The sequence below is a fragment of the Pseudomonas sp. R5-89-07 genome (genome assembly GCF_003851685.1).
Lineage (GTDB): Bacteria > Pseudomonadota > Gammaproteobacteria > Pseudomonadales > Pseudomonadaceae > Aquipseudomonas.
This window is the reverse complement of the sequence record NZ_CP027727.1, coordinates 918,308-975,978: the sequence shown is the minus strand read 5'-3', so window position 1 is coordinate 975,978 and position 57,671 is coordinate 918,308. Positions and strand designations below refer to the sequence as shown.

Here is a 57,671-nt window from a genome sequence, read left to right as displayed (position 1 = left end):
CCGGCCTGGCAGGTGAAGGTCGACGAGGTCAACCGTCAGGTGTGCTACGTCCTGCGCCCTGGCTACCAGCTCCCGGACTCTCCACGTCCTACATCAACTCAGATTGCTCAGCTCAACACATCGACAGCTGCACAGCCTGTCGAAGCAAAGAGCAATAACAACGATGCGGGCAGCCAAGTAGTAGTCGCCGCCGTTCCGCAAACAGCGCCTTTCACAACAACTGCATCTTCCGCCACACCTGCGGCGAATGCTGCACCAACCAAAACCGTGGCCCCTCCTACGGTGAATACCAAGGACGGCTCTACCAAACAAACGTCTACCTTGCCGACTCCGAGTCCGGCCTCGACTACGTCCAGCAATGCCAATGCGAAGGTCGCTTCAAGTCCGAAACTGATCACCGCGGCGTCTGCAGCTTCTGCAGCGCCAAAGCCGGTTGCGACGGACATAGCAGCGCCGAAGCCGCTGGCCCAGATATGGACGGCTTCAACTGGCTCAACCCTTCGTCAAACCGTCGAAGGCTGGGCTGAAAAAGCGGGCTGGAAACTGATGTGGCAGGTCGATGATTTGGATTACTCAATTGACGCTCCACTTCGATTTGAGGGCAGTTTCCAAGAAGCCATTGGGTCGATTTTCCCACTGTACGACTCGGCTCCACGGTCCTTTCTGGTCGATGTGGTCGACAGTAACTCATCACAGCGGCTGATTTTTATTACAGAGAGGAACAAATGATGACTGCTCGTCTCTGGATCAAAGGCACAGCCTTGTCATTTATGGTCGCGCTGGTGAGTTCCTGTTCGCTGCAGCGTGTAAATGAATCGGCCAGCCGAGCTGAAAATGACGCTGCGACAGCCTCCCAATACAGCCGATTTCTGAGAAATCAGCAGCAAGAGTCCGCGCGCGCGACGGTGGTGTACAGCGACAAACCATGGGTCTCCAAAAAACCGCTGGTCGCCAAGCGTGGTTTACCGCTGACCATGGATTGCGACATCACCTATCGCCCTTCGTATAACGTTGGGATCGCTGAGATCGCGCAGTACATCACTAGTGAATGTGGTGTTCCGGTCATCGTAGCCCCTGATGCAATCGACCCAAGTGTCCTTTCCAGTTCGACCCAGGGCAACTCAGGACCTGCAGTTCCACCTGGTATGGGCTCTGCCGACAACCTGGCCAACTTCATGCCCGCCGGCGTCATCGGCAATGTTCCGAGCAACGCCCGCACAATGAATTCGGTTGGGCTGACTGCGCCCAACACATTTCCCATTAAGTACAGCGGCAAGCTGTCCGGGTTGCTGAATCAAGCAACTTCCCAGTTGGGCTTAGCGTGGAATTATTCCTCCGATGATCGCAGCGTGCATGTCACTTACTTCGACACCAAGACGTTCGACGTCTGGGCATTTGGAGATGACCAAGTCATTGAAAGCACTGTGAAGTCGGGCTTGCTGACCGCCACAGGCAGCGGGAGCAGCTCCGGTGGTGGTGGTGGCGGATCTTCGTCAACAGGTGCATCGGGTGAATCAGGCAGCAACCAGAGCACCACCGTTACCATCAAAACCTCGCTGATCGGAGACATTGAAAAAAACGTCAAGGCGATGCTGAGCCAACAACCCCAAGGTCGGATGTTTCTCTCACGATCCACTGGCACCCTGACGGTAAGCGATCGACCAGAAGTACTCTCCAACGTTGCTAGATACCTGAATTCGATCAACAGCAGTATCACTCGTCAGGTTTTGTTCAATGTCAAAGTCTTCGAGGTAACTCTCACTGACACAGACCAGACTGGCCTGGACTGGACAGCTGTCTATACGTCCCTGAGCAACAAATGGGGCTTCTCCCTGAAAAATGCCACCACCGGCATAAGTACGGGCGCGGTGTCGGGCTCCCTGAGTATTTTGGACACGTCGAAGTCTCCCTGGGCTGGCTCCAACTTAATTATCAAAGCACTTTCAGAACAGGGCCGAATCTCAAACGTTCGCTCGCCGTCGGTCACCACGCTGAATCTGCAGCCGGCACCAATCCAGATCGGCAATGTGAAGAGCTATGTCGCATCTAGCTCGACAACTACAACGGCTTCCGTTGGATCGTCTACTTCGCTCACCCCCGCAACCATCACCAGTGGCTTCAACATGATGTTGCTGCCTCGAATCATCGACCAGGACAACATGCTCCTGATGATCACCCTGAGCATGAGCAGCAAACCGACGTTTACCACTTTTACGAGCAACGGCTCCAGTGTGCAGACAGCGGACTACGACACTAAGAACCTGTCGCCCAAGGTCAAATTGCGCAGCGGTCAAACCCTCGTACTGACTGGTTTTGAGGAGAACAGCGAAAACGCAACCAAGTCAGGCGTGGGGGACCCCGGGTTCTTCGGTTTGGGCGGCAGCCGTGTCCGCACCACAGGGCACAGCGTGCTCGTAGTGCTGATTACTCCTGTTGTTGATAGCGACACAGGCAGTCCCAGCGCGGTGATTTCACCTGCTGCCAACGAGCCTTGGGGCTCTTGCCCTACCCCACTGCTGCATTGCACAGGTTTCAAGGGGTAAGCCATGGTTGCGGAAACCTCAAAAAATGGACGCTCTGCTCGGGTCCAGGTACTCCAGTATCGAGGAAAATCATTTGTCACCGGTCTGCGCTGGCATCCGCTGGGCAGTGTCACCGGTCACATGAAGGAAGCGCGCCAGTACGGTCGTGAGCACCACCTCGACATTGTCGCCATTAGAAGAACACCAGCCATTATTCAGGCAGGTTTTGTAGCGCGCAGCGAGGAGGTCACAAAAGGGATGTACTCGCTCGCGGCCACCCTGGCTGGACAGCTGGGGGACTCATGGATCGCGGCCTGGAAAACTGAAAGCGAAATTGATCAGTATGCCCTCGTTGCTGTGTATCAAGGTGGCGTGATCTCTGGCTGCGACATGATCGGCACAGGTGCTGAGGTTCGCCGCCGAGTCGCGCAACAACGCAGTCGTGGCATCAATTTCGACAACGAGTACCTGCCCCCAGAGTTCGATATGGGTGGTCAACCACTGGACGTGGAAGAGCTACTTCAGCCGTCGCATCTAAAACGCGAGTACCGGCTACGGCCACTCGTCTTTGGGCTATCCAAACCCGAACTTGTGCAGCTGGCAGTTCTTGGCGTGCTGATCGCTGCCGGCATCATTGGATGGACTCAGTGGCAGAGCCATCAGGATCGGATAGCCAAAGAGGCGGCGTTCCAAGCTGAACAGCAACGCCTGGCAGAGTTGGCCAGGCTGCAAAAAGAATCCGGTATGGAGCAGCCCCCCCAAGCGCTTGAACACCCCTGGGCCAAACGTCCATCTGTGGCAGATTTCTTGGAAGGTTGCAGCAACGTAATCTATCAGTTGCCTCTGTCCATTCAGGGATGGCAGTTCACGAGTGCCGTCTGCGACGGCGCACAGGTCTTGTCCTCTTATAAGCGCTCGGGCAATAGCACGGCCGACAAACTGATACAGGCGACTCAGGGTCACTTTTCTGATCGGCCGGCCTTCTTTGATGAGGGCAACTCGGCCACGTTGAAATTCGACATCTCGCTACCCGCAGCCGGTGATGAGTCTCTAAACGAAGCCATCGTGATATTGGCGAACCTGTCGTCTTGGCTGCATAGCTTCACTCAAACCCCAGTGCTGAAAGAAGTGCCGGTCGTTGTACCCATTCAACCAGCGATACCGGGCCAACCTGCTCCACCGCCGCCGCCACCGCCTCAATGGAAGCAATTCGAACTGAGCTATGCCACTGGCATTACCCCGCTGGACTCATTGTCCGGCGCACCCAGTCAGGGCTTACGGCTGCGTGAAATCACAACCAAATATGAGACCGGCCACCTTGTCTGGTCAGTAATAGGTGACCTTTATGCGAAATAAAGCGCTGTGCGTTTTGTGCTCCATCCTTGCGTTAGGGGCACCATCGAGTTGGGCAGATGAAAACACCCTATCTGGGGTGAACGTCGGCGAGCTTGCCCAGATTCAAAGCCAGACGATCTTGTTGAATGCCAAAGCCGAGAAGGCCAAGGCCGAAAGATCGATCAAGGGTGAAGACCAAAGTGCGACGACGCAGCCGTCAACTGTGTTTTTTTCTCAAGGAAACCTCACACAGCCGGCTGCAGCCTCGGGCCACAGCAGTGACACACAGTTTGATTTGCCTGTCGTGAAGGCGGTATTCGGCTCAGCAAAACGGCTCCGTGCAACCCTGCTCTACAGCAGTGGATTTGAAGTAGATGCTGATGCCTCATCTCGGGAATTACCCGGTGGCTACCGCGTGGCCATCCTCTCCGTCGAAAACGTGACCCTCGAACGTGATGGTAAGCGCTACCCCCTCGGCTTCTCCAGTATGCCCCCGGTCAGCTTGAGCAACGTCAACAGTCCAGCCCCCGGCATTACCCCATCAGCACCTATGCCGCCTGGTCTGATCCCTGGCCAACGTTGATAGAGAAGTTCGATGACGATCCTGACTGAAAAACCAGATGTCATAGAGCCTGACAGTGATGAGTCTGCTGCAGTCCTACTGACGTCGCACCAAACACTGCTGACGGCCCCTGGTGGACCGTTTGAGCTGAAACCCGAGCTGCGTCAACTGTGTGCGCTGACCAGCGACGGGATTTTGTATGTGTCTGCCCAACACCAAACGGATGCCTATGTCATGGCATTCGAGGACCAGCTGGAACACGAAAATCACCACTTTGAGGTCAAGGTCTGCTCAATGAGCACGATCAAGGCACTCTACCGCGCAAATGATGATGCAAACGGTAAAGCGCTGTCGGCGACTGAGACGAAGCGCCAAGCCCAGGTGGTGCAGCTTTTAGGAGAAGCCCACCGGCGCAATGCAAGCGACGTCCACTTTGTCGTAGGTCACGATATCACTCGAATCTTCTTTCGCATCCACGGGCTCTTGTGGGAGGCAGAGCAGCATCAGAGTCAGGTGGGCATGGAGCTCTGCTCATCCCTCTACAACAGCATGTGCGATGTCGCGAAAGATCACTACCAGCCGCAGGTGAGCCAGGACGCCAGGGTGAAACGCGCCTATGTCGACCAGCTCGGTTTGTTCGGTGCCCGAGTCGCCACTCGGCCGCTCGTAGATGGCCCCCTAATGGTTTTGCGTCTGCTGTATGACGACAAAACCAAAATGACGCTTAGTGATCTCGGTTTTCTGACGCAGCAAATTGATGCATTCAGCCGCATCCGCAGCTTGCCTTATGGGGTGAACCTGATCACTGGTCCCACCGGTTCAGGTAAATCGAAGTCGCTGCAGGTAAACCTGAACCTCTTGCATGAAGAGTGCGGTGGAACAAAACACATTCTGACGATGGAAGATCCACCTGAATATCCACTCCTCGCCAATCAGTCACCGCTGGGCGCCGGTGAAACCTGGAATGACGGTATTACCAATTCCATGCGGCTCGACCCTGACATTCTCATGTATGGGGAGATCCGGGACCTTGCATCAGCACAAGCGGCTTTCCGCGGCGGTATGACTGGTCACCTGGTGCTGACGACATTGCACACCAACAACGCTGTAGCAGCTCTTCAGCGACTGATCGACATGGGTGTAGACCGACACCTGGTTACTGATCCTGCATTGATGACAAGCGTGGTCAACCAATCCCTCTTGCCTGTGCTGTGTTCCCACTGCCGCGTACCCGCACGCGAGCATCTCGGGCAGCTAAACAGCGCGCTGGTGCAGCGCTTGCGCGATCTGGAAGCGATTGATGAGACCTACCTCAAAGGATCTGGATGCCCGCACTGCAAGGGCTTGGGCATCACCGGTCGCACAGTGGTTGCGGAAACTCTGCTCACCGACCTTGAGTTCATGCGCGTTTTCAATGGGCAGGGTGCAAGTGCGGCACGTCGCCACTGGGTCAAGGAAATGGGCGGTATTACCAAAACCGCACACACGATCATCAAACTGAAACAAGGCTTAGTAGACCCCCGCCACGCCGAAATGACGGTGGGGCCTTTGGACTTTGACCGGCAGATCCTGGAGCTCACTCATGCTGAGTGACGTCAGAGCGATGCTGAATCGTTGGGCAGAGACCTTCTATGCCAAGCAGTTCGGCAAAAACGAAAGAATCCAGTTCTACGAGAGCCTGATGGGCATCCTTGAGGACGGTGTGTCGCTTGAGGACGCGCTGCATACGGTGGCAAGAGCGTTCAGCGATAACGGCCAGAAGCTACATCCGGTATCCCTTGCATGCAGGGATATCGCGCAATCGGTGAAAGGCGGGAAATCCCTGAGCATTTCCTGCGAAGGCTGGGTTCCCTATGACGAGAACTCTCTGATCGCTTCCGGGGAAGACACCGGCAACCTGGTGCAGGCATTTCGGGACTGCGTGAGGATCATCGAAGTACGTCAGCGAATTAGCAAACTCGTGGCATCAGCCACAGTTTTCCCCTCCGTGGTGTGGAGCGTTATGGCGGCGTTGCTGTATGTGATTGCAGTGTGGATGGTGCCCTCCATGACACGACGCTCCAACCCCGAGGCGTGGACCGGTGTGCCGGCCTTCCTCTACGCCCTATCGAATTTCGTGACCCACTACGGACTTGTAACGCTGATAACTGTGATCGTCTTCATCCTCATATCGATCGTCACTCTACCCGTCTTTTGCGGACTTCAGATTACGGCCGCCAGCCCTTCGTGGAAGCTGCAGTTGAACAAGCTGCTCCAGATCCTGCGAGTCCGTGCTGAGAGGCTCCCGCCTTGGTCAGTCTACAAGGCACTCCACGGTTCGATCTTTCTGCTCAACATGGCTGTGATGCTGCGCTCCGGCATCAACCAACTCGATGCGTTGACCTCCCTTCAACGCAATGCCTCCCCGTGGTTGAAAGAGCGCCTGAGCGCCATTCATTACGGAGTGAGCGCCGGCAAAAACTTCGGTACTGCATTGAAGCTTGCGGGTCATCAATTCCCAGACCCCATGGCGATGCATTTTCTGGAAGTGCTCGCCACCCGCAAAGGCTTCGCCGAGTCGATGGAACGGTTTTCAAACCGGTGGCTGGAGCAAACGCTTCAGCGCGTCGAAGCCATCGCCAAATCTCTTATCGGCATGTCCTCCATGGCCATGGGGGTCATGATGATTCTGGTAGTGATCGGGATCTTCCAGTTGGCCGGCAATGTGACTGCAACGCTTTAAATCAAACCTAAATGAGGTACTGGAAATGCCAACAAACACTCCAAACAACCAACGCGGATTTCTCTCCCTGGACGGGATGTTCTGGTTGATGCTGATCGCGGTGGCACTTGGTTTCATCGTGTTCATGGGCTACAGAACGTTCGGCAGCTCGGACGTCACCATTGAACAGAGCAATCTCGGCACGTTGCTGAGCAATACCAAACGACTGAAAAGCACCACGGGTTACGCCACGGCAGGCACCAACTTGGCGCCTTCTTTGATCAACCTCGAGGCAACTGGCGGCATGAGCATCAACGGTAATGCCCTGTCCAACCGCTGGAACGGCGCAGTGACCGTGATGAGCAACGGCATGACCTTCACCATCACAGAATCCAACCTTCCGAAAAATGCCTGCATCACCCTTGCCTCGAACATGGCCAAGGACAAACAGACAACAACGGCGATCAATGGCGGCACTGCAATTGCCGGCGAAATCACTGCGGTGGCAGCTGCGACCAGCTGCTCCTCGGACGCCAATACCATCGCTTGGACTTCGTACTAAGGAACTCAGTGTGAGCGTGATCTCTGATGCTGAATTCGTCGACCTGTACCTCGGCGATGGATTTGCCGACGCCAAAGGTCTCCCTGGGCAGGCACGAAGGGTTGAAGCGCCCGCCGAATGGCGGTCAGACCTTGAGCGCTTACGGGCGCAGTGCGAGGAAAAGCACAAGGCAACCCAGGATCCAGAGTTCGCCCTAATTGAAGATGGCGTCGTCCTTCGTGTAACCCAGTTGCTGGATTTGAATGGCAAGCCTGTGTTTGTCGTAAGCAAATCCTCAGTCCAGATCCGTCCATTGGACATGCTGGGTCTGCCCGACTATCTGCAGGACGCGTTGATGAGCGACACGGTTCGCGGCCTGATATTCATTTGTGGGGAAATGGGCACAGGGAAAACCTCCAGTGCTGCATCACTGGTGAAAGCTCGCCTTGAGGCCTGGGGAGGCATTTGTGTGGCTGTCGAGGATCCTCCAGAACCGTTTTTGAATGGTCGGCATGGTAGTGGGCGCTGCATTCAAGTTCCGGTCTCTCGCCGGATGGGGGGATACGAGGAAGCGTTGATTCTAGCGCTGCGCACAAGAGCGGATTTCCTGTTCGTGGGAGAAATTCGCGACAGCTCGACAGCAGCACAAGTAATTCAAGCCTCGATCAATGGCCATCTCATCATCAGCACAGGTCATGCGGGCAGCGTTACTCAAGGCATTGAGCGTATATCAGCCCTGGCTCAGCCGTTACTCAATAACGCCCGAGAGCTGCTCTCCAAGGGGTTAGTGGCCGTTCTTCACCAGTCCTTATCAAGCGGCAACGAAGGGAGTCGTCGATTAACCCTGCAGAGCCTGCTTTTCACGGGCGATGACGGACCGGGCATCCGAGAGAAAGTCCATGCAGGAAAGATCACGATGCTCGATCACGACATCGCTCACCAATCATCAAGGAGTCTCTGGAATGACCAGTAGGAACAAGCAGCGGGGCTTCTTGAGCTTGGACATGGCGATCGGATTGGCCGTTTTCTCCGTTGTCGTCACTTTGGCGATCGCATGGCAAATCAAGCAGATGGACTCTCAGGACTATCGAATTGCTGCTGATCAACAGAGAACCATTTCAGAGGCATTGGCCAAATATCTGAAGGATAACTACAGCGTGGTGCTGGCCAACGCAGCAGCAACCGTACCGGTGCAAATAACCGTTCCGATGCTCGTCAACACCAACTACCTTCCTGCAGGTTTTAGCCCCACGAACGCCTTTGGGCAGACCATTCTCGGCCTCGCCCGGAAACCCAACCCTAATCAACTGGAAGTGATTGTGGTTACTAGTGGTGGGCAGACGATTCCTGAAATGGGTATCCGAACCATCGCTGAAAATCTCGGAGGACCTGGTGGCTTCATCTCTTCAGCCAACCCGAACATCGTCCAGGGCGTGCGGGGTGGATGGCAGGTAGCACTAAGTAACTATGCTATAGCTCCTGGCCCAGGACATACAGCTAGCGCACTTTTCCTTATGGATGGTGCGTTGGCTAATGACTATCTATATCGAAACGCAGTGCCAAACCATCCAGAATTCAACACGATGAATACTGATATCACGATGGGTAACCACAATATTAACAACGCAGGAAATATCACAGCCTCAGGCAACATAACAGCTAATGCCGACATTACAGCTCGAAACGTCATCGCCACAGCCAATGTAAATGCCGCTACTGCAACCATTACCGGTGATACCAGCACAGGTGGTTGGTTCAGAACACGTGGTGACACAGGCTGGTACAGCGAAAAATGGGGAGGCGGGATTTATCAAAACAGCCCCAACTGGGTCCAAGTTTATAACGACAAAAACTTTTCAACCGGTGGTGAACTATGGGGTGGAAAGATAACCTCGACTGGCAAGATAACGGCCTATGATCGCATTCAGACAAATGAATATTTGTCCCTGGGAGGCATAGCTACCGAGGGGCAACAGTGTAGTGACCGAACCCTTCTTGCAAAAAGCGCCGCGGGAATAACGTTGTCCTGCGAACAAGGCTTATGGAAAAGACCAGGGGGGTGGGAATTCCAGCTGATCCAGGGCACCTGCCAGGCGCCTGCCAGAGGCAGTGTGACCTGCTCCCTTGGCGACACCACATGGAAATCATGCTCTTTAACTGGCGCTTTTGGCATCGGAGATAGCGAGACAGGCTACATCTTCAGAAATGCCAGTGGGTGGTTTCTCTCCACTTCTCGACTTTCCTGGCCAGGTCTTTTCTATTGGAGCTGCTTCAAATAAAGCAGCCGCTTAAAAAATTAAGAAACGCTATTTTTGTATGTTTATGGGGATTATTGCAGTGCAGACGCTTGAGAATGACGTTGAGTATAGTGCTGGAGAATTACAGACCTGGCTAAGCACCCGAAGCAGGATATGCTCAACTGTGCTATGGCGTCGCGCGCTAGAAGGAAAAGAAGTATTCGAGGTCGGTGATTTCACATACAGATTACACCCAACACCCTCTGGTCGTTATTTAGTAAAGAAGATCACCACTATGGAATTAATCAACCCAAAACCTAAATCAATGAGCATCAAGCGCGCCGCTAAGTGGACTGTGATTGCGCTTGGCCTCGCGGGAATTTGCTTAACATTGATTGCCCTTTCGAAATAGGTTTGTTAGAGGCACGTAGGTGGTAACAACCACCGTTCTGCAGATGGAGCTCATGTCATGACAATGCAATGGCTCGTTTTGATGGTGGTGCTCATTGCCTCCAGTATATTCATGGAGAACCAACATCAGGACCAACGTATATCCGACTACGCGACCCTCGACTCGCTGGGTCGCGGCTTTCTGGTGTACCGATCTGCAGCAACCGAATTTGCTCAGTCCAACCCGGGCTTCAGTGGAATACCGAACGATTCTGCGCTCAACTTACCTGGGTGGTTTGTCAAACCTATGGGCATAGGTTCTTACATCACAGCCGGAACGGCTTATACCTATTTTGATGGGGTTGCACCGTCAGGCTTGGCCTCGGTGCTGGTAGATCTGACAAAGACAACTACAGTTGGTGTAAAGCGTTCAGGGATGCTGATTTCACAGATATCTGGGACGACTGCTATAGCGATTCCTCCCCCCGTGCCCGAGGGTGCGATTGTCGCCATCAATTAGTCTGGAGTAGAGCGACTTTGAAAGGCACTGGGTTGCATAAGCTCCGGCCTATCAACATAATGCTCGCAACAACGTTTCCACCCCGTTGGCTACTGGCGGTCATCAGTAGCGCCCGGTGATACGGCTTGCCTTATCACCAACCCCAAAGCACGCATAGCTCCGGGAAGGGCGTGCGGACCTGGTTCAGAGCTCTCCCTGTGTCTCCCTGTTCAAGCCAGACACGCAGCCGTCTAACTCGTGAATTGCGAGTTCAAAGGCACATAGGGCTCTGTTGAGGTTCGAAGCACCGTAGTCTTAGGGCCACACTGGTGTTGTGGCCCACACTTTTTAAAGCTTACACAATAGGTAGCCTGATCATCTTGCAAAGGATGATCAGGCTACCTATTGGTAGCTGCTTTTCCTTGCCGGTGGCCCGCCGGCGAAACGCAGGGCTCCCTTTGTGCGCGGATGCGTGCCTTATGTTTGCTGGCCTCAGCCACGATAATCGGCCAGGTGTAGGAAGTGAGACGTTCAGATCACAGCCCAGGGATCGATAACGCCTTCATCCCACACAGGTGGTATTTTTTTCTGAAAGACGCTTCTTACTACATCCGAGAGTGACTGTTGACCCAGCTACTCTCGGTAGCTTCTCCTGTCGACATGAACCTGCTTCGCCCTCCCCGAAATTTCCCTCCCCGCTTGACACATCACCCTCTCCCCTTCGATGATATGAACGTGCTTTGCTGACGTCGTCAGCATCATGCCCAGGCAGTCAGGATCTTGAAGACTGCGACACGATTTTCGTGTCAGATCCGCCCAAGGCCGCTGAGCTTCTGGTAGCGCGGTCGGTCGACAATCGTCGATAGAAGCACCTTATGCAACTCACCTCGCGGGGAATCACTTCCCCGACAGGGTCAGTGGGTTCTCCGCATTCAACCTGCAGGAGAATCACCATGTCCAAACTTGCTTATGGCTTCGGTTTCGCGGTTGGCACCATCACGCGTCAGTTTCTGCGTGCGGTGAAGAAAACCAGCGCTGCACCCATAGCTATCCATACCAAAGCAGCTCCGTTGCTTCCACCGCCTTGCGTACCTGAGCGTCTCGTACGTGAGATGGATCATGTACCGGCAATAACTCGCAAAGGTGTCGACCTGAACCTTTGGTACGCGGCTAACACTCGAGTGGTCGAAAAGCCTGCTCGGAAATCGCGTAAGAAGCCAGCTGCACGCTCGTTGGCGCCAGCAACTTGCTAAGTCTGCGCCCTTCGCCTCTGTAGGGAGCCTTCCCAACGGGAAGGTTTCCTTAGAGTATTCACAGTAGGGGCTTGACAAGCGACAATCGTATTTCCATGATCTACACATGTATCGCTGACGTTGTCAGCAACATGCCCAAGTAGTCTGGATCCGCAAGACTACGATGCGGTTTTCCGCATTGATCCATTCCCAAGATCGCCATAGCTTCCGGTAGCGCGATCAGTCGACTTAGTCGATGGAAGCACCTTTCCCACCCATGACGGGCCTACCCGTCAGGGCAGGCCTCTCACTTTTGGAGGTCTGATGAAAACTGAACTGGCTCTCTACCAGGCGTTGATTTCTATTAACGTCCCGGAACAGAAGGCAAATGCTGTTATTGAAGCTTTGGAGACCGACATGCTTTCACGTTTGGCTACCAAGGCAGATTTAACTGCTCTTGCTGCAGAGTTCAAATCTGAGATTTCACAGCTTGAAGTCAAGCTCACCATTCGCATGGGCGTCATGTTGTCTGCAGCTGTCGGTGTAATGATTGCTGCAATGAAGCTGATGCATTAAACAACCTTAAACTCCACCCACCCTCGCGGGGAATACTTTTCCCCCCTAGGGCGAAGTGTTTCTCCGCTTTCTGTTATTTCGAAACTGGAGAATCACCATGAGCACTAATCAATCCAACGAAGCAAAATTCTTCGACCTTCACACCACTGGTATCGGTTATCTCAACCGTATCCGTGAAGTGAAACCTCGCGGCAAAGGTAAGCCATTCATGGCAGTTACCGTTGCGGCACTGCGCGGCTCGATGGATGATGCCGAGTATTCCTATATCGACTGCAACGTGGTCGGCGCTGAAGCTGAAAAGCTGATTCGTCGCAGCCAAGCAGCCGTTGAAGCCGGAAAGAAGGTCCTTGTGAGCTTCCGAATCGGTGATATCTGGACCGACGCATTTACCTACGAAAAAGGCGATAAAAAAGGTCAACCTGGAGCAAGCCTCAAGGGACGCCTGTTGTTTATCGGCTGGATCAAGGTGGATGGGGTAACTGTCTATGAAGCCAAACCGAAAGACTCTGCTGAGCCCCTTCCTGCCCAGGATGGTGCTGCTGGAGATGATTCGGATGACGCCCATGGACAACCAGAACCTGAACAACGTCAATCTGCATGATTGAAATCATGGCGCCCCCTGGGCGCCTTTCAATATTCGTACCGAAGGGAACGCCTCCCTTCGGGATTGGTGATTTCCGAACTCTGGAGATAAACCATGATGATGAATCCTCAACGACTGCCGCTGCTGACCGAAATTGGTCTTTTAGCTGCTCAAGCTAGTGTTTACAGCGAGCTGGATAAACTACTTCCGAGCAACCCGGCGCTCGATCCCGATGACGACCCGCGCTACACCCTTACTTCTGACCTTTGGTTAGAAGTTCTGGATGGCGTTATCTCATTGGCAAAGATGGACCATCGAGATGAATTCACTCCCAAAAACAGCCCACTGTTATCGGAGTACGGACTTCTCAAGGAATATCGAAGAGCTCGTTGGGAGTTGGAAGATGAGATCAACCACCCCGAGTATTACTAAATCGCCAACTGGCATTAGCTGACTCTCACACTGACTCTACAACAGCATAACCACCCAACGGGAAACCATCTCCCGAACGGGCCAGGTGGTTTTCGCACCTGGAGATAAACATGCAAACCACCACTAACCTCGTGTCGTCTGACCTGCTCAAGCTCCCGGTCGTTTTAACACCCCGGGCCTGGCAGGAAGCGGTGCATATTGAAAACCCACAGGATGCAAGTGTTGTCAGTGAGCGACTGGGCGATGTTGTCCTGGAGGCCTATCGAGAACTGCATTTGCAACCTGACAGCACACAGATCCATTTCGGCCTCTATCGTTTATTGCCTGCCGGCAATAACACCGATCGAGTCTGGCTGGACCTAAAACTTGACCGCATAGAATCACCGCCAGGCGTTTTCTATCTGTACATCTCACTCAAGGAAGAAACTCATACTTCTTGCCCATAATCCTTCGACATTCACAGCAATACCCAAAGCCCGACATCTGTCGGGCTTTTTTCATTCGTAGCAGTGTGGAGCTGCCCATGATCAACATCCCCGGCCAACTGGCCATCCGTACCATCAGTGGCCGCAATGGCGAATTCAACGTCGGACGGCTCTCGACCTCTATCGGTGAGTTCGTGATCAAAGACGCACTCCTTGATCAGTACGATGAAGGAAAATACCGAGGCGACTTTCTGATAACGGAGATCCGTCCTTCGTATTACTCCACAGCAGGTCGCCTGGTCGTTGAGATCCGTGCAAAGCTGGAAAGCATGAGCCTCGACGACGTGGACAATCTGACACCAGAAGACGCCGCCAGGCTCTCGCCAAACGAGCCTGACCCTATGGATGAAGAGTCTTCCTCCAACCTCTCCAAGCCAGTGCAGCGGAATAATCCGCCCGCAGTACCGGCCTCCAATAAACAGGTATCAAAAGAGGAAGCCCCGTTTGGGATGACCCCGACCGGCGGAACCAACGACCTCGAGGCAGATGCCGAGTTGTTCGGCACAATCTGGCCTCTAAGCGATACAGTCAGGCTGGACACAACTGTTGATCGTCAGCAACTACGCCAACAGTGCAGTCGGCTCTCTGAGCTCGGCTATGTACACAACTTCAAACTGCAGGTATGGAATATCTCCAATACCTGACGAAGCCCGCGATACGCCAAGCCAATCGGCATAACCCATGAGGGGCTCCCTCCTGGGCGCTCCTCGACTCAGCAGGAGCAGCACATGAATCCAATCTTCAATAACCTGACCCAAGAAATCCTTGAAAACATCGAAGATCAGCTCGCCAATAACGAGGTGTCGACGAATGAGGAGCTTTGGGACTTCTTCGTAGAGGAGCTCGAAATGACGGCAGAACAAGCCGATGCCGCCGTTGCCCTTCGCCCCAAATACCTGGGGCAAATTTTTCTCACTGGGCACAGCCCTCTATTTCAAGACGAGACGGTCTCGTTTGACCCGAACGATAAAACGTTCAAATCGGACAACCTGCTGTTTCCCAAGCAATAACACTTACTGCTAACACCCCCGAGGGGCTCACCGCCCCTCCGGGCGGGTTCCCCCTCCATTATGGAGGTTCCCATGCCCAGCCCTACCCCGCTCTTCCCAATCGAGGAGTGCAATGATCTTTTCGTCGACGCTTGCGCGTGTGACGAACAACGCAACCTGGTGTTCCTCTCTGCATGGGGTCGAGACACGGCGCTGCAGGAGTTCCTGGCCAGGCTGACCCTCGGCACGACAGAAGATGGTCTAAGCCAGTTTCACATCGTTGTAGATGGCCAAAGTCTTCCTGTTTTCCCCAACATCGATCTGTTGGAGAAGCGCACCACGCGACAAATGCGCGGTACGTTATTCGGCAGCTTGATTCACCTCTGGTTGTTTGACCGACGCTGCGTACAGCCGGATCGGGCCAACCACTTCGCCTACGCCCTTCTTGAGAACGGGCAGTCACCTCATCAACGGCTTTGGCCGTTGATACAGGACACCTGTCCATTACCGCTACTGCCTCATTGGCAGGAGCAGGTAATGGGGTTGCTCACCCAACACGACATGCTGCAGCTGTTACCTGGAACGTTCGGTGCTGTTGCGGCATGGCGTTTGTCGTTGCAACTCGACGTTCTCGAAACAGCCCTAGGCGAGCTCATTCGCCAGGGGCAGCTCTCAACCCACGCTCAGTTTGAGCATTGACCCAGGAGCCTCAACATGGCTTTGATGTTCCCACGATTGGCGCGCAACTTCGCTCGCAATGGCTACTACCCCACTGACGAAACGACGCTGGAACTCACCCTACAAGCGTTGGCACCATCCCCAAGCGGGAAGATGCGGATCTTCGATCCCTGTGCAGGTGAAGGCGTTGCCTTAGCTGAAGCTGCTCATGCACTCGGGCGTGACCGCGTTGAGACCTATGCAGTCGAGTATGACCAGGAGCGTGCCAAACACAGCAAGACACTGCTGGATTGCGTGCTGCACAGCGACTTGATGGACACCATGATCAGCCGCCAGGCCTTCGGCTTGCTCTGGCTCAACCCGCCCTACGGTGACCTGGTCGCTGACCATGCAGGTGCATCTCAGTACCAAGGTAACGGCCGTCGGCGCCTGGAGAAGTTGTTCTATCAACGGACGCTACCACTGCTGCAGTACGGGGGAGTCTTGGTGCTGATTGTTCCGCACTACGTGCTGGACGATGAGCTGTGTGGTTGGCTATGCAATCACTTTACTGAACTGCGGATCTACAAAGCCGCTGATCCAACCTTTAAACAGGTAGTGATCTTCGGTATACGAATCCGCCGGCAGGACCTCGCTCGAGCGCAAGAGGTCAAAAACGTACGCGCACGCCTTCAGGCGATCGGTGCCGGCACATTGAGCGCGGAAGCGTTACCAACCAGTTGGCCATGGGAGCCCTACAGGGTTCTCCCGGCATCCAACGAGCTGGAACACTTCTACCGTATCAGCCTTGAACCTGAACAGCTCAGCGAAGAAATCAAAAGACTTCGTGGCATGTGGCCTGACTTCACACTGCACTTTGGTCAAAGCGGCGCTCAGCCACGACCTCCCGTGAGGGAGCTGTCGCGCTGGCACTTGGCGTTGGCATTGGCTGCCGGTGCAATTTCCGGCGTAGTGAAATCCAAAACCGGCCGAGTATTGGTGCTCAAAGGCGATACCTACAAAGATAAGGTCCGCAAGACCGAGTTCACCGAGGATCAGGACGGCAACGTGTCCGAGGTAAGGATCCTGACTGATCGTTTTGTGCCCATCATTCGGGCATGGGACATGACGCCAGGCTCTGCCAACGAAGGCCGCGTGATCACCATCAGTTCATCGGCGGATACGCCGCATGAACCTGATGAGGCGCTGACACAACCAACACTGACCCCACCACCACGAGTGACATTTGAACCTGGCCGCTTAGTGCTGACCCAGTCAGTGCACCACCTGGTGGAGCATGGACAACTCGATCCAAGCACTTACTTGCGACGGCATTTCTCCGGTGACTGGGGGGAACTGCCCAATGAAGACTGGAGCAGTAACCAACAGGCTCTGACCTCCGGGGATCGATTGTTCTCCTGTTATGACATATGCGCCGGCGATGAGACCCGGCTCTGGATCATCACCGAAGCTGACCGCAGTTCAACAACCGTGTTGCTGCCATCGGACTACTGACCCACCACGCCACTTGGCCATCCGTTAACCAACCCGCAGGGTATTCACCATACCCGTCGGGGTGTCGTGCATGCCCTGTTTCGTTCCTATTGGAGAAACACTCATGAACGACCTATCCAAAGTCTCTGTATCGCCCTTGGCCATCGGCCTGACTGAGTTCATCGACGAATTCGGTGATGAATTACTGGACTCCCTCAACCGCTCTAACCCACCGGTCTATTCCGGCAACCTCAACGAAGCCCATCAACGGGTTATGAGCGAACTCAAACGCCAGCCTTTCCCTGCTCAAGCTGACGTAGTGCAGGCCGTTGCGGCTTTATTGCTAGACCGGAACGAGCAGGCTGCCGTTATCAATGCAGAAATGGGCACTGGGAAAACCATGATGGCCATCGCAGTAGCGGCTGTCATGCACAGTGCGGGCTACCGCCGCACTTTGGTTGTTTCTCCTCCACACCTGGTCTACAAATGGCGACGGGAGATACTCGAAACCATCCCAGACGCACGCGTGTGGGTTCTCAACGGACCCGATACGCTGGTTAAGCTGATCAAGCTACGTGACCAACTGGGGGATCCTTACGATGGCCGCAAAGAGTTCTTCATTCTCGGACGCGTGCGAATGCGCATGGGGTATCACTGGCGTACGGTATGTTGGCCACGTCGTGCCAGCGGCGGATACAACTTCGCAGGATGCCCCGACTGCGGACGCCTTCTGGAGGACTTAGAAGGCAACCGGGTCACTGTCGAAGAGTTTCACCGAGAGGAACGCCGTCGGAGCTGCCCTCATTGCCAAGGACAACTCTGGACGCTGATGCGCCCGGGCAAAGCCGAAAACGGAACTCGTCGTGCGACCATACTAAAATCGATGTGTCGGATTCCGACTATCGGTCCAGTACGTGCGGACCGATTGCTGAATGACTTCGGGGAGGACTTCCTCGCCTCTATGCTGATCGACAACGTTAGCGAATTCATCAACCTGATGGACGCCCAAGGCAATTTCATCTTCAGCGACCGCCAAGCCAAACGCATGGAGCGCGCCATGGCCAACATTGAGTTTGGCTTTGGCGAGGGCGGTTACCAACCCACCGAGTTCATCAAGCGCTACCTACCAGACGGATATTTCGACCTGCTGGTGGTGGACGAAGGACATGAATACAAAAACAGTGGCTCGGCCCAGGGCCAAGCCATGGGTGTATTGGCAGCGAAAGCACGTAAAACCGTGCTGCTGACCGGCACCCTCATGGGTGGCTATGCCGATGATCTGTTCTACCTCCTGTTCCGAATACTTACCCGGCGAATGATCGAGGACGGTTACAAACCAAACGCGCGCGGAAGTATGGCTCCGGCCGCGATGTCATTCATGCGCGACCACGGCGTATTGAAGGACATTTACACCGAGCGGGACAACGTGTCACACAAAACAGCCAAGGGAAAAAAACTCTCGGTGCGCACGGTGAAAGCCCCAGGCTTCGGCCCAAAAGGCATTCACCGCTTTGTGTTGCCGTTCACCGTGTTTCTGAAACTCAAAGATATCGGTGGCAACGTCTTGCCGACGTACCAGGAGGAATTTATCGACATCAGCATGTCTACAGAACAAGCGTCGGTGTATCAGCAGCTGGCAGGAAAACTGACGCAGGAACTTCGCCAGGCACTGGCCCGTCGAGACACTACCTTGCTAGGGGTAGTGCTCAACGTGCTGTTGGCATGGCCTGACTGCTGCTTTCGACCGGAGATCGTTAAGCACCCTCGTAGCAAAAATACCTTGGCGTTCGTTCCCTCGGTCTTTGCAGATGAACAAATAATGCCGAAGGAGAAAGCACTGCTCGACCTCTGCCTCACGGAAAAAGCCAAAGGCCGAAAGGTTCTGGCTTATACCGTGTACAGCGGCACTCGTGACACCACCTCTCGCCTGAAACGACTGCTGGAGCAATCTTGTTTGAAAGTAGCGGTCCTGAGGGCGTCAGTAGATACCGCCAGGCGCGAGGATTGGATCCTCGACCAGGTAGACAGAGGTGTCGACGTACTGATCACTAACCCGGAGCTGGTCAAGACCGGGTTGGATTTGCTCGATTTTCCGACCATTGCGTTCCTGCAGACGGGGTACAACGTATACACCTTGCAACAGGCAGCTCGACGGTCATGGCGGATTGGGCAAAAGCAGCCGGTGCGGGTTGTTTTTTTTGGCTATGCCGGCAGCTCTCAGATTACTTGCCTGCAGTTGATGGCCAAGAAAATCGCCGTGGCTCAAAGCACGTCGGGAGATGTGCCAGATTCTGGTCTCGACTCGCTGAACCAAGATGGTGATTCAGTTGAAATGACACTTGCAAGGCAGCTCATTGCTTCATAGTTTGACGGCCACCTTCGGGTGGCCATTTTTTTATAACGATCCCAATTTACCAGCAACCAACTCGACACTTCAAAAACCATGCGTCCTGGAAAACCTATTTCCTGATGCACCTAAGAGACCGGTTTGAGAGGGTGTATTCGCTTTTGCGCGAGGACGCCCATGAACCTACCACGCCCTACTCGAACCACAGCGATACTCAGTCTGTGCCTTGCATTATTGGCAGGCATTCTGGGTTATGAGCATCATCAACTCTCCCAACTCAGCAACAGCTTGGCTGCGACTGCAGACAAAGAGTCGCTCGATGCGTTGTTGACGCGGCTGGGCAAAGTCGATGAGCGACTGGACACGGTAGCCGGCAACCACCTGGTGACCAATGAGGACTTCCGGGCCGGGCAGCAGGCTTTATCGAATCGAATTGATGCCGCACAAGCGTATGCAAAGCAAGCGACGGAGTCAGCGCAAGAAATCTCTCAAAATGCTGCGTCTGCTGGTGAATTGGTAGTCCTCAAAGCCAGCGTCGAAACACTCGATAGCCGTCTTCAAGAACTCAGTCAGTCACGAATCAAACAAACCACTGCTGTTCCCCTCAAGCCCAAGCCTAAGCCCGTTGCCCGCCAAACAAAGCGGCCAACACCGCCCGCTACCACCACTGTCACACCGCAAACACCCCCTTTTACCGTTGTCGGTATCGAGTATCGCGGCGGTGAACGCTTTTTGTCCGTAGCACCGCCTGGCAGCACGCAGTTGAATCAAATTTACCTTATCCGACCTGGTGACGCTGTGGCGGGCACCGCCTGGCGACTCAACGCGCTGGACGGAAGATCCGCACGCTTTGACGTGGCCGGAACACCTCAAACCGTAACCGTCGCGCAATAGGACCTCCTTTATGCACTCCCCTACCACTTCCTCGAAAACAATGAAGCCCAGGAACATTTTGGGTTTCATTGCAGGCTTGGCCACCTTCGCGTTTGCATACGGCTGTCATGCGGCTTCAGGGCAATCAACGTCGATCTCGAACACTCAGAACAGTGAAGTTCACAACTCTTCTCAAGGAGCCAGTCAGACAGAAATCGCCCGCGAGTGGGGATTAACCCCCCAAGAATGGTCCCGCTTTCAAACTGTGATGGAGGGTCCTCGCGGAATCTATTCGCCAGGCCTGGATCCTCTGACAGCACTTGGCATCGAAGCGAAGTCGGAGGAGGAGCGCCGACGCTATGCAGAGCTGCAGGTGCGAGCCGAGCGACAGCGTATCGATAAGGAACTGGCGTACCAAAGGGCCTATGACCAAGCCTTCGCACGTCTTTACCCCAATGAAAAAGTCATCCAACTATCGTCCAACCCTGCATCTGCTCCAGGCTCGGGAGCGGTAACTGCTGTGAAAGGCACTGGACGACTAGCCGTTTTTGTTCAAGACAGTTGCAACGCATGTATTGACCGCGTCAAAGACTTACAAAACCATAAACAGTCCTTTGATCTGTACTTCGTTGGTAGTCAAGGTGATGACGAAATAATTCGCCGCTGGGCCATCTTGGCCGGAGTCGAACCGGCCAGCGTGCGAAGCCGACAGATCACACTGAACCACGATGCCGGTCGATGGCTTGGCCTTGGACTCGGCGGTGAACTGCCGGCCGTGGTACGCGAGGTGAATGGACAATGGCAGCGTCTGTAATTCGCGCGGCTTTAACGGGGGGGCTACTGCTCACCGCGGCATTTGCTAACGGTGCCGAGGTTCCGCCACCGGCCTATCAGTTGATTGCCCTGCCTGCCGGCGTTCCGTCCGAGGTGCTGTACTCCGTTGCACTGCAAGAGAGTGGCACCCGACTTCGCGGCCAGATCGTCCCCTGGCCCTGGACGTTGAATGTCGCCGGCGCCGGATATCGCTTTGCGACACGCAGCGATGCTTGCAGAGCGTTGATGATCGCCCTTCAGACCGCAGGCCCAAATAGAGTCGACGTCGGTCTTGGACAAACCAACATCGGTGCCAACGGCCACCGTTATAGCTATCCCTGCGAAGGGCTGGATCCGTACAAAAACCTCTCGGTTACGGCCCAGATCCTGGCTGAACAAAAAGCCAAAGGAGGCGATTGGATCACCGCTGCTGGCCGGTACCACCGCCCTGCCGGAGGTGAACCCGCTGCCCGCTACCGACGAGCTTTTGCCAAACACCTCAGCCGGGTCACCGGTATCAACCTGATGGCGAATAATCCATGAATAGATTGCTGCATCTGCCTGTTTTGCTGTGTTTGGCCTCCCCCATAGCGGTGCATGCCACCTCGCTGATTGTTGTTGAAGACCGAGGGGGTGTTTCCGCTCTGCCCTACTACCAGGACCTGGCTCCAGAACCTACCGAGCAGTCAGCACAGTCAGAGAATATTGGTGTGCGTGGGCAAGGCTCGTTTCCAGTGCGCTCTGACCAACTGACACCCGGGCAGGTACAGGGCCGGGTAATCAATGCTCCAGGCCTGCAACCATTGTTTCTTGTAGGCGACGATGAAAGCTCCAGAAAGTGGTTATCTCAGCGCCGCGATCAGTTACAGCAACTGCAGGCAGTTGGCCTAGTGGTTAACGTGGCCAGCGCCGAGCGGTTTGCCGAAATCCAACGATGGGCAGGAAATCTACAGTTGGTCCCGGCACCATCAAATGATCTGGCACAGCGCCTGGGAATTCAGCATTACCCGCTGTTGATCACTGCCACAACGATCCAGCAGTAACCAGGGTATGGCCTCTCTTACGCACATCACCTTGGTCATCAAGCAACCGGATGACCCACGCGCAGGCCAGCTGCTTTTTGAACAGGTCACCTATGTCGCCAAGCTCTATGGCGGCACCGTCATCGCTCGCGTACCTGGTGACGAGGTGGAGCTATGTCAGCGGCTGAAAGAACGCCTGCCTGAGGCAGTTGAGCAAGCGAGGCAAGAGTTGGCCAATTCATCATCACGCATCAAAGGAGGAGCTAGGTCCCATGAAGCTGACCAAGAAGCAACGCTGCGAGCTTCACGCTAAATTCGCAGGCCATTGCGCATACTGCGGTGTGCTGTTGGGTGACCGGTGGCATGCGGACCACAAGGAAGCAGTATGGCGAGAACCTGAAAGGGTGAACGGCAAGTACACCGGTGCCATCATTTTGGGGCTGCCAGAGAACCACGTCATCAGCAACATGATGCCCGCGTGCGTGCCGTGTAACTTGAGCAAGGCAGCGATGCCACTGGAGGTCTGGCGAGAGCGCATTGCTGGACACGTCAACTCCCTCAACAGCTACCACCCCATATACCGCCTGGCCAAGTCCTATGGGCTGATCGCTGAGACGGGCAGGCCTGTCGTTTTCCATTTCGAAACAGTGGGGCCACTGCCCCCCTTTCACTCATAGGAAGTGATCCATGGCGACCTCCTACACCATTGAGTCGTTACTACGCCCTGCCGTCGAGCTGTACACAGTTTGCGTATGTGCCACTGCGGCATTGCTTTGTATTTTCGCGCCATGGGCGGTTGCTCTGACGCCCTTATTCGGCATGGTTGCCGGTGCAGGCTTTCTGGGTCTAGGGTTCGTCCGCCTGAAACAGGCGTTAGTGGTGCTGCGTTACCGACGCAATATTCGGCGCTTACCCCACTACACCATGACCAGCAAAGACATGCCGGTCAGCAATGAGCGGCTATTCATCGGTAAAGGCTTTCGCTGGACCCAAAAGCATACTCAGCGGTTGATGGAGACCTACCTACCAAAATACGCCGAGTATGTCGAGCCCACCTCTATCTATACCTTTGCTCGCAGAATTGAGGAGCGTTTGGAGTTCGCGCCCTTTCCACTCAAATTGCTGTCAAAGGCTACCTCATGGGATGTGCCATTTAACCCGGCGCGTCCACTTCCTCCTGTCGGGGGGCTACCGCGCTTACACGGTATAGAGCCGAACGAAGCGGATGTCAGCCTGCCACTGGGTGAGCGGGTTGGACACTCCCTTGTATTGGGGACTACTCGTGTTGGAAAAACCCGCCTGGCAGAGTTGTTTATCACCCAAGACATCAGGCGTACCCGCCGTAGCCCCCGGCGCCGCGTTCATATGGGGCGCCGCGTGCAACCCGTTCATCGAAGCCAGCGCAATGTAGAAATGAACCTGGACCGCGAGGTGGTAATTGTCTTCGATCCTAAAGGCGATGCAGACCTCCTGAAGCGCATGTACATCGAATGCAAGCGCGCAAACCGACTGGAGGAGTTCTACGTGTTCCACCTAGGCTGGCCCGATCACTCCGCGCGCTACAACGCCGTCGGCCGGTTTGGTCGGATCTCGGAGGTTGCAACCCGCATTGCCGGCCAACTTTCGGGGGAAGGCAATTCCGCGGCATTCCGGGAATTCGCCTGGCGTTTCGTCAACATCATCGCGCGCGCCCTCGTGGCACTGGGACGTCGGCCGGACTATGAACAGATCCTCAAGCATGTGACAAACATTGACGCGCTGTTCATCGAGTATGCGCAGAAGCACTTTGCTGAAAATGATCCCAAAGCTTGGCAAACCATCGTTGAGCTGGAAGGAAAAATCGATCGTAAGAACCTCAGTTTCGCCATGAAGGACCGACCGCTACGCGTGGTGGCCCTGGACATGTACCTCACTCAGCAACGCATCTCCGACCCAGTGATGGAGGGTCTGCGATCAGCTGTACGCTATGACAAAACCTATTTCGACAAGATCGTGGCCAGCCTTCTGCCATTGCTGGAAAAACTGACCACAGGCCGGATTGCAGAGCTGCTATCTCCCGACTACATGGATCTTGAGGATCCACGCCCAATCTTTGACTGGATGCAGATCATCCGCAAACGGGCAGTGGTCTATGTCGGCCTGGACGCTTTATCTGATACAGAGGTGGCTGCAGCGGTGGGCAACTCGATGTTCAGCGACCTGGTGTCAGTTGCGGGCCACATCTATAAGTTTGGCATCGATGATGGCTTGCCCAGGGCGACCGGCGGCAAGGTCGCAATTAACGTGCATGCGGACGAATTCAACGAATTGATGGGCGATGAATTCATACCGATGATTAACAAAGGCGGTGGTGCCGGCATGCAGGTCACGGCCTACACCCAAACCATGAGCGATATTGAGGCAAAAATCGGTAACCGGGCTAAAGCTGGGCAAGTCATCGGTAACTTCAACAACCTGTTCATGTTACGTGTACGTGAGACTGCAACCGCCGAGCTGTTGACCAACCAGTTGCCAAAGGTCCAGGTGTTTACCAGTACACCAGCGAGCAGTGCAAATGACGCTATTAACGGCAACACCGCTTTCACCTCTAACACCCACGATCAGATCCAAAGTGTCAGCGTACCGATGATCGAACCTGCGCATGTGGTTGCCCTACCCAAGGGGCAATGCTTTGCCCTGATAGAGGGCGGGAATTTGTGGAAGATTCGTATGCCGTTGCCGGCAAGCGATCCCGATGAAGTGATGCCCAAGGATCTTCAGGCCTTGGTTGAGGGCATGCGTAAAGGATCCGGAACCAGCAGCGACTGGTGGCAAGCTCCGGGATATCACGCATTAAGTGAGTCGCTTCCTGATGACTTGGTAGACGACTTCCGCCAGATGGCCAATAACGGAAAAGCCGCATAGGCCTGAGGGAACAGAGCCATGGCCGATATCGCGGAAAAAGCCCAGCAACAACAGGAAGGTCAAAAAAACTTCCTGGGCATGCTGTTCTCCACCCCTTTTCATTTCTTGGGGGTGATGTTCGGCTCCTTGCTCGGCGCCATCGTCGTTGAATGGCTGTGCGTGTACACGTTCTGGCCAGATGCCGGCTGGAAACATGCTCAGCAGATGTTCCAACACGAACTGGGCTGGCTGTCCCAGGATCTGCTGCACAGCGTTGTCATCAAAGAGCCGGGGCGTACGGCGACCTGGCTGGCACAAACGGTCTATGACTGGCTGATGGTGAAAACCGGTATGCAGGACAACATAAATGCACTGACACAGTACGCCCGCTCAACATCACCACAACAAGCGGGAACCTTTAACCTTCGCTACGAACTCGGTCGGGCGATGATCAATTTCCAGGACTATGGCTTAGCCGCGTTATACACAGTCCTGACCTTTTGCGTGCGGATGGTCATTCTGACGCTGACGATTCCACTGTTCGCACTGGCGGCGTTCGCTGGCTTGGTCGATGGCCTGGTGCGGCGTGATCTACGAAAATTCGGCTCCGGCCGCGAGTCAAGTTACCTGTATCACAAAGCCCGGGGGACGATCATTCCGCTCACCATCGTGCCCTGGACGGTCTACCTGGCCATCCCCATCAGCATCAGCCCACTTTTGATTCTGTTGCCCTGCGCGGTGCTGTTGGGTGTATCCGTTTACATCACCGTCTCAAGCTTCAAGAAATACCTTTAGGAGCTGCCCATGCAGTGGACTCAAGAACAGCAGCCCATCATCCATTCCACGGCTGACAAGCTGCTGGTGCAGGCTTTCGCCGGTACCGGCAAAACCACAACACTGGTGGGCTACGCCACACAACACGCCTCGGTGAAAATGCTCTACCTCTGCTACAACAAATCCGTCGAGCTCGCTGCCAGAGGTCGCTTTCCACGCAGAAACGTGGTGTGTAAGACGGCGCATGGCCTCGCATACGCAGTCTATGGCAGTCAGTACGCCACCAAGCAGACTAACAACTTGCGCCTGACGGATATCGCAAGGGCCATCAACACCCAGGACTGGGAGCTCGTGCGGGACGTCCTCAGCACGCTGAACAACTTCATGGCCAGCGCCGACGACGAGTTGGGTCGTGGGCATTTTCCCAGGTTCCAGGGGCAACGAATGCTCACCAGTGCCCAGGAGCGGTTCCTGAACAGTGCTTTAAACGTGGCCAAAACTATTTGGAACCGGATGATCGATCTGCAGGACACTGGAATGTCGATCACCCATGACGCGTACCTGAAGCTGTATCAGCTAAGCAAGCCGGACCTGAGCGAACGATTTAACGCCATCCTTCTCGATGAAGGTCAAGACGTTAACCCGGTTATTGCCGACATAGTAAAAATCCAACGGATTCGCAAGGTGGCAGTCGGCGATCCCCATCAGCAGATCTATCGCTTCCGCGGTGCCGAAGACGCGCTCAACAGCGACTGGATGGCCGACGCCGAACGTCACTACCTGACCCAAAGCTTTCGCTTCGGCCCTGCGGTCGCGCACGTGGCCAACATCATTCTTTTTTACAAAGGTGAGACACGAAAGCTGCAGGGGTTAGGTTGCAATACCCTGGTTAAACGGGCTCTGCCTGAAGAGCTACCGCATCGCACGTTTATCCATCGTACCGTGACCGGCGTCATCGAGAACGCCCTGCAGCTGGTCGCAAGCAACCCCAAGATTTTCTGGGTTGGCGGTATCGACAGTTACTCGCTGCGCGACCTGGAAGATTTATACCTGTTCAGCCGCAACCGTAATCAGGAAGTGCAGAACCGCAAGCTGTTGCGAGATTACCGGGACTTTTCACAGTACGTGGAAATAGCCGAGGTAAGCCAGGACACGGAGATGTTGCGATCGATCAAGATTATTGCAGCCTATCCGGACCTGCCACAGCGGATCCAAACCTTGCGTTCCCGCTCGGTAGATAACGAGCTAGACGCCACCGTGACACTCACGACTGGGCACAAGGCCAAGGGGCTGGAGTGGGACTTTGTCAGCCTGTATGACGACTTTAGCGCTGACCCGCTTTCACCCGATATCGATCAAGGTCGCAAAGATGACGAGTTGAATTTGCTGTACGTGGCGGTGACGCGAGGAATGAAGATTCTAGCGCTGAATTCAATGGTCCTTTCTATCATGCAACGCTACGTCGATGCTCGGACCTCTCCACCCCAACCTCAGAAATCACGCGCTTAGCAACAAACTATTTCAGATTGCTGGCACGCGCTCAATATTGAAACCCTGGAAGCTCTGCACATTGAGGACGTCGCCATGGACCGTCAGAAATTTGAATACCACACTGAGTTCTCTCCTTTTCAGTACCTTGTCCGAACAAAAAAACTCCTCATGTTCAAGTCCGAAGAGCCCACCACTGAACCCGACACCCAGGGTTTCCTGGAAGATTCTGAACGTCAGAACCGCCTCGCTCATTTAGGCCGCGAAGGCTGGGAGCTGGTCAGCGTCCAACCCGTGGTCAAAGGAGAAATCAAGGTTGGCAATCAAAACGCCCAAGGATGGGCCTACGGATTCGCCTTGCCCACCGGGTATCTGCTGTTCTTCAAACGCCCTATCCACTGTGAATGATGGAGTCGGTACCGCCAGAAGAAATCCTTACAGCCCTGAATATGGTTTTCTTGCGGCGACCATAGCTTGATCACGGCAAGCTGACGGCATCAGGAATGACTAGAGCCCAGCCGTGATCCAGTACCCGCGTCTCACTGCACTCACTTGCCGACTTGCCTTGCCAGGCCTCATCGTACTTTTTGGATGCAGCTTGCCCGTCTCTCATGCGGCCGCTGCTTCAGCCTCCGAACAGGCAAACCTGGATGTGATGATCCGCCAGTTAAATGCCTTGGAGGACACTGCGCGTCGTAGCGCACAAGTGGCCGACGAACCTGGCAAGCGTTACTTCTTCGATTACCAGCGCCTAGCAGGTGATATCGCCCGAATTCGTCATGGGTTGGAGGGCTATCTCACCCCAACCCGAGCCCAGCCTCGTGATCCTGTTGAGCTGTCAGGCCAATACACGACTGAAGGACGCAAGCCATGAGCATGAGCGGCGCTCAGGCTGCTGCGTTCCAAGCGGCGGGAGGATTCCCTGCCTCGACGAGCTACCTGTTTTTCGTCGGCGTCGCTGTTGCCATCATCTTTATGTGGGGCGCCTGGGCTATCTGGAGCTGCTACCGAGGATGGGCCACTGGCAACCTTGATCGAACGATTGCCTCGACCTCAGTCGTCCGCATCCTACTGCTTTGCATGATCCTCACCACATTTGTTCTTAGTTGACCCTATGGGAGTTACACCATGACTACTTTTTTAAAACCGGGCCGCATGCTGATCGGGTTACTTGCTCTCCCCCAACTGACCATGGCGGCACTTCCGCAGTCTCAGCCTCCTACCCGAGGGGAAGGCTCTAACCTGATGCAAACCATGCAGAACTACGCCTTTGACGGTTTTTCTTTGCTTGGCCTCATCATCTGCGCCGTCATTTTCAGTGGCGTTGCTTGGCATGCCTTCGGCACCTACCACGAAATTCAACTTGGCAAGAAGAAATGGGGAGATCTGGGGGCGACAGCCGCAGTTGGCGTCGCCATCCTCGGGGTCGCCATTTTTCTGGTCACCAAGGCTACAAATATTCTTTAAAGAGCCGTGGCCATGACAGAACTCTCAGACGATGGGACCCTGATCTTCCTTCCAGTGCGATTGAACAATCAGCCAGTCATCATGGGCGGCCTTACCGCTGACGAAATGTGGGCCACCTTGGCGTTAAGTACCGGCGCAGGGCTGGTTATCGGTATTCCGGCCGCGATATTGACCCAGATTTGGGCACTTATCATCGGCGCCGCCATGCTCTGTGCTGTTCTAGGGCTGTTTCTTGCCAGTCGTTTCTTGCGTCGGTGGAAACGCGGTCGACCTGATACATGGCTATACCGCCAGATGCAATTGAACATCGCGCGGTTTTTTCCGACCTGGAATAAAGCCCTGCTGATTACTCGTACAGGTGCGTGGACCTGTCATCGAACGGAGGTTCAATGACTTACCGTAAAAAAGTAGACGCCCAACTGGCCCACATCAACAGCCTGCGCATGGTCATTGGCCTTCTCATTGCCCTGGGTCTGTACATGGCTTATGGCTGGCAGAGCGCACCGCGTGACCTAACTGTTCATGTACCTCCAGATCTACGTTCAGGTAGCACCCGTAAGTGGTGGGATATTCCACCGGAGTCGGTATACGCCTTCGGTCTGTACATTTTTCAGCAAATGAACCGTTGGCCCGTTGATGGTGAAACCGACTACGAGGACAACATTACCCGCTTGGAAAGCTACCTGACACCCAGCTGCAAAGCCTACTTGCAGAAAGATTTCGAGCTACGCCGCAATAGCGGGGAACTGCGCAAACGTGAACGGGGTGTATTTGAAATTCCAGGCAGAGGCATCGACGATAAATCTGAGCAACATATTGAACAGCACAGCATCAATGACTGGACCGTCAACCTGGATATCACCGCTGACGAGCACTACGGCGGGGAGCGCGTAAAGCGGGCATTTGCTCGCTATCCATTACGAATTATCCGATCTGACGTCGATCCCGAAAAAAACCCGTTCGGCCTGGCCTGGGACTGTTATAGCAGTAATCCACAACGCATCGAAGTCTCCGCAGAAACGACCAGAGCAGGAGGCAAATGATGACACGCCGCCTAATGATCATCGGGCTCTTAGCCCTTCACTTCTGCGGGTTGGCCAACGCCGTCGAAATCCTGCGCTGGGATCGAATCCCTATAGCACTGCCCTTGATCGTGGGTCGGGAGCGTATTGTCTTTGTGGACCAAAACGTACGGGTGGGTCTGCCTCGTAACCTCGTCGACAAACTGCGCGTGCAGAGCACCGGTGGAGCCCTCTACCTGTTGGCGAAAGAGCCGATTGAACCGACTCGCTTACAGCTGCAGAACATGAACTCAGGTGAGATCATGCTCGTGGATATCATCGCAACGGTAGGGAAACCGAATCAGGTCGCACCCGAGCCGGCTAAAATTGTAGCCGGGGACAGTCCCGCCCCGCGTTACGGCCAAGTCAACGCCAAACCTATAAGCAACCATGCAACTTCTTCCACGGCCCAAGCCAGCGCTCAAACCGAGGAGGATGAGGACGCGCCGAAACCGCGTCGTGAGACCCCACTTCCGGTGGTCATGACGCGCTATGCCGCACAGATGCTTTACGCGCCCCTACGCACCGTTGAGCCCGTGGAGGGGATTGCTCAGATCAATCTGAAGCGCGGTTTGGACCTCACCACCCTAATGCCGACATTGCCGGTCGAAGCCTATGCGTTGGGGTCGTGGCGGTTAGACGAGTATTGGGTCACGGCGGTTAAGCTACGTAACACGAGCGCCCAAAACCTCACATTGGATCCGCGTGACCTGATGGGTGACTTTGTCACCGCGACTTTTCAGCATCCCTACCTTGGCGCCAAGGGTGATGCCAGCGATACCTCGACGGTCTACCTGGTGACCCGTGGCCACGGTCTAGCCGAATCGTTGTTGCCGGCTGCCATCAGCCAGATCGATCCGAAGGGAGCCCGCCGTGAAGAATAATCCTTTGATTAAATTCCTGGTCATCCCGTTCGCGATCCTAGCAATTTTCGTCGTGGTTAAATTGTTCAGCCGCGGCAGTGCGGAACAACAAATCCATGCACCAGAAACAGTCGCACTCAGTACGGATGAGGCGAAGAAGCTGGGTGTTGACGGTGATACGCCTGGCGACACATTGCGCACCATTGTCGTTGAAAGCCGACAACTAAAGGACCAAGTCTCCAATGCTTTGAAGAACAATGACGAGCTCAAGCAACAGAACATCGAGCTGCAAAAACGCCTGCAGAACATCGATCTCAACGTCGATAACAAGTTGCAAAACGTTCAGCAAACGATGAAGCAGGAGGCGCAACAACAGAGCCAAACCCTCTTGGACACGCTGCAGCAGCAATACAATACCCTGAGCAACAAATCAGGCAGTGGCAATGAGTCTGGGTCTGATTTGCCGATCGGCTTCGGCGTTCAGCCCGGTGACGGTCAAGCCTTCAAAGGCGGGCCTGGCGCGGACGTTGTTTGGATAGAGCCGCAGGACGCAACGCCGGTCGATATCAACGGCAAACCCCTCGCTGCAGGGTCAAATCAAACGGCAAGCGGTTTCAACTTCCCGACCTCTTTTGGCGAGTCCGTGGACCGAGGTCAAAATGCACTGCGCACGGGCGCTCAAAGTGTTGCGAATGAAATCTCGCCACAGGAGGCCCGCAAACAGGTGCGTAAGGTGTACACCTTGCCGCAGAACTCGACATTGATGGGTTCGGTGGCCATGTCCGCGCTGATCGGCCGGGTACCCATCGACGGCACTGTAAACGACCCCTACCCGTTCAAGGTATTGATCGGGCCGGACAATCTCACAGCCAACGGCATCGACCTGCCCGACGTCGCCGGCGCGGTGGCCAGCGGAACGGCTTCCGGCGATTGGACCCTGTCTTGCGTACGCGGTCAGATCAAAAGCCTGACGTTCGTCTTCAATGACGGCACTGTGCGCACGCTGCCACAACCTCAAGAAGAAACGAATAGCAGTCAAAATAGTAACAACCAGAACAATGGCAACCAAACCACCATTCAGGGTGGCCTGGGCTGGATAAGCGATGCTTATGGCATCCCTTGCATCAGTGGTGACCGCAAAAGCAACGCCTCGCAATACATTGGCTCGCAGGTACTGATTACCGCCGCCGGCGCGGGTGCTGCCTCCCTCATCAAGTCAGATGGAAACAGCGGATCTTTTATAAACCCTCAGTCCGGGACCATCGGTTCTGTCGGCGGCTCGGGCAGTGAAGCCATGGGCAAAATCATTGGCCAGGGCGTCAATGACGTCTCCAGCTGGGTCAACAAACTCTACGGGCAAGCCTTCGCAGCGGTGTATGTACAACCCGGTGCAAAGATAGCTGTGCACCTGGACCAGCAACTGACCATCGACTACGAACTCAATGGCCGCAAGGTCAACTATCGCTCAGGAGCCCGTCATGTTTCGACTGCGCTTGACTAATCATGGCTTAAAACTAGGTGCATACCTGGCCATCGCCCTACTCGCCTCGGCATGTTCCACCAACAAAGACGAATTACTCCCCCATGGGGACCGCACAATGATGGACGTTTGGGATCAAGGTTCCAGCGGCTCAAGCAGCTCGAGCAGCCGCCAATTGCTCGATGCACGCCAAGATCTTCGTCGGCCTCTTGAGACGAGGGAAACAGACAACACCAGGTTCACACGTACCGCACAAAACGAGATCTACAGCCAATTTAAACGCCTACCCAATCCCGACCTGGTGATGTACGTCTTTCCTCATTTAGCGGGTTCAGACCCAGCACCGATCCCAGGCTACACCACGGTGTTTCCCCTGTATCAGCGGGTGCAATACGCCATGCCTGGCGAACGCACGGAGGCATATTGATGGGTTTTTTTGAACGATTCAAAACGCGGCGGGCGTCAGAGCGTGTGGAGCCTGGCGTAACACCAGGTGCGCCGGTATCTGACGACGTGCAGGGATCAGCAACCGAGACGTTTGAGGCCGCGATTGAGCGTTACTACGAGCGCCTTGCGGCCATGGGTATTCCCTCGCCGAGCGATTGGCGTAATCCAAAGAAAAAACCAGCCACGACCGCTGATGCTGACCGTCTATACGACGTCAATCCCTCCTTCGTAGACTTGCTGCCCTGGGTGGATTACCTACCTGCGGAAAAAGCCATGCTATTGGAAGACGGGGTGTCTCGCGCTGCATTTTTTGAGCTGACACCGATTGGTACTGAAGGTCGGGATCCCGAATGGTTACGCAAGGCCCGCGACGCCCTGGAAAACGCCCTCCAGGACTCCTTCGACGAGCTTGAAACCTCACCCTGGGTGGTTCAGCTCTATGCCCAGGACGAAACCAGCTGGGACGATTACCTTCAGCAACTGCATGACTACGTTCAACCACGCGCACAAGGCAGTGCATTTACCGAGCTTTATTTGAAGCTGATGAAGCAACACCTGGAATCCATCTCCAAACCAGGCGGGCTGTTTGAAGACACCAAGGTCAGCCAACTGCCCTGGAGGGGCCAGCAGCGCCGCGTCCGTGTTGTTGTCTACCGCCGTACCCAAGGCGCGCAAGCGGATGTGCGAGGCCAGGCGCCAGGTCCTTACCTGAAAATCATATGTGATCGCTTGGTGGGCGGCTTGGCGAACGCCGGCATTAAAACCCATCGCATGGATGGCCACGCCATCCGCCATTGGCTGATTCATTGGTTCAATCCACGTCCCGATCATCTTGGCCCTGCCGATGCAGATATTCGCCGCTTCTACGAATTGGTGTGCAAGCAAGCACCTGCTGCTGCAGAGGGCGAGCTGCCGCTCGCCAGCGGCACTGACTTCTCGCAAAACCTGTTTTATCGCGAACCACTGTCAGATATAGAGAAAGGTCTGTGGTATTTCGACGGCCTTCCTCATCAGGTGGTGATGCTTGACCGCTTGAGGGATGCTCCCAAGACCGGGCACTTAACCGGTGAAACCCGAAAGGGCGGTGATGCGCTCAACGCGTTGTTCGACAAAATGCCAGAGGACACCATTCTCTGTATCACTCTCGTGATCACCCCGCAGGACATTCTCGAAGGGCATCTGGAACAGCTTTCACGCAAGGCAGTTGGAGACACTCAAGCCTCGATCCTGACACGCGAAGACGTCGCCACCGCCCGTCAGTTGCTCGGGCGCAAGCACAAGCTGTACCGAGGTAGCGTAGCGTTTTACCTGCGGGGTAAAGACGATGCCCAGCTGCACGAACGCAGTTTGCAACTCAGCAGCGCATTGCTGGGTGCGGGCATGGAGCCGGTGGAACCTCGGGATGAAGTGGCACCGCTGAACTCCTACCTTAGATGGCTACCCGGCAACTTCGACCCCAATGCGCGCAAAGCACTGGAGTGGTACGCACAACTGATGTTCGCCCAACACATTGCGAACCTTGCCCCCGTCTGGGGTAGGTCGACCGGAACCGGGCACCCGGGTATTACCCTGTTTAACCGTGGGGGAGCGCCGATAACCTTCGACCCGCTGAACAAGCTGGACCGGCAGATGAATGCGCATCTGTTCATTTTCGGGCCTACGGGTTCAGGTAAATCGGCCAGCGCGACAAACATCCTTAGCCAAATCATTGCCATCTATCGGCCACGCCTGTTCATTGTGGAAGCTGGCAACAGCTTTGGGTTACTCGGTGATTTCGCCAAAAAGTTGGGTTTGACAGTAAACCGGGTTCGTCTTGCCCCTGGATCAGGTGTCAGCCTCGCGCCGTTCGCTGATGCTGTGAAGCTCATCGAACCCACCCAGAACGTGAAGATTCTCAAAGCTGATGATCTTGAGGCGTCGGACGAACACCTGACTAGCCAGACCGAGGATGAACAACGCGACATCCTGGGTGAGATGGAAATTGCGGCCAGGCTGATGATCACCGGTGGTGAAGAAAAAGAGGATGCCCGTCTTACTCGTGCCGACCGTAGCGCCATCCGCCAATGCATACTGAATGCAGCGAAAAAATGCGTGACGGAACAACGTATCGTTCTGCCCGAAGATATCCGTGAAGCGCTGCGAGAAATGGGACTCGAGCCCGGTATTCCAGACGCCCGAAGCACACGATTCTTGGAGATGGCGGAAGCCTTGTCCATGTTCTGTATGGGCACCGAAGGCGACATGTTCAACCGTCCTGGCACCCCGTGGCCTGAAGCGGACATTACCATTGTTGACCTGGCCACCTATGCGCGAGAAGGCTATAGCGCACAGATGGCCATTGCTTATATTTCCCTGCTCAACACCGTCAACAACATCGCCGAGCGTGACCAGTTTAAAGGCCGCCCGCTGATCTGCTTCACCGACGAAGGCCACATCCAGTTGAAGGTCCCACTCCTATCCCCCTACTCCGTCAAGATCACCAAAATGTGGCGAAAGCTCGGCGCCTGGTTCTGGATGGCCACCCAGAACGTTGACGACGTGCCGCCAGAGGCCTCAGCCCTGCTCAACATGATCGAATGGTGGATGTGCTTAAACATGCCACCTGATGAGGTGGAGAAGATCGCGCGGTTTCGTGAACTGACTCCTGCACAGAAGTCGATGATGCTGTCAGCGCGTAAAGAAAGCGGCAAATTCACCGAGGGCGTCGTGTTGTCAAAAAGCATGGAAATGTTATTCCGGGCGGTACCACCGAGTTTGTACCTGGCCCTGGCCATGACCGAGCCGGAAGAGAAAAAGCAACGCTTCGACATCATGCAAGCCAAAGGCTGCAGCGAGCTCGATGCCGCCATTGAAGTTGCTGCAACGCTTGACCGCTATCGCGGTATCGAACCTCACATCATTACTTTCCCCGAACAAGTCACGGCCTTGGAGCGCCAAGCATGAGAGCATTGAATTCCCTGACCCAGAACCTGATAGAAAGTCTGACCCAGCTGCTTGAACAACCGGGTGAAGACGCCCTTCAAACCCTTGAGGTGTGTGCCCCCGTTTTGATAGAGCAACTGCAACAGGTTTTGGTTCGTGCGGTGGATCGTCGTGACATCGAGTCCCAACTTCACGCGGTGTTAGCCAACTGGCTGCGACAGCACCCACAACCCGAGAATGCTGAGAACGCTCTGCTTGAGGCCCTTCGTAAACAAGCGCTTCTTTCATCGAAGCCAGCCGAGGCTCGGGCATGACAGGCCTACGCAAATATTGGGTGATGCTGGGGTGCGTTTTGGCAGGCACATCGATGGCCTGCTTAGCCCTCACTCGAAGTGAGATACCAGCCCAGCACAACACAGGCCCGTGGTTGTTTGGCCCTTCCGAAGCACGCTGGACTGTGACTGAGTTCGCGGACCTAGAGTGTCCCTACTGCAAGACGTACACACCTGCGTTGAAAACCTGGATACAGCAGCAGAAGAATGTAAACCTGCAGTGGCATCACCTGCCACTGGATGTGCACGGTTCGGCAGCAGTACACGAAGCCAAGCTCGCTGAATGTGCGGGTGTGCTTGGTGGCGCGCCTTCCTTCTGGCAAGCCATTGACCAAATCTTTGACCGGACCCGTAGTAACGGTCAGGGTTTCAAAGGGGATCTGAACGTTGTTGGTGTTACTAACCAGGCCCTGTTGTCCTGTGCAGCCACCGACAAAGTGATCGCACAGCATGTCGGCCAACAGGCCGATGAGGCCATCAAAGCCGGGGTTACGGCCACTCCAACCGTCATAATTAGAGACAACACGACTGGCAGCTCCGTAAAGCTTGAGGGCCCAGCTGATGGGGTGTTGTTGTTATCAGCCATTGATTGGCTAGCTCAGAAAAAGGAGCAGAACTCTGAAAAAGTTGGCCGATAAATGCGGCTTTTCTTTGTCAGCGTTTTGCTCACATTGGTAATGCTTCCCTGGCCTATACTTCCTCGGTCGAGCTTTCGCTCCCTCTCGATACTCGACGGCCCGCACGTGCGGGCCTTTTGTTACCCCTCATGTCTACACCTTTGACTACCTGACATTCACGAGGTCGACCTCGCTGATCGATTTGGTTGAAGCCGACCTTAAACCCCCCAATACTAATCAACCCGCTTTAGCTTGTAACGAGAACAAAATACTGACTTCGGTCATTTAACGACATAAACCACCACGCTGCTCGCCCGCCTGATAAGTCGTGATAAAATAGGTTATCGTCCCAAATGAGCAGGGTAGGCCGTATGTCGATTTTTGCGCTGGTGCAGGACCTTTTCCGTAGACACGCGACGAAAGACCTGATGAGCAGGCAGAGCGCGTGCTCCTGGTCAATCGCCGGCAAGAATCCCCGCGTGGCAACTTTGTCTTTCCCGGTACCGACTACCTGGACGTCATCGAGGTCAATGGCCAACGCGTGGGCCACGTCGATTACGGCATCAATCCGCTGGGCGATCGGCTGTACATCAACATGCTGGAAATTCAGCCTGAGCATCAGCGGCAGGGAATTGGCCTGGCTGTGCTGTGGCGGCTGTGGTGCACGCACCAGGTGCCCGTGATACCGCTGTATCACTACACCTCATCCGATGGGTTCTGGTACCGGGCGCGCCGGCGATTGGCAGCGGCCGGCGCCGCGATCGGGGACGAGCTGCGCGGCGTCGATCAAATGGACGTGGAACAGCAGCGCTGGCAGCACCTGGTGCCCGAACCTGAACACGAGCGGCTGATTCGCGAATACTGGGAATAGGTTGAGGCTGAGCACGCTGCAGGTCGACCGGCAGGACCGGGCATACGATGAACGACCTCACTTCCCCAGTCTCCGGCCATGCTAATGCCGGCCAGCGAACGTCGTCTTAGCGCCATCGAATTCCAGCAGCTGGCCGGTGTGCCGACAGCGGTGGAATGGTTCGCCAATATCGATAACCAGCGCACCCGCCGCGCGTACCAAAACGACCTGGAAGACTTCTGCAGCTTTGTCGGGCTCACCGGCGCCGAGGAATTCCGCGCGGTCACCCGCGCGCACGTACTGGCCTGGCGTGCCCAGCTGGAAGCCCGAGGCCTGGCCGGGGCCACCATCCGGCGCAGACTGGCGGCGCTGGCCAGCCTGTTCGCTCACCTCCTGGAGAACAACGCCGTCGCCGGCGGCAACTCTGTGCACGGGGTAAAACGGCGCAGGATCGAAATCAACGAAGGCAAGACGCCAGCACTCGGTGATGACTAGGCTAAATTGCTGCTGACGGCGCCGGACGGCTGGACGTTGAAGGGGATCCGCGACCGCGCCATTTTGGCGGTGCTGCTCTAACACGGCCTGCGCCGTGACGAAGCCGCGCAGCTGATGACTGGCGACCTGCAAATCAAACACCTGCAGGTGAGAGGGAAAGGCGGTAAGACCAGCTATTTGCCGTTGCACCCGGTTGCGGCCGAGCGCATTCATGAGTACCTAGAACGCGATAGTCAACGAGACTCAGGTAACTGCCAGCTTTTTCGCTCGATCCGTGGCTGTACCACCGGCGAGGCCGTTACGGATAATGGGATCTATAAGGTGGTGGCACGATGGGCGCACGCGGCGGGTATTAAGGTCGTGGGCTTAGGCGTGCACGGACTGCGCGCGACGGGGCCAGCGGCCGGAGGACTAAGCGACGTACAAGATGAAGTATTGAAGGGGCACCTACAGAAATCTAAAAAACGTACCCTAAGCAAATATCATCAGGGGATACATCAAGTCCTTATCCTGGTCGATTGCGCCGGGCTGTTACAAACGTCTTTTTCTAGACATGGCACAATGATGACCTGACAACCTCCAAATCGAGCTACGACGTTTGAGCACGGACCCTCTCCTACCCAAGATTTCTGAAGTAAAAGGCCAACCCACGTGGATTGATAGCAGTCTTCCCGACTTGCGTACGTTAGAGCGCGAGCTGCGTACACACGCTCTTGAGGAAGTTACCGCGGCGACCACACATGAAGATGCCATCGAGGTGACAGCTCTCCATCTGGGGTTCATTGACCCTGCGATCTTGTCCATAACCGTCGAGACGCCTATGGGTGTTGTGACGATCTTGCGCAGCAGCATCCATCACATCGTTGAAAAACGGCTGGATGCCCGTGAGCGCTACGTAAGATTGGCCTTGGATACGCTCACAGGCCCGCTGGAGGTCTGGAAAGTTGCGTTCACAGACGGTAGTGACCGCCTGGCTTTCATCGGAGCATATGAGTCGAAGCGGCAGATGCTCGTAAGCGTCGTGTTCTTCGAGGGCCAGATGCTCTGGAACTTTATGCACACGGACGCCAAATCGCTCAATAAGCATCGCCATGGCGAACTGTTATACAAGCGCTACACGCTTTTCTGAGAGCAAAGAAAAAGGGCTACTCATGAAAGTAGCCCTTAAATTTGAAGCTTGATATTCATATACACACCCTCAAGCAGGGGTGTGGAGGTCTCACCCTACGCCGATGTTCAGCCATCGCCGGGGTTCCTACGCCAGTCATTGCCGCTGAAGGCCACTGGTTTCGCGCTCACCTGCAATCATATACAAGGTGACACTTGTGTCAACCAAATTTGATGAATGGCCGTAATTTTCCGGGACTTCCGGTGATTCCGGATGAATGCTTTGCGTACGGATTCCCCAGCGTGCAAGGCGAAGTATTAAAGCTCAGGCACAGGCTTTTGCTGCACGGCCAGGAAGGAAGCTCGCATCAGCTGCGTGACCTGCAGTTGCAGATCCTCACAGGCTTCAAAAAAGCCAAGGGCGCGTCGTCGGTACCGTCCTTGAGCAGTTTGGCCATGTCCTGGACGAGTTCACCCATCTCCGGCAGCTGCTGTTTGATGTGAGCGGTGTTGAGCACGGTCATTATCTCCGGTGACGTTTATTGGTTAGTGCCGCGCCAGTGGGCTCAAGCGTGGCCAGCCAGAACGCACCTGCCGCCAAGCCCCCAGGGCCAGCGCGATTGCGCAATGCGATACCCACTGACGCCCAGTATTTAAACGGCTCACCGGCGACGGTGTACACTGTCCGGGGGCCATTTGTTGGTCGACAGGGTAGTCCCGCTTAGCAATTCTCAGGCAACGCTGCTGATCAGTAATGCGGTGGTGACCACCAGTAGGTAGCCCACGATGCGGGAGACCCAAGCCCCGGGCTTTGGACTCGACATGTCGATCTTTTTGGGGTGTTTTTGTCGCGATCCCCGTTACGCGTAACGCGCGACACGGTCAGGCCAAGGGACGGAAGGGCGTGCCATTTTTGGTCAGGGTGATTAACACAGGCATAGTGGATTCATTGGTAATGTCATACACCCAAAAATGTCGACCCTTTGGCCCCATGAGGTGCGATTTATCGGTCACCTGGTGGCGCATCCCCTCAGCTGCTGCTGAAATTTCATAACTGTACCTCGGTAATCCGGTCGCCATGTCGTACGGCCCGGCGCCCAAGCGGAACTTGGCTCCAGGTTGAATATCAACCGGGATATAAGCAGCACCAGTTTTGGCTATTGCCAAGATTCCAATGATAAGCTCCGGCGTACGCTGTGCTATCAAGGGAACTGTGTGGCTGGAATTGACGCCTGCTTGTTGCAATACTCCGCACAACCTGTCGCTTTCCTGGTTCAACTGTTGATAAGTCATTCTGGCATCACCATGAATGACGGCAACGTTTCTGGGATATCGGCGGCTTGTTGGATGAATTGCGACAACACATTACGCATTTTCTTCTCCCGCACTCTTGAAGATAAGATTTGTATTGATTTCGCAACTAAAAAATAAAACATACCTCGCGCATGAAGTACAAGCGCCATGAGAAAACAATCAAGCTATAGACGCCAAGGCTTATACAGTCGATTTCCCTCGAATAAAGTGATAGGCGCAAACAAAATCCCGCCATAAGAAAACGATCAATGGCGGACGGTTATTAATACGTTTAAGCTTTCATAAGCTTCGAACCACTTGCCCGGACATGGTGCCGCTGGCAAAAAGTCATTTGACCTGCAAAGAAAATAATTTGAGAACAGACTAGAGTTATACTTGCGTTCCTTTGCAGGATGGGAGCTACAATTCCTGTTAGCTATTTTAGCTTAGCGCAACCAATTTGATTGTTAAAGTCTAATTTCTATAGCTTTTTGCGATGACGTGCAAAATATAAATTCTAAGAGAGTGAAGATGAATCAAGCCGTCAGTCAGCGTGCTAGTTCGCGTCCAGCCACACCTGTGCTTCGCTCACAGCAAACAGCAGGTCGTGGTGCAAACTGCATAGCATAGGCCGGGGTAAATATACGCTTATCCCTGAGCTGGGAGAGGAGGCGAAACCCTATGCCCAGGCCATACCTAGTCTGAGCAAACTTAAATTTCCGAGCATGTCGGCGATTGGCAGCGGTCGGCACCGGGGGGCGAGGGTGAGCTGCGCGGCGTCGATCAATGGAAGTCAAACAGCAGCGCTGGCAGTACCTGGTGCCTGAGCCTGAACATGAGCGTTTGATTCGTGTGTACTGGGACGGGCCAACCGCCCGGCCGGGCCGGGCATCTGATGATACGAGTTGGTGACTCATTATGATCGGCGTGGTCAGCGCCCGGAAAATTCCCCGACGTACGAGGTGAAATATTAAAGGTCGGACACAGCCTTTTGCTGCACTGCCATGAAGGTCGCGCGCATCAGCTGTGAGAGCTGCAATTGCAGATTCGCACATACTTCTAAGAAGGCCAAGGGCGCATTATCTGTACTGTCCTCAAGCAGGTAGGCGATGTCCTGAATGAGTTCACCCATCTCCTGCAGCTGCTGTTTGGTATTGAGCATGGCAATCATCTCCGGCGGGGCTTTTGGGTTGGTGGATCGTCATTCGATTCCAGTCTGGCCAGCCATAACGCGCCTTTCGCCAGGGCGGTCGGTATCAATGCAATTGCGCAATGCGACCCCACTTAGGCCAGTCAAAAGGTTCGCGTGTGTGGCTGTACACCGTCCTGAGGGTCCATCTATCGGTCGGCATGGTGGTATCGCCAGGCAGTTCCTGGGCCGCGCTGAGAACCTATAAGCCAGTGGTAACCGCCAGAAGGCAACCCACGGCTTCGAAAAAAGCATTTCTCCAGCATTAGTAGCTACTTTCCAGCGCCACGAATTCTAGGATGTGCTCTGAGGGTTGAATGATGCGCCCGTAGTGCCTACGCTCAGATTCTCGACCGTGCTTCCCCACCGGTGCATTGAAGTGCGGCCGCGGACTTGCGCGCAACCTGACAATTTTTCGGTGGCCTGCGACAGTTCCAACTCCAACCTCACCAGCTCGGAGCTTGCATCAGCCTGGAGTTTTTTTATACGTTCGAAAATTTGCAGTTTTATATCGTCGGCGGAGCGCTTCAATCGCAACATTTCGATGGGTGAAGCACGCCCCTTATTAGCCAGCTGTTCGGCAATAGTAAGATCTCGCATAGAGACTAGATATTTGCGTTCCAACATCAGGATACTTTCATTAAGTGCACGCTTTTCTGATTTATAAATACGGATTTCCTGGTCCATCACCATAGGAAATCGCTTAACTATATTATCGAAAACCAGTGGCTGCTGGTAAGCCACGGAACGTAGACGGGTAATTGCCGCTTTCAGGCCGATCACCTTCAATAACGCTTTGCGATAGCCGGGGCTCGGGCAAACGGGATCGATTGCCAAATACTTTTTACCCTGCTCCACCACATCCCCCTGACCCACGTAAATTTCCGAAATAATTCCGGTCTCCAAGCCCTGGACTACCTGAACTCGGCTCAATGAGGCAATCTTGGCATCTCCCCCACCCATGTTTTCGACCTGGGTACAATTAACCGATATCACACCGCTGATAATCATCGCCGCAATAAAGTATCTTTTTATTCGGGGCATAACTTATGCTGCATCAATTTAGGCTCGTGCGCATCGCAAATCAAATAAGCGATACCGGACTTAAATACTGTGTAAACGTGACTCTACCAATTCTGATTGGTACGACGTAGACCTCACCAATATGAATGCTAATGAGGGCGGGAATCAATGATCATCAAAGACTGGTTGAGCAGAACAAATTGTAAATCAAAAAACGACTAACAAACGTTATCGCAACCTGAGACCCTTGTTAATCTCATACCCTAACATGTGATGCTCTATACACCTCAAAACTCTAGCCAAAATCGGAATATCAGCCCCTTCTAAGCTTGTAAAGTGACAGCCAGACAACCACGAGCATTGCGTCTTATATAAGCCCACACTATTATAAATCAACGAATGCCTGATACAGCCCCTATTATATAACACCAAGTCAAGTTCCACCCCTGCAAAAAAAAGAATTTCCTCGTCGATTACCAACAGATCAAACACATCGATCGCATTATCCATCAACACCGTCAACTCTCGAAAGGAAGAAAGCGGTACCAGCCGGTGATAACCTAAACTGCTAAGGTTTTTTTCAACTCGCACTCTTCGAGTGCTATCGCCATCAACTAAAATGATACGTAATCGCGGATTTTTCATAACTTATATTTGTCTATTCGTATTAAATAGAGCAGCGTAAGGCAACCAATGTGTCGGCATAGACCAAGGTACACCCATCAGGCCAACCATAGGATTAATTATATCGTGGAGCTTTATGCTATTCGCGCCAGACATGTCAAAACCACCCACTAATACGACAGGCACTTCCTACCAGACAAACAACAACCAATAGCGACAGCAACGGAAACACCCAAAATCGCGTAAACCATATTAGAGATAGCGAACCTGACACTTCAGGAAGGTAAGCTTTATCCTATATACACAGCACAACAAAGTGCTAATTGTATTCCAAGACCATCGTCATTACCGCATTAGCCACACCGGGCTGAATATTTCCCTCTTTTGGAATATACTTTGCCAGTCCATTGAAGCGGAAGACCTCTCCTAGCGGTTGAGAACTCTGCCAATCGACTGGTATGGCGTTAGCCCTATCAAAAGGTAATGCAACCCCCTTATCGTTTTCTAGCCCAATTACAACACCTTCAGCCACCCCAGAACTTCCCCTACCCGAAAGATTTAGAGTACCAGCGGCTGGAGAGTCACCGTCAAAATATACTTTTACCGGCAAAGGTTTTCCTGCAGGTACACCAGTGCAAGAAACATCAAAAGAAAATGACTTTGGCGCAGCGCTACTGGACCTCACTTGTCCGACAAAAACTTTCCCCAAGTGGACATCTAAATTTAGATTTCCGGCAGAACATATCATGTAATTGTTCTCAGTCAACTCTGTTGACACCTTCCCTTTATATGACGCAAGTTTCAGCCCTGAACCTCCAACTTCTACGGCCTCAATGTCCAAATCGAACTCTAGCCTATTTTTTCCAACCCCCGCACCTGTGCGTACTAACTCAATTACAATAGTAGTTTCGGCCACCATCGGCGGATGGAAAACAAAAGAATAAGGCAATGTATGTTTTGTGTACATACCTAACACAAACCTTATACCAACCCCTTCAACGTTGGTCTTATATACTTTAGAAATCCCGGACATTTCCATACCCGTTTTTTCTTCATACGATATGACATCTCCGTCCACACAGCCAAAGAAATAATCGCCAGGAGTGTACCATTTTATCTGCGCCAGCACTCCCCCAATAGGAACAGATGAAATTCTAACCGAGCTTGGAAATGTCACATCAAATGCTTTGAGCTTATCCGAACACTTAGCATGCGCCGACTCCACAGGAAAAATATATAAAAACAAGCAAGCCACTACAAAACTAAAAATACGCACACTCATGACCACTACCTTTCAGGATCAACCCCATCAGCTTACAGATTAAAAAAACGAAGCCAATAGGACAAAACCTTGCACCCACTCAGACAATTCTTACATCAAAGCATGTGAGGCGCGCAGCCGGCGTACAGTAGGGTCCTCTTAGCTGCGATCCACTCCGCTCCGGCACAAGAAGGTGAGCTGTAAACAGCCTTTTATTCTTTACTCACGCTATCATAACCGGCAAAAGCCAGAACTTCACTCCACATACCAACGCAAACAAGGTACTAGTTGTATTCCAAGACCATTGTCATTACCGCATTCGCCACACCGGGCTGTATGTCTCCCCCTCTCGGAATATACTTCGCCAGTCCATTGAAGCGGTAGACCTCTCCTAACGGTTGAGAATTCTGCCATTCGATTGGTACCGCATTAGCCCTATCAAAAGGTAAAGCAACCCCTTTATCATTTTCCAACCCTATTACTACGCCTTTAGCCACCCCAGAACCTCCCCTACCTGAAAGATTTAAAGTACCGGCAGATGGAGAGTCGCCGACAAAATATACTTTTACCGGAAGCGGCTTTCCGGCCGGTACACCAGTACAAGAGACATCAAAAGAAAATGATTTTGGAGCAGCACTACCGGACTTTACTTGCCCAACAAAAAACCTTCCCAACTGCACATCTAAACTCAGATTTCCGGCAGAACACATCATATAATTATTGCCAATTACGTCAAATGATAACTTTCCCTTATATGTCGCAACTTTACCACTCGCCCCTCCACCCTCCTGGCCGATCTCAATGTGGAGATCGGACTCTATCCTTTCTTTCCCGACTCCAGCACCTATGCGTACAAGCTCAATCACTATCGTACGATCCACAGACCCAGAACGAGAGAAAACCCTGGAAAAAGGCAATGGTATTCCTCTATTTCCCAGTAGGAATCTCATACCAATGCCTTCAACGTTTGTCTTATACACGCCAGGAATTCCGGACATCTCCATGCCCGTTTTTTCTTCATATAAGAGTATATCTCCTATGTCACAACGTATGGCATTACTGAGAGGGCTCTGCCATGCCGTCTGCGCCAACACCCCTCCAATGGGAACGGATGAGATCCTAAGCGTGCTTGGAAATGTCACTTCATATTTATAGTCATTGTCAACACAGACAGCGAGTGCCGACTCTGCAAGAAATATATAGGAAAGCAAGCAACCCATTACAAAATTTATAAGACGTACGACCAAGACCACCTCCCCCCAGAATCAAACTTACAGGTAGAAAAAAGAAGCCAACAGGACAAAGTCCTCCTCTCCCGGAACAATTCCTACACCAAAGCATTTCGTGCGTTTTTTGAGCAACAGACGCCGCCCGTATCTAACCTTTAGGCCGATGGTACCTTTGAGTATTACCAACCCGAGCAGAGTAGCTCTGCCATGAGCGTCGTAACAAGATGATACCTAACCATATGTTGACCTTATTGAGTCTGGCCGAGAAACTCGACAACACTTCACAGACCACAATCACAGACATGTGGCGGGACATAGCGCACTGATATTAGCGAGTCAGAGCGAAGGAAAATGCATACTGGATGAAACCGCTGAACAACATGCACATGGTCAAGTCCGCTTTAACTGTTAGGCGCGCAGACGGCGCACAATAAGCCCCTCTTAGCATGTGATACACTTCGCTACGACACAAGAAGGTGAGCTGCAAATAGCCTTTTATTTTTTACACACGCTTTCGACTCTTTCTACAACGTTATTTACAGGTTCTAAAAAACGCCAGATCATTAAATATCGATGAAAGACTTACGCCCTTCCAGATAACAACGACAGGAAGTCTACCGGATATAAAATCATACTGAGAATGCCCCCTTTGCGGGCCAGTGCTTCAAGCCAGCTACCTTACTGATGTTCAAGTTAAACTTTAGTTAAAATAAAGCCTTCACTTCATAATTGGCAATGACGTTCTCCAATTCCGCCCTAAACAAAATCAACATCAAATCCTCAATTGTGGAGCGCCACCTTAGAGCATAATATTACAGAAAAGCCAGAGCCTCGCTCCTACGCAAACAAAGGAACTAGCTGTATTCCAAGACAATTATCATTACCGCATTCGCCATACCGGGCTGTATGCTTCCCCCTCCTGGCATATATTTCGCCAAACCATCGAAACGGTAGACCTCTCCTGACGGTTGAGAGCTCTGCCATTCGATTGGTACCGCATTAGCCCTATCAAAAGGTAGAGCAACTCCTTTATCATTTTCCAATCCAATTACAACGCCTTTAGCCACCCCAGAACTTCCCCTACCTGAAAGATATAAAGTACCGGCAGATGGAGAGTCGCCGACAAAATATACTTTTACCGGAAGCGGCTTTCCGGCAGGTACACCAGCACAAGAAACATCAAAAGAAAATGACTTTGGTGCAGCGCTACCGGATCTTACTTGTCCAACAAAAAATCTTCCCAGTTGCACGTCTAAATTTATATCTCCGACTAAACACATTGTATAATTATTTTCCTCCAATTGTGTTGATATCCTCCCCCTATATGTCGCAGCTCTTGAGGCCGTACCGTGACCGACCGAAATGTCAAAATTAGCCTCTAGCCTGTTTTTCCCGACAAACGCACCTGTGCGAATTAAAGAAATTTCTACCCCAATGTCCACACCAAGTGGCCGTTCGTAATGTAGTGCAAAAGGCACTGCTCTATTGGTATGAGGTTTCAATACAAACTTCAAACCAACCCCTTCAACGTTGGTCTTATATACCCCCGGAATCTGGGACATCTCCATACCCGATCGTTCTTCATATAAGACTTTATCTCCGACGCTACAGACTATGGAATACGAGCCAATACCCATCCATAACGACCGCGCCAACACTCCTCCTATGGGAATATTGGGTGAAATCACAATCGCGCTTGGAAATGCCGCGTCAAATGTCTTGTTATCATCAGAACACCGAGCAAGTGCTGATTCCACAAAAAAAACACAGGAAAGCAAGCAGCCTATTACAAAATTAACAAGACACACACCCAAGACCACCACCTTCAAGAATAGGACTTACAATTTACAGTTAGAAAAAAAGAAACCAACAGGACTAAACGCCCCACCCCCTCGGACAATTCCTACATCAAGGTATTTCGTGCAGCTTTTGGCTAAAAATGCCATCCAGTACCTGATTTATGGGTAGGTGGGGATGGTTTGCGTGCAGCGCCTTGCAGATGATCACCCACATCTAAGGAATCATTGTGCAGAAAGCTGTGAGAGCATTACCAACCCAAACGGAGTAGCGCAGTTTGAAATTAAAAATCAACCGCTTCCTAAGCATGCATTGGGCTTGTTGACTCTGATGGGAAACTTGACGGAACTTCACAGGCCTGCGCTGCGGATCGCGAGATATATCTATTGATATAGGCGAGCCGAAGCAATCAACAACGGTAAGCGGCTGGCAAATACACCTTTGGCTACGTGCAGCAGCTCTCGCCTGTCTGCATGACAGGAGTAGCATGAGGAATATATGTTTGTATGAAACCACAGTGCAGATAAAACGCGTCGCCTTGGGATATATCAGTTGATGTGCACGGCCCGAAAGCGAAGAGCCGCATGTCTCATAAGAGCTTTTACTAACGCTTGACCAACATGCTGCTCTCCTGATGAATTTTCGACATACACCCGGCGTAGCCTCGGCATATGGATCATATGGACAAGCCACCGATGCCTATCAGTTGCTGGTTCAAGCACGCAACTATAAGGCACTCACTGGGCGCATTGAAACGGTGCTTCCCTCGAAAGTTACTCGTCAATCAGCCGGATTGATAAACCTGAATCCGTCTTCAACCCCCTCTTTTTCCCAATTTCAAAATCTTCGATAGCAAGTGCGTGATCTGAGGAATCTCGAGTTATTCATTATCGGGCGATTTATTAGTAATCGTACCTAGAGCAGGTCTCGTACAGATCAAGCGGGCATCCGCGCATCATGAGGTGCTGGCTCCGGAAGAAATCGGGAGCAAAGCATCGCGGATCAGGCTGATACGTTAAATGTGGGGATCATCGAGCGCTTACGCCACTTTGAGATAATGTTGGCGTTGATATCGAGGTGGATAACTATGATGGAAATCGTCGCTCCAGGTAGTAAGCATTCCTGGACGACCTGAGCTTTGAACGGTTTGGGGTATAAGCTTCGTTCGCGAATGAGAATTTTTGTGACAAAGGCTAGCGCGTCAGCTTAAAAATACTCGAACACCACCACCCTTAATGCTGGAGCTTGGCAGGTGAGTTGGCCAGAGCTTACCGATAACGCGTGCTGGATAAACGCCGCTTCACAGCTGCGCATGGCCAGTCCATTTAAACTGTGGGCTGCTTAGACGGGGCATATTAGCCCCGCCATGTGTTCCGCTTCGCTGCGACATAAGCCGGCGGGCTACAAAGAGCGTCTTATTTCTTACTCTCGCTTTCGATCCTTTCCACGACAGTATTTACCATCTCTAAAAACCGCTCTAGCTTATTAGACATCAATGGAAGACTTTTACCCTTTTTAAGAATGAGCTCAATTTCCAAACTCGCTTTTATCAAGTAGGGTATTTTGACGACCGCTAACGCCCCACGAATACGATGAAGCAAGAAAATCAGTTCACTCACGTCATCACTGGCCTTAGCAGCATAAACAGCATCTAAGTCTTTTTTCATGGAGTCGACGAAAAGCTTACGCATCTGCATTGGTAAACCCGACGCGTCGTCTTCGGCTAGAGGGATTCCGCTCCGAGAAGTCGCTTCACCCAGCCTGACAACCTTGCCTTCCGTCACAGCTTTTAAACAGCTGCGTAATGCAGCCAAGCTAACAGGCTTGGTCAGCCATGCATTCATACCAGCACTGATACAACGATCACCTTCGCCTTGTAATACATTGGCCGTTACTGCCACAATCGGTATTGAACTATCGGATGATCTTACCAATTTGGTAAGTTCATAGCCGTCCATCACGGGCATATTAACGTCCGTCAGCAACACGTCGAACTCACCCACCTCTAGCATGTGAAACGCACTTTCTCCATTGCTGACCGTAATTACCGAACATCCTAACCGCTCCAATTGTTCGGAGAGCAAAGCTTGATTAACCGGATGATCCTCAGCCAACAAGACCCTTAAACCGAGCGGGACTTCGGCAAGCTTATCGTCTTGCAGAACAGCCGATTCAACTAGCCAGCCCATTGATAACATGACGGCACGTGTAATCTCCAAACGGCTATGGATATTGACATGCCATCCGTGTACGTCGCGTAAAGGGTGGATGCTCGCATGCGCGGCAGCCAGGACACGAGGGCCGGACCATTCAATGGGGGGAATTGAATCGCCATACAGCTCCAATAATAAATCTTTATCGCTGGACGTTACCGATGCTTGCTCGCTCCACTCGATGACGCCTCCCATCGACATTTCCAACCAGTGACAAATCTCGCCAGTAAGATCCGCCTCCGGAGAGCGAACATGAACTTTCACAGTCCCCACCGGAATAGCGCGAGGAAGCAGTACACTGCTCTCAAGCTCAAGAAGCTGGACTTCAAAACTAAAATTACTTCCCAGTAGGGGCACACTCGAGACCTTTAGTTCTCCCCCCATCAGTTGGCTGAGTTGCCAACAAATGGTCAAGCCCAGGCCGGCTCCATTTGTGCCAGACTGTTGATTATCAGCCTGAAAGAAAGGCTCGAATAAATTAATTTGGTGCTCTTTGGAGATACCAACTCCGGTATCGACGACCTCCCATTGAAGGCGCACCCGCCCATCCTCACGACCAAGCACTCTTAAATGAAGCACGATTTTGCCTGTAGAGGTAAATTTGATGGCGTTGCTAAGCAGATTATTAACAATCTGACGCACTCGCATACCATCTCCCAGGACTTTGCCCGGTAAGTCGGTATCGACACAGCTGTACAATAACAAACCCTTCCCCTCAGCAGTAGCCGAATAACTGCGTATCGCCTCCTCCGCCAACTCCAAAGGTGAAAAAGACTGCAGATTCAAGGCTACTTCTCCAGCTTCGATCTTTGATAAATCAAGGATATCACTGATCAATTGCAATAGAACGTTAGAAGACCCTTTAATTATCTGTAGGTATCCTGCCTGTTGCTGGCTAATCGGGGTCAACCCCAACAATTCCAGCGTTCCAACTACGCCATACAGCGGCGTTCTGATCTCATGGCTCATACATGCTAAAAAACGACTTTTTTCCGCGCTAGCAAGATTAGCTAAATTACGCGCCCTAACAAGCTCCGACTCTGAGTTTTTATAAGCTGTAATATCAATAAACGCACACAAAGAAGCGGGGCTACCGTGGTAAGTCGTCGGGGCGAATCGGGCATGCAAGCAAAGCGCGTTTATCATAACGCATGCTTCACCGGACACCGGCTCACCGCCTTCAAACATGTGCCAGTCGAGCATCAAATGCGCCACAAACTTCAGGTCGCCGACCCACTCTGATGCTAATGAATTTTGCAAAACCACTTGTCGCCCACGCTCTTTTATGACGCACAATGCAACCGGCGTCGCCTGGATAACACCGTGGCTAAACTCATTCCTACTAATTAAAGAGCCATAATATCGATCTGCTGGATCTACGATATTCCGACGCTGCCATCGCAATAACAAATACCCAAGACCAAGACAGGAGATAAGTAAAAGCAGAACATTGAGCAACGACCATTTCGCGTCATGAAATAGCCGTTGATAGCCAATGTGGTAAAAAGCTTGCCAGCTTTTTTCAAACCCAGAGCTGCGCTTGATCAACAAACCAGTCTGGGTTAAAAAAATCCCGTTTCCATAGTCAGACTTAGACATATCTGCCCCTATGACTACCACTCCCTCAGGTGAAATAAGATCTAACGAATCGAATATCGCATTTTCAGGCTGACCATATTTATAAAGGCTATCCAGTTCAAATAGAGCGGCAATATTGAATTTTGACGATGTGCTGTTGATGCCCCAAGCCTTATCGGGAATAACACCGGAAACATAAGCCAGAGTTTCCCGCGCGCCCGCCCCCAGAAATTCAGAAGCTGGCCGCCAATGTACTCGACGGGAGCCGGAGTCCGAAGGCAAACTACGCACATTACGAGCGACTTTCTCAATGACCTGTCGAAGGCCGTTACGAGCAGTTTCGCCTCGCCCTGCTCGGCGGTCAATGGGAGGAATGGAGAAGCCAGCAACACTGCGACTATCTAGAACGAATAACTGCGGCGCCGAATAGGGGGAATCATCCCAGAAGCCCTTGCGAAACTTCGAAACTTTCATGGCCAACTCTAATTTATGCCTTATCGCCTGTCCATCAAGAATAGCCTTAGGCAACATCATGGAAAATGCAAGTTCGCGCTCACCGCCCTCGACGTCATAAAAATCATGATAATTTGAGATATAATGGTTGACGCTTGACAGCACTAATGGCTTATCAAATTTAAAAGCAGCAGACGTCAGCCGAGCAACTTGTAGTAAAAAAAGCTCATGCTCATGTATTGCACCAACCATTCTAAAATAATGGTAATTAACCTTGACGCGTTGCTCCTCTACGACCGTATAAATAGCCCAATAGCTGGTACCAAAAAAGAACAGCGTAAGAAGAAATGAATATAACAACAGCGAGTTGAAGCGCAACATAGACCTTGACAAATTCCGAAGCTTAGAACGCATTATTTTCATAGTTCGTCCAGTTAAAATTTGTGCAATTTTTCATTAATGTCAGGAAATGCTTCAGTATAGGACAAAATCGGAGACCAGGAAAGGAACAGCACCACACGAATATGTAGATAATACTAAAAATTAGGGACGCCGTCTCAGTTCACCCAATAGAAAGGGCTTGAGCAAAAAGTTATGCGGGCCGTCATATCAAGCTGTTCCGACTCAGGCGCGCCTACAGACATAAGCTTATGAATTCTGAATCATATCTCTAGCTAACCAATAGAATCGCCAATTTTTTGAAACTGAATAGCTTAATGCCTAGGATACGTTGCAGACGCAGCCAAACGGTATCCTTCGGGCAAGATTAATTGAATTTTCGCTTCAATATTTTATAACCGAGCATTAGGCTTAACGCCACCAAACGGCTATTTTCAGGAAATGCCATTGCGCTTGGCTAACTCAACTAGCGCCACAAGATTTGGAGCGTTAAGTTTTCGTTGTAATCTGACCTTATAGGTGCTCACAGTCTTGTGACTGATGATCAGTGTCTCGGCGATTTCCTGATTACCAAATCCTTGGGCGAGCAGCCTCAAGACAGTTATTTCACGATCAGAAAGGTCTCTGATAAGGGCACCTTCATCATGAGCACCTTGAGCGTTTTCCCTCAACATGAAAATGGTATCTTCTGGAAAATAGGAATACCCCGATAATACCGCCTTGACCGCGCCCGCCAGCTTGTCAAGGTTGTCCCCCTTGCTGACGAACCCAGCAGCTCCGGCCTGCAAACAACGCATCGCAAAATTGCGCGGCTCTCCTGAGGTAAGAACGAGTATTTTGACGGCAAGGCCAATCGACTTCAGGTGAGCAATCACCGCAAAACCGTCCTTGCTAGGGATGCTGAGATCAAGAATGATCAAGTCGGGAAGGAGCCTGCGGGCTATCTCCAAAGCGTCTGAGCCATTATCGACTTCTGCAAGAACGGTATGCCCCTCTTCTTCCAAAGCCACCTTAACCGCCAAGCGGATAAGCGGGTGATCATCCACAATAACAATACGTCCCATAGAGACCTCTCCGAAAAACGCACGAGCGTGAGGATAATCAACGGGGTAAATTCACCTTACCTCGCGGCGGATGGCATCCGCGTCCCCTGCGTCAGCGAGCGTATCAGAATTAGTTAGGGTAAATACTCAACGCTTATATTTTTTTAGCTCGTCAGCCTGACTCAGCCCTTTCGTAATCCTAAAGACCCCCGTTATAAATCAGCACCAATGTGCCAAGGCCGACGCGCTAGAGCGCCCCCCCTTACCTAGGCTAGTGACCTTAAAATCAACGGTTGTAGTGCGCAGTCACCTTAACAAAGGTAGCGTACTCAGAAACGTCTCTGCCTTTCTGCCCTTTCCGAAATCTTAAAAACCAACAAATATTCGCCTTAAAAAGATAGTCTTTAAACGCATAAATCTACATGTGATTTTCGAATAAGCCTGTCTCCGAGGTGTAAAATTATAACGAGGTAGATAATTTCAACCAGAGAACAAACATAAAGATAAGAGCAATAAACTTTAGACTCCTCACACTTCCTCCGAAGATCCAGAATATACACAAGTATAATTAAATTTTTCGTAAGCAAGATTTTTATTAGCAACTGGCAGCGCATAATCGAATCTACAGCTATCTCGCCCCCAACGAACACTCAGAGTTCCGGAATCATCGACACCAAAAACAAGCAAACGGGATAGGCTATCAACAGCACCGAGAGCCTTACCTTTTTTATCATATGCCTGCGCGCCAAAAGGAATTTTCCCACCTGTATCAAGGGTTAAATTAAACTGAAGTCGGCGACCCGACTCAGCAGCGAAACGACTTTTGACGACTGCTCCTCGCGTGGGCACAACAATTTTACTGCTCTCGGCAACTTCCATATTGCTGTCAATTGTATTTGTGTCCAAATTCAGCCAATTGTAACGATAAGGCTGTACATAAGGGACCACGGCATAACCACTATTGTCAGTACGGACCGAGTTATAGCTATCAACTCCCACACCGGCAACGTTAGGAACTTCAACCAAAGCAAATGTTTCGCCGACAGGCTGACCGAAGGTAATACCACCCTCATGAGCCACTATAGAACCGGAAGCGCTGAGATCAACATGCTTACTGTCCGAACTCTGATTATAGCGGGCACCCAGCGTAGCAACTGGCGCATCCCAACCCACCCCAATGCCTCCAGAACTTCCACTCTGTTTACTATATCCCGATTGTGCGGAGTAATTAACAGTGTTTTTATCGTCTAAATAGCCAGACACGCCAGTTTGTAAAACCGAATCCCCGTGCTGCGATGATACAGCGCTAGAATTCACATAATGCGTGCTTGAGCGCTCACCAAGAGGAAAACTAAAAGATGCAGTAAGTTGCGTATCAGAACTATTTACATGATCAGAATTTTTAGTCTTAGACACTGCCAAGCTATAACTTCCTCTCGATAAGCTACCGCTATAGCCAGCCTGCCAACGTCGAGTACGCCCAACCACGTTCCAATAGCTTGTTTCACCCAAGCTCAAAAACAACGAACCATGCTTAGAAATAGCCTGACTGACATTCATATCAAAATGGCTTTTTTGTCGCCCGTTACGTCGCCCCATCGTGAGGTCCATCTCATCGACATGCTGATTCAGCGTACGGTAGCCGTCTGTAGAATAGCGATAGCCGACCATAGTGAACGTAGTGTTGGTGCTGTTGACCGTTTTTGAGTATAGAAACCGTGCGCTCTGCCCTTTATTTTTCTTACCGTGGTCATCCTCAGAAGCGCTGCTGGTAATATCGACGGAAACGCCCCCCAAACTAGAGTTGATCCCGACACCCACGTTCAACGCTTTATATTTCTGAGCAACCAGCAGGCCACCATAACCCGTGAAGTTATTGGTTAAGCCGTACACCAAGGTACTTTGGGTAAATTTTGGTGAGGGCCGCCCTGGAACGTTGTACTTACCGGCGGCCAAGCTATAACGCATACTGCCTCGTCGCGCCATAACCGGCAAATAAGAATATGCTTGAGAAAATTCGCGCTCACGCCCATCAGCCTCGATAATTTTTACTTTAAGATCACCATTAGAGCCGCCTGGGTAAATATCGGATATTTCAAAAGCACCTGGCGAAACAGTAGTCGAGTAGATAACGTAGCCGTTCTGCCTCACTTCTACGGTAGCATTGGACTCAGCAATACCACGCACGACCGGAGCATAACCTCGCTCACCATCAGTTAGCATGCCTAAGTCCGACGTCACTTGAGCACCGCGAAAACGGACGCTGTCGAAGATATCACCTTGAGAATAAAGGTCGCCCATGGCGAGCTTGCCTTTTAGCGATGCAAGATCACGCTCAAGGTAGCTACGATTACTACTAAATGTATTAGGCCTGCCGCTCCCTCCGGACAATGAAGACTCATTGCGAAAACGCCAGCCCTTCAGGTTAAACCCATTCCGTAACCCGATGTACCGATAGTCCGAGCGCGCTCCCGAATTTTCATTACGATTGACGTTGATTTGATAATTTGTATACAAAGCCGTTATGCCCTGATCCCACAATGTAGGGTCAACATAACCTCGGGACCGACGCAAAATATAGGCGTGAGGAACACTGATGTGTAAAGCGAGGTTCGTCACATCAAAATCGACCGAAGCCCCTTCCAGCAAAGCAGCAATATTGATAAGCCGTGCGTCATCGCTGCTCGCAGGTATAAGCCCTTCCTTTTCCAGACGTACAATATCGACCCCTAACGCGCGAAGTGTTCCCAACGAAATATCTGGCCTGACTTCTCCGTCAGCGGCACCGCGAAAATCAACGTCCTGACGTTTAATCAGCACTTGGTTAAGATAGATATCTACGCCATAGGAGCCAGGCAAAACCCCATTGCCCTGTTCGAAAAAATGAAGCTCAACTGGCGCACCGCCCTTGGTTAAAAAGTGCTCGTTAAACTCTACAGCGCTAGCGACAACAGGGCATAGAAACCCAATCCCAACCAAACACGGGATCCGAGAATTATATTTCACCGTCAATACCTCGCCATCCCAGGCATTTTACAGAGCGCCAGGTCAAAAAAATAATTAGCTCTACGATCTATGAAGTTACTTAGAAAGCCCGGACTTCTGACTAATAACCCCACCGTAATCGTTGATAGTTTTAAATTCCACCTGAGTGGCTGCGGCGGAAAATTTTCCGTCTAACGCATTAATTTTAAACACCGACGTCTTGTATGGCGCCAGCATCTCAGGAACTACTTCATAAGTGTTAGAACCACTACGTAGCGTAATCTTTCCAAATGACACGTAATAGGCCGAATCATTTACTACTTCCAATCGCGCCTGAGCCCCTTGGCCTAGTACGCGCCATTTCAGATTTTTCTGTACATCTTCAGCCCCCTGTTTCAACCCAGACGGACGGTAGAACATTTTGATTCTCTGGCGCACCGCGATTTGCAAGGTGTTATCCACTTTGGCTTTTTGTGGAATTTCTTGGACATTCAACCAAAACACGGATTCCCGGTCTGTAGGCAACCCTTCTCCATAATAAAGAATACGGAGCACTTGCTGCTTCCCCCCCCCCAGACGACTAAGCGACGGCGTAATTACAAAGGGAATATCTCCTTTTTCCTGCGGCGTCCCGGCCTCCAACCACGACTGGATCATGACATCCTGTCCGCCCCCATTCTTGACCATGATTGAAGCCTCTTTATTAGGGGCCTCAAATACTAACCGCGTGCCGCCCAATGAGATCCCCGCACTGCACCACCCTGAAAACAGCAGTAAGGTAGTCACCAGAAAACATCGTCTAAAAGATATAATTTTCATATTAAACTCACAGGGAGAGAGCGAGTAACCACTCTCTCCCAGTACTATCTAGACTTACTCGTAAGTCAAAGTAAATGGCAGAGTCCCGTTTGCGGTACCGGGTGCGACCGGACCGCCAGAGGCCACATAAGATGCTCGAAGAACGATATCAGCAGTATAGTTTGTCTCGTCCTCGCCTACTTCTTCCCCTACCAAAGGAGCAGTAATGGATTCGTTCGCGGAAAGGTTCAGCAACTCGTTTTCAGAATTGTAAACACCGATCCCCACACCTGTTGCAGTACCGACGGTCTTCAGCAAGCTCCCATTAACAAGATCTACACCCGAGCCCGAGAGCGGGTCGAATTTCATTTTTACGAAGTTCAAGCCTTCAGCAGTACCACCGCAATCCAATTTCACATTGATTGCAGTACCCGATACGATGCCTCCTTCAGAATTTTGAAGGGAGTCCATGGCAACTTTACCCAAATCTACATCAATATTTTGAGCGCTTGCATTGCCACCCGTTGAACCACCAGTAGCATCACACGTTACCGCAACAATTTCACCGGTAAAATTAATAACGCCATCAGCGGCCATTGCGGAGTTAGCGATAAAACCCGAAACAGCTATTGCCAGTAAAGTTTTCAAACTATTAGACATGCTTAACCTTCCTTTTACAGTAGAGTAGTTCTCAACACACGCCCCTGGAG

56 protein-coding genes and 1 pseudogene (1 of these 57 cut by a window edge) are annotated in these 57,671 nt (G+C 52.6%); 44 read left to right on the top strand and 13 right to left on the bottom strand.

The genetic code is table 11. The features are described from left to right. The 44 genes and pseudogenes from C4J94_RS04330 to C4J94_RS04120 all read left to right on the top strand — a co-directional run. Positions 1-729: the 3' portion of a TcpQ domain-containing protein gene (locus C4J94_RS04330; RefSeq protein ID WP_124385083.1), read on the top strand. Its footprint begins 429 nt before the window's first position; the window shows 729 of its 1,158 coding nt (coding positions 430-1,158); its start codon lies beyond the left edge, outside the window; it ends in the stop codon at positions 727-729. Beyond that, on the top strand, positions 729-2,543 hold the full coding sequence (locus C4J94_RS04325) for a PilN family type IVB pilus formation outer membrane protein (RefSeq protein ID WP_124369595.1): 1,815 nt from the start codon (positions 729-731) through the stop codon (positions 2,541-2,543). Before C4J94_RS04330 ends, C4J94_RS04325 begins: the two co-directional genes overlap by 1 nt. Before the next feature lie 3 nt (positions 2,544-2,546). Continuing rightward, positions 2,547-3,878 carry a type 4b pilus protein PilO2 gene (gene pilO2, locus C4J94_RS04320; protein WP_124385082.1) on the top strand — a complete coding sequence of 444 codons (1,332 nt, stop codon included), beginning with the start codon at positions 2,547-2,549 and terminating at the stop codon, positions 3,876-3,878. After that, positions 3,868-4,440 (top strand): type IV pilus biogenesis protein PilP, encoded by a 573-nt coding sequence (gene pilP / locus C4J94_RS04315; protein ID WP_124369594.1) that lies wholly within the window; start codon positions 3,868-3,870, stop codon positions 4,438-4,440. The genes pilO2 and pilP overlap by 11 nt, the downstream gene beginning before the upstream one ends. Before the next feature lie 12 nt (positions 4,441-4,452). Further along, entirely contained in the window at positions 4,453-6,012 is a 1,560-nt protein-coding gene (locus tag C4J94_RS04310; RefSeq protein ID WP_124369593.1) for a GspE/PulE family protein, read from the top strand. Further along, positions 6,002-7,141, top strand: coding sequence for a type II secretion system F family protein (locus tag C4J94_RS04305; protein ID WP_124369592.1), 1,140 nt, complete (start codon positions 6,002-6,004; stop codon positions 7,139-7,141). The genes C4J94_RS04310 and C4J94_RS04305 overlap by 11 nt, the downstream gene beginning before the upstream one ends. 25 nt (positions 7,142-7,166) lie before the next feature. Continuing rightward, positions 7,167-7,682 carry a type 4 pilus major pilin gene (locus C4J94_RS04300; RefSeq protein WP_173667485.1) on the top strand — a complete coding sequence of 172 codons (516 nt, stop codon included), beginning with the start codon at positions 7,167-7,169 and terminating at the stop codon, positions 7,680-7,682. Positions 7,683-7,692: 10 nt separating this feature from the next. Further along, complete coding sequence (locus C4J94_RS04295; RefSeq protein WP_124369591.1) at positions 7,693-8,634, top strand: ATPase, T2SS/T4P/T4SS family; 942 nt, start codon at positions 7,693-7,695, stop codon at positions 8,632-8,634. Further along, positions 8,624-9,940: a shufflon system plasmid conjugative transfer pilus tip adhesin PilV gene (pilV, locus tag C4J94_RS04290; RefSeq protein WP_124385081.1), complete on the top strand. Its 1,317-nt coding sequence runs from the start codon at positions 8,624-8,626 to the stop codon at positions 9,938-9,940. The genes C4J94_RS04295 and pilV overlap by 11 nt, the downstream gene beginning before the upstream one ends. A gap of 427 nt (positions 9,941-10,367) precedes the next feature. Then, positions 10,368-10,808, top strand: a complete 441-nt coding sequence (pilM, locus tag C4J94_RS04285; RefSeq protein WP_124369589.1) for a type IV pilus biogenesis protein PilM — start codon at positions 10,368-10,370, stop codon at positions 10,806-10,808. Positions 10,809-11,740: 932 nt separating this feature from the next. Next, positions 11,741-12,040 carry a hypothetical protein gene (locus C4J94_RS04280; protein WP_124369588.1) on the top strand — a complete coding sequence of 100 codons (300 nt, stop codon included), beginning with the start codon at positions 11,741-11,743 and terminating at the stop codon, positions 12,038-12,040. Positions 12,041-12,343: 303 nt separating this feature from the next. Beyond that, a complete protein-coding gene (locus C4J94_RS04275) occupies positions 12,344-12,595 on the top strand; it encodes a hypothetical protein (RefSeq protein WP_008437363.1) in 252 nt (83 codons plus the stop codon). Positions 12,596-12,692: 97 nt separating this feature from the next. Then, positions 12,693-13,196, top strand: a complete 504-nt coding sequence (locus C4J94_RS04270) for an STY4534 family ICE replication protein (RefSeq protein ID WP_124369587.1) — start codon at positions 12,693-12,695, stop codon at positions 13,194-13,196. A gap of 96 nt (positions 13,197-13,292) precedes the next feature. Continuing rightward, a complete protein-coding gene (locus C4J94_RS04265) occupies positions 13,293-13,610 on the top strand; it encodes a hypothetical protein (protein ID WP_124369586.1) in 318 nt (105 codons plus the stop codon). 110 nt (positions 13,611-13,720) lie between these two features. Further along, positions 13,721-14,056, top strand: coding sequence for a hypothetical protein (locus tag C4J94_RS04260; protein ID WP_082236564.1), 336 nt, complete (start codon positions 13,721-13,723; stop codon positions 14,054-14,056). A 77-nt stretch (positions 14,057-14,133) separates the two neighbouring features. Beyond that, complete coding sequence (locus C4J94_RS04255) at positions 14,134-14,739, top strand: DUF3275 family protein (RefSeq protein ID WP_124369585.1); 606 nt, start codon at positions 14,134-14,136, stop codon at positions 14,737-14,739. 84 nt (positions 14,740-14,823) lie between these two features. Beyond that, positions 14,824-15,105, top strand: a complete 282-nt coding sequence (locus C4J94_RS04250; RefSeq protein WP_124369584.1) for a hypothetical protein — start codon at positions 14,824-14,826, stop codon at positions 15,103-15,105. Positions 15,106-15,177: 72 nt separating this feature from the next. After that, a complete protein-coding gene (locus tag C4J94_RS04245; RefSeq protein ID WP_124385080.1) occupies positions 15,178-15,783 on the top strand; it encodes a hypothetical protein in 606 nt (201 codons plus the stop codon). A 15-nt stretch (positions 15,784-15,798) separates the two neighbouring features. Next, positions 15,799-17,256: a DUF6094 domain-containing protein gene (locus C4J94_RS04240; RefSeq protein WP_124369582.1), complete on the top strand. Its 1,458-nt coding sequence runs from the start codon at positions 15,799-15,801 to the stop codon at positions 17,254-17,256. A 103-nt stretch (positions 17,257-17,359) separates the two neighbouring features. Then, a complete protein-coding gene (locus tag C4J94_RS04235) occupies positions 17,360-19,600 on the top strand; it encodes a DEAD/DEAH box helicase (protein ID WP_124385079.1) in 2,241 nt (746 codons plus the stop codon). A gap of 159 nt (positions 19,601-19,759) precedes the next feature. Then, positions 19,760-20,476, top strand: a complete 717-nt coding sequence (locus C4J94_RS04230; RefSeq protein WP_124369580.1) for a methyl-accepting chemotaxis protein — start codon at positions 19,760-19,762, stop codon at positions 20,474-20,476. A 40-nt stretch (positions 20,477-20,516) separates the two neighbouring features. Further along, entirely contained in the window at positions 20,517-21,269 is a 753-nt protein-coding gene (locus C4J94_RS04225; RefSeq protein WP_124372390.1) for a TIGR03759 family integrating conjugative element protein, read from the top strand. After that, the gene (locus C4J94_RS04220; RefSeq protein WP_008437382.1) at positions 21,254-21,811 is read left to right on the top strand and encodes a lytic transglycosylase; all 558 of its coding nucleotides are present in this window, start codon (positions 21,254-21,256) and stop codon (positions 21,809-21,811) included. Before C4J94_RS04225 ends, C4J94_RS04220 begins: the two co-directional genes overlap by 16 nt. Next, positions 21,808-22,311 (top strand): integrating conjugative element protein, encoded by a 504-nt coding sequence (locus tag C4J94_RS04215; protein ID WP_124369579.1) that lies wholly within the window; start codon positions 21,808-21,810, stop codon positions 22,309-22,311. Before C4J94_RS04220 ends, C4J94_RS04215 begins: the two co-directional genes overlap by 4 nt. A gap of 7 nt (positions 22,312-22,318) precedes the next feature. After that, positions 22,319-22,603: a hypothetical protein gene (locus tag C4J94_RS27550; protein ID WP_164485553.1), complete on the top strand. Its 285-nt coding sequence runs from the start codon at positions 22,319-22,321 to the stop codon at positions 22,601-22,603. After that, positions 22,563-22,967, top strand: coding sequence for an HNH endonuclease (locus tag C4J94_RS04210; RefSeq protein ID WP_124369578.1), 405 nt, complete (start codon positions 22,563-22,565; stop codon positions 22,965-22,967). The genes C4J94_RS27550 and C4J94_RS04210 overlap by 41 nt, the downstream gene beginning before the upstream one ends. 10 nt (positions 22,968-22,977) lie before the next feature. Further along, entirely contained in the window at positions 22,978-25,194 is a 2,217-nt protein-coding gene (gene traD / locus C4J94_RS04205; RefSeq protein ID WP_124385078.1) for a type IV conjugative transfer system coupling protein TraD, read from the top strand. 18 nt (positions 25,195-25,212) lie between these two features. Then, positions 25,213-25,968 (top strand): TIGR03747 family integrating conjugative element membrane protein, encoded by a 756-nt coding sequence (locus C4J94_RS04200; protein WP_124385077.1) that lies wholly within the window; start codon positions 25,213-25,215, stop codon positions 25,966-25,968. 9 nt (positions 25,969-25,977) lie between these two features. Beyond that, positions 25,978-27,456 carry a UvrD-helicase domain-containing protein gene (locus C4J94_RS04195; RefSeq protein WP_124369575.1) on the top strand — a complete coding sequence of 493 codons (1,479 nt, stop codon included), beginning with the start codon at positions 25,978-25,980 and terminating at the stop codon, positions 27,454-27,456. Positions 27,457-27,531: 75 nt separating this feature from the next. Beyond that, on the top strand, positions 27,532-27,843 hold the full coding sequence (locus tag C4J94_RS04190; RefSeq protein WP_124369574.1) for a hypothetical protein: 312 nt from the start codon (positions 27,532-27,534) through the stop codon (positions 27,841-27,843). A gap of 157 nt (positions 27,844-28,000) precedes the next feature. After that, positions 28,001-28,309 carry an RAQPRD family integrative conjugative element protein gene (locus C4J94_RS04185; protein WP_256657715.1) on the top strand — a complete coding sequence of 103 codons (309 nt, stop codon included), beginning with the start codon at positions 28,001-28,003 and terminating at the stop codon, positions 28,307-28,309. Further along, positions 28,306-28,545 (top strand): TIGR03758 family integrating conjugative element protein, encoded by a 240-nt coding sequence (locus tag C4J94_RS04180; RefSeq protein WP_032877922.1) that lies wholly within the window; start codon positions 28,306-28,308, stop codon positions 28,543-28,545. The genes C4J94_RS04185 and C4J94_RS04180 overlap by 4 nt, the downstream gene beginning before the upstream one ends. Positions 28,546-28,563: 18 nt before the next feature. Beyond that, positions 28,564-28,902: a TIGR03745 family integrating conjugative element membrane protein gene (locus C4J94_RS04175; RefSeq protein WP_124369572.1), complete on the top strand. Its 339-nt coding sequence runs from the start codon at positions 28,564-28,566 to the stop codon at positions 28,900-28,902. Positions 28,903-28,914: 12 nt separating this feature from the next. Next, the gene (locus C4J94_RS04170; RefSeq protein WP_008437403.1) at positions 28,915-29,295 is read left to right on the top strand and encodes a TIGR03750 family conjugal transfer protein; all 381 of its coding nucleotides are present in this window, start codon (positions 28,915-28,917) and stop codon (positions 29,293-29,295) included. Next, positions 29,292-29,945 (top strand): PFL_4703 family integrating conjugative element protein, encoded by a 654-nt coding sequence (locus tag C4J94_RS04165; RefSeq protein WP_124369571.1) that lies wholly within the window; start codon positions 29,292-29,294, stop codon positions 29,943-29,945. The genes C4J94_RS04170 and C4J94_RS04165 overlap by 4 nt, the downstream gene beginning before the upstream one ends. After that, positions 29,945-30,847, top strand: coding sequence for a TIGR03749 family integrating conjugative element protein (locus C4J94_RS04160; protein ID WP_124369570.1), 903 nt, complete (start codon positions 29,945-29,947; stop codon positions 30,845-30,847). The genes C4J94_RS04165 and C4J94_RS04160 overlap by 1 nt, the downstream gene beginning before the upstream one ends. After that, positions 30,837-32,327, top strand: a complete 1,491-nt coding sequence (locus C4J94_RS04155) for a TIGR03752 family integrating conjugative element protein (RefSeq protein ID WP_124369569.1) — start codon at positions 30,837-30,839, stop codon at positions 32,325-32,327. The genes C4J94_RS04160 and C4J94_RS04155 overlap by 11 nt, the downstream gene beginning before the upstream one ends. Continuing rightward, positions 32,305-32,733, top strand: coding sequence for a TIGR03751 family conjugal transfer lipoprotein (locus C4J94_RS04150; RefSeq protein WP_124369568.1), 429 nt, complete (start codon positions 32,305-32,307; stop codon positions 32,731-32,733). The genes C4J94_RS04155 and C4J94_RS04150 overlap by 23 nt, the downstream gene beginning before the upstream one ends. Continuing rightward, positions 32,733-35,696, top strand: a complete 2,964-nt coding sequence (locus C4J94_RS04145; RefSeq protein ID WP_124369567.1) for a conjugative transfer ATPase — start codon at positions 32,733-32,735, stop codon at positions 35,694-35,696. The genes C4J94_RS04150 and C4J94_RS04145 overlap by 1 nt, the downstream gene beginning before the upstream one ends. Then, a complete protein-coding gene (locus C4J94_RS04140; protein WP_032877928.1) occupies positions 35,693-35,989 on the top strand; it encodes a hypothetical protein in 297 nt (98 codons plus the stop codon). Before C4J94_RS04145 ends, C4J94_RS04140 begins: the two co-directional genes overlap by 4 nt. Beyond that, positions 35,986-36,645: a thioredoxin domain-containing protein gene (locus tag C4J94_RS04135; protein ID WP_124369566.1), complete on the top strand. Its 660-nt coding sequence runs from the start codon at positions 35,986-35,988 to the stop codon at positions 36,643-36,645. Before C4J94_RS04140 ends, C4J94_RS04135 begins: the two co-directional genes overlap by 4 nt. 424 nt (positions 36,646-37,069) lie before the next feature. Then, entirely contained in the window at positions 37,070-37,495 is a 426-nt protein-coding gene (locus C4J94_RS04130; RefSeq protein WP_256657644.1) for a GNAT family N-acetyltransferase, read from the top strand. Between the two features lie 78 nt (positions 37,496-37,573). Further along, positions 37,574-38,542, top strand: a pseudogene (locus tag C4J94_RS04125) (tyrosine-type recombinase/integrase). 25 nt (positions 38,543-38,567) lie between these two features. Then, entirely contained in the window at positions 38,568-39,098 is a 531-nt protein-coding gene (locus C4J94_RS04120; RefSeq protein ID WP_124369565.1) for a PBECR2 nuclease fold domain-containing protein, read from the top strand. Positions 39,099-39,444: 346 nt separating this feature from the next. Here the strand turns inward: C4J94_RS04120 and C4J94_RS04115 are convergent, their stop codons facing one another. From C4J94_RS04115 to C4J94_RS04050, 13 genes are all read right to left on the bottom strand, one after another. Beyond that, on the bottom strand, positions 39,445-39,600 hold the full coding sequence (locus C4J94_RS04115; RefSeq protein ID WP_256657643.1) for a hypothetical protein: 156 nt from the start codon (positions 39,598-39,600) through the stop codon (positions 39,445-39,447). A gap of 358 nt (positions 39,601-39,958) precedes the next feature. After that, positions 39,959-40,429, bottom strand: a complete 471-nt coding sequence (locus C4J94_RS04110; protein ID WP_218566822.1) for an AMP-binding protein — start codon at positions 40,427-40,429, stop codon at positions 39,959-39,961. A gap of 910 nt (positions 40,430-41,339) precedes the next feature. Continuing rightward, a complete protein-coding gene (locus C4J94_RS04105) occupies positions 41,340-41,531 on the bottom strand; it encodes a hypothetical protein (protein WP_256657642.1) in 192 nt (63 codons plus the stop codon). A gap of 321 nt (positions 41,532-41,852) precedes the next feature. Continuing rightward, positions 41,853-42,602, bottom strand: coding sequence for a hypothetical protein (locus C4J94_RS04100; protein WP_124385076.1), 750 nt, complete (start codon positions 42,600-42,602; stop codon positions 41,853-41,855). Between the two features lie 922 nt (positions 42,603-43,524). Continuing rightward, a complete protein-coding gene (locus tag C4J94_RS04095; protein WP_124369562.1) occupies positions 43,525-44,487 on the bottom strand; it encodes a fimbrial protein in 963 nt (320 codons plus the stop codon). 263 nt (positions 44,488-44,750) lie between these two features. Next, positions 44,751-45,713, bottom strand: coding sequence for a fimbrial protein (locus tag C4J94_RS04090; RefSeq protein ID WP_124369561.1), 963 nt, complete (start codon positions 45,711-45,713; stop codon positions 44,751-44,753). 836 nt (positions 45,714-46,549) lie between these two features. After that, a complete protein-coding gene (locus C4J94_RS04085) occupies positions 46,550-47,518 on the bottom strand; it encodes a fimbrial protein (protein WP_256657714.1) in 969 nt (322 codons plus the stop codon). A 976-nt stretch (positions 47,519-48,494) separates the two neighbouring features. After that, on the bottom strand, positions 48,495-48,665 hold the full coding sequence (locus C4J94_RS28065; protein WP_372239265.1) for a transposase: 171 nt from the start codon (positions 48,663-48,665) through the stop codon (positions 48,495-48,497). Positions 48,666-48,907: 242 nt separating this feature from the next. Beyond that, positions 48,908-52,117 carry a hybrid sensor histidine kinase/response regulator gene (locus tag C4J94_RS04070; RefSeq protein ID WP_164485552.1) on the bottom strand — a complete coding sequence of 1,070 codons (3,210 nt, stop codon included), beginning with the start codon at positions 52,115-52,117 and terminating at the stop codon, positions 48,908-48,910. 452 nt (positions 52,118-52,569) lie between these two features. After that, positions 52,570-53,199 carry a response regulator transcription factor gene (locus C4J94_RS04065; protein WP_124369558.1) on the bottom strand — a complete coding sequence of 210 codons (630 nt, stop codon included), beginning with the start codon at positions 53,197-53,199 and terminating at the stop codon, positions 52,570-52,572. A 507-nt stretch (positions 53,200-53,706) separates the two neighbouring features. Next, positions 53,707-56,184, bottom strand: a complete 2,478-nt coding sequence (locus C4J94_RS04060; protein ID WP_256657641.1) for a fimbria/pilus outer membrane usher protein — start codon at positions 56,182-56,184, stop codon at positions 53,707-53,709. 75 nt (positions 56,185-56,259) lie between these two features. Continuing rightward, positions 56,260-56,982 (bottom strand): molecular chaperone, encoded by a 723-nt coding sequence (locus C4J94_RS04055; protein ID WP_124385073.1) that lies wholly within the window; start codon positions 56,980-56,982, stop codon positions 56,260-56,262. 54 nt (positions 56,983-57,036) lie between these two features. Continuing rightward, positions 57,037-57,621: a fimbrial protein gene (locus C4J94_RS04050; protein ID WP_124369556.1), complete on the bottom strand. Its 585-nt coding sequence runs from the start codon at positions 57,619-57,621 to the stop codon at positions 57,037-57,039. Between the last annotated feature and the right edge of the window lie 50 nt (positions 57,622-57,671).

What these genes read in the sequence shown, in the direction of transcription:
- C4J94_RS04325 (WP_124369595.1), top strand. Translation starts at nt 729, where the DNA reads ATGACTGCTCGTCTCTGGATCAAAGGCACAGCCTTGTCATTTATGGTC.
- pilO2 (WP_124385082.1), top strand. Translation starts at nt 2,547, where the DNA reads ATGGTTGCGGAAACCTCAAAAAATGGACGCTCTGCTCGGGTCCAGGTA.
- pilP (WP_124369594.1), top strand. Translation starts at nt 3,868, where the DNA reads ATGCGAAATAAAGCGCTGTGCGTTTTGTGCTCCATCCTTGCGTTAGGG.
- C4J94_RS04310 (WP_124369593.1), top strand. Translation starts at nt 4,453, where the DNA reads ATGACGATCCTGACTGAAAAACCAGATGTCATAGAGCCTGACAGTGAT.
- C4J94_RS04305 (WP_124369592.1), top strand. Translation starts at nt 6,002, where the DNA reads ATGCTGAGTGACGTCAGAGCGATGCTGAATCGTTGGGCAGAGACCTTC.
- C4J94_RS04300 (WP_173667485.1), top strand. Translation starts at nt 7,167, where the DNA reads ATGCCAACAAACACTCCAAACAACCAACGCGGATTTCTCTCCCTGGAC.
- pilV (WP_124385081.1), top strand. Translation starts at nt 8,624, where the DNA reads ATGACCAGTAGGAACAAGCAGCGGGGCTTCTTGAGCTTGGACATGGCG.
- pilM (WP_124369589.1), top strand. Translation starts at nt 10,368, where the DNA reads ATGACAATGCAATGGCTCGTTTTGATGGTGGTGCTCATTGCCTCCAGT.
- C4J94_RS04280 (WP_124369588.1), top strand. Translation starts at nt 11,741, where the DNA reads ATGTCCAAACTTGCTTATGGCTTCGGTTTCGCGGTTGGCACCATCACG.
- C4J94_RS04275 (WP_008437363.1), top strand. Translation starts at nt 12,344, where the DNA reads ATGAAAACTGAACTGGCTCTCTACCAGGCGTTGATTTCTATTAACGTC.
- C4J94_RS04270 (WP_124369587.1), top strand. Translation starts at nt 12,693, where the DNA reads ATGAGCACTAATCAATCCAACGAAGCAAAATTCTTCGACCTTCACACC.
- C4J94_RS04265 (WP_124369586.1), top strand. Translation starts at nt 13,293, where the DNA reads ATGATGATGAATCCTCAACGACTGCCGCTGCTGACCGAAATTGGTCTT.
- C4J94_RS04260 (WP_082236564.1), top strand. Translation starts at nt 13,721, where the DNA reads ATGCAAACCACCACTAACCTCGTGTCGTCTGACCTGCTCAAGCTCCCG.
- C4J94_RS04255 (WP_124369585.1), top strand. Translation starts at nt 14,134, where the DNA reads ATGATCAACATCCCCGGCCAACTGGCCATCCGTACCATCAGTGGCCGC.
- C4J94_RS04250 (WP_124369584.1), top strand. Translation starts at nt 14,824, where the DNA reads ATGAATCCAATCTTCAATAACCTGACCCAAGAAATCCTTGAAAACATC.
- C4J94_RS04245 (WP_124385080.1), top strand. Translation starts at nt 15,178, where the DNA reads ATGCCCAGCCCTACCCCGCTCTTCCCAATCGAGGAGTGCAATGATCTT.
- C4J94_RS04240 (WP_124369582.1), top strand. Translation starts at nt 15,799, where the DNA reads ATGGCTTTGATGTTCCCACGATTGGCGCGCAACTTCGCTCGCAATGGC.
- C4J94_RS04235 (WP_124385079.1), top strand. Translation starts at nt 17,360, where the DNA reads ATGAACGACCTATCCAAAGTCTCTGTATCGCCCTTGGCCATCGGCCTG.
- C4J94_RS04230 (WP_124369580.1), top strand. Translation starts at nt 19,760, where the DNA reads ATGAACCTACCACGCCCTACTCGAACCACAGCGATACTCAGTCTGTGC.
- C4J94_RS04225 (WP_124372390.1), top strand. Translation starts at nt 20,517, where the DNA reads ATGAAGCCCAGGAACATTTTGGGTTTCATTGCAGGCTTGGCCACCTTC.
- C4J94_RS04220 (WP_008437382.1), top strand. Translation starts at nt 21,254, where the DNA reads ATGGCAGCGTCTGTAATTCGCGCGGCTTTAACGGGGGGGCTACTGCTC.
- C4J94_RS04215 (WP_124369579.1), top strand. Translation starts at nt 21,808, where the DNA reads ATGAATAGATTGCTGCATCTGCCTGTTTTGCTGTGTTTGGCCTCCCCC.
- C4J94_RS27550 (WP_164485553.1), top strand. Translation starts at nt 22,319, where the DNA reads ATGGCCTCTCTTACGCACATCACCTTGGTCATCAAGCAACCGGATGAC.
- C4J94_RS04210 (WP_124369578.1), top strand. Translation starts at nt 22,563, where the DNA reads ATGAAGCTGACCAAGAAGCAACGCTGCGAGCTTCACGCTAAATTCGCA.
- traD (WP_124385078.1), top strand. Translation starts at nt 22,978, where the DNA reads ATGGCGACCTCCTACACCATTGAGTCGTTACTACGCCCTGCCGTCGAG.
- C4J94_RS04200 (WP_124385077.1), top strand. Translation starts at nt 25,213, where the DNA reads ATGGCCGATATCGCGGAAAAAGCCCAGCAACAACAGGAAGGTCAAAAA.
- C4J94_RS04195 (WP_124369575.1), top strand. Translation starts at nt 25,978, where the DNA reads ATGCAGTGGACTCAAGAACAGCAGCCCATCATCCATTCCACGGCTGAC.
- C4J94_RS04190 (WP_124369574.1), top strand. Translation starts at nt 27,532, where the DNA reads ATGGACCGTCAGAAATTTGAATACCACACTGAGTTCTCTCCTTTTCAG.
- C4J94_RS04180 (WP_032877922.1), top strand. Translation starts at nt 28,306, where the DNA reads ATGAGCATGAGCGGCGCTCAGGCTGCTGCGTTCCAAGCGGCGGGAGGA.
- C4J94_RS04175 (WP_124369572.1), top strand. Translation starts at nt 28,564, where the DNA reads ATGACTACTTTTTTAAAACCGGGCCGCATGCTGATCGGGTTACTTGCT.
- C4J94_RS04170 (WP_008437403.1), top strand. Translation starts at nt 28,915, where the DNA reads ATGACAGAACTCTCAGACGATGGGACCCTGATCTTCCTTCCAGTGCGA.
- C4J94_RS04165 (WP_124369571.1), top strand. Translation starts at nt 29,292, where the DNA reads ATGACTTACCGTAAAAAAGTAGACGCCCAACTGGCCCACATCAACAGC.
- C4J94_RS04160 (WP_124369570.1), top strand. Translation starts at nt 29,945, where the DNA reads ATGACACGCCGCCTAATGATCATCGGGCTCTTAGCCCTTCACTTCTGC.
- C4J94_RS04150 (WP_124369568.1), top strand. Translation starts at nt 32,305, where the DNA reads ATGTTTCGACTGCGCTTGACTAATCATGGCTTAAAACTAGGTGCATAC.
- C4J94_RS04145 (WP_124369567.1), top strand. Translation starts at nt 32,733, where the DNA reads ATGGGTTTTTTTGAACGATTCAAAACGCGGCGGGCGTCAGAGCGTGTG.
- C4J94_RS04140 (WP_032877928.1), top strand. Translation starts at nt 35,693, where the DNA reads ATGAGAGCATTGAATTCCCTGACCCAGAACCTGATAGAAAGTCTGACC.
- C4J94_RS04135 (WP_124369566.1), top strand. Translation starts at nt 35,986, where the DNA reads ATGACAGGCCTACGCAAATATTGGGTGATGCTGGGGTGCGTTTTGGCA.
- C4J94_RS04115 (WP_256657643.1), bottom strand. Translation starts at nt 39,600, where the DNA reads ATGACCGTGCTCAACACCGCTCACATCAAACAGCAGCTGCCGGAGATG.
- C4J94_RS04105 (WP_256657642.1), bottom strand. Translation starts at nt 41,531, where the DNA reads ATGCTCAATACCAAACAGCAGCTGCAGGAGATGGGTGAACTCATTCAG.
- C4J94_RS04100 (WP_124385076.1), bottom strand. Translation starts at nt 42,602, where the DNA reads ATGCCCCGAATAAAAAGATACTTTATTGCGGCGATGATTATCAGCGGT.
- C4J94_RS04095 (WP_124369562.1), bottom strand. Translation starts at nt 44,487, where the DNA reads ATGAGTGTGCGTATTTTTAGTTTTGTAGTGGCTTGCTTGTTTTTATAT.
- C4J94_RS04070 (WP_164485552.1), bottom strand. Translation starts at nt 52,117, where the DNA reads ATGTTGCGCTTCAACTCGCTGTTGTTATATTCATTTCTTCTTACGCTG.
- C4J94_RS04065 (WP_124369558.1), bottom strand. Translation starts at nt 53,199, where the DNA reads ATGGGACGTATTGTTATTGTGGATGATCACCCGCTTATCCGCTTGGCG.
- C4J94_RS04055 (WP_124385073.1), bottom strand. Translation starts at nt 56,982, where the DNA reads ATGAAAATTATATCTTTTAGACGATGTTTTCTGGTGACTACCTTACTG.
- C4J94_RS04050 (WP_124369556.1), bottom strand. Translation starts at nt 57,621, where the DNA reads ATGTCTAATAGTTTGAAAACTTTACTGGCAATAGCTGTTTCGGGTTTT.